The 57,671-nt window shown below is 47.7% G+C and carries 37 protein-coding genes (2 of these 37 only partly in view); 23 read left to right on the top strand and 14 right to left on the bottom strand.

What is annotated here, in order from left to right; genetic code table 11:
• On the bottom strand, window positions 1-726 hold the 5' end (the start) of the coding sequence (locus tag B5Z18_RS32985; protein ID WP_159454149.1) for a PKD domain-containing protein. It extends 4,104 nt beyond the left edge of the window; the window shows 726 of its 4,830 coding nt (coding positions 1-726); it begins with the start codon at window positions 724-726; its stop codon lies off the left edge, out of view.
• 126 nt (window positions 727-852) lie between these two features.
• Here B5Z18_RS32985 and pxpB point away from each other — a divergent pair, with 126 nt between their 5' ends.
• The 7 genes from pxpB (at window position 853) to B5Z18_RS01660 (ending at window position 8,009) form a co-directional block, all read left to right on the top strand.
• A complete protein-coding gene (gene pxpB, locus B5Z18_RS01700; RefSeq protein WP_079467682.1) occupies window positions 853-1,563 on the top strand; it encodes a 5-oxoprolinase subunit PxpB in 711 nt (236 codons plus the stop codon).
• A 20-nt stretch (window positions 1,564-1,583) separates the two neighbouring features.
• Window positions 1,584-2,579 carry a 5-oxoprolinase subunit C family protein gene (locus tag B5Z18_RS01695; RefSeq protein WP_079467681.1) on the top strand — a complete coding sequence of 332 codons (996 nt, stop codon included), beginning with the start codon at window positions 1,584-1,586 and terminating at the stop codon, window positions 2,577-2,579.
• Window positions 2,555-3,331, top strand: coding sequence for a 5-oxoprolinase subunit PxpA (locus tag B5Z18_RS01690; RefSeq protein WP_235015861.1), 777 nt, complete (start codon window positions 2,555-2,557; stop codon window positions 3,329-3,331). Before B5Z18_RS01695 ends, B5Z18_RS01690 begins: the two co-directional genes overlap by 25 nt.
• Window positions 3,328-4,503 (top strand): NRAMP family divalent metal transporter, encoded by a 1,176-nt coding sequence (locus tag B5Z18_RS01685; RefSeq protein WP_235015860.1) that lies wholly within the window; start codon window positions 3,328-3,330, stop codon window positions 4,501-4,503. The genes B5Z18_RS01690 and B5Z18_RS01685 overlap by 4 nt, the downstream gene beginning before the upstream one ends.
• 275 nt (window positions 4,504-4,778) lie before the next feature.
• On the top strand, window positions 4,779-5,795 hold the full coding sequence (locus B5Z18_RS01680; protein ID WP_079467680.1) for a hypothetical protein: 1,017 nt from the start codon (window positions 4,779-4,781) through the stop codon (window positions 5,793-5,795).
• A 1,143-nt stretch (window positions 5,796-6,938) separates the two neighbouring features.
• Window positions 6,939-7,484, top strand: coding sequence for a hypothetical protein (locus B5Z18_RS32225; RefSeq protein ID WP_235015859.1), 546 nt, complete (start codon window positions 6,939-6,941; stop codon window positions 7,482-7,484).
• Between the two features lie 120 nt (window positions 7,485-7,604).
• Complete coding sequence (locus B5Z18_RS01660) at window positions 7,605-8,009, top strand: DoxX family protein (RefSeq protein WP_079467676.1); 405 nt, start codon at window positions 7,605-7,607, stop codon at window positions 8,007-8,009.
• 75 nt (window positions 8,010-8,084) lie between these two features.
• On the opposite strand, the gene B5Z18_RS01655 is transcribed toward B5Z18_RS01660, so the two are convergent.
• From B5Z18_RS01655 to B5Z18_RS01630, 6 genes are all read right to left on the bottom strand, one after another.
• The gene (locus B5Z18_RS01655) at window positions 8,085-8,828 is read right to left on the bottom strand and encodes a DUF1223 domain-containing protein (protein ID WP_079467675.1); all 744 of its coding nucleotides are present in this window, start codon (window positions 8,826-8,828) and stop codon (window positions 8,085-8,087) included.
• A 104-nt stretch (window positions 8,829-8,932) separates the two neighbouring features.
• On the bottom strand, window positions 8,933-9,694 hold the full coding sequence (locus B5Z18_RS01650; protein WP_079467674.1) for a LytR/AlgR family response regulator transcription factor: 762 nt from the start codon (window positions 9,692-9,694) through the stop codon (window positions 8,933-8,935).
• On the bottom strand, window positions 9,675-10,694 hold the full coding sequence (locus B5Z18_RS01645) for a sensor histidine kinase (RefSeq protein WP_079467673.1): 1,020 nt from the start codon (window positions 10,692-10,694) through the stop codon (window positions 9,675-9,677). Before B5Z18_RS01645 ends, B5Z18_RS01650 begins: the two co-directional genes overlap by 20 nt.
• A 69-nt stretch (window positions 10,695-10,763) precedes the next feature.
• Window positions 10,764-12,101: a heme-binding domain-containing protein gene (locus B5Z18_RS01640; protein ID WP_079467672.1), complete on the bottom strand. Its 1,338-nt coding sequence runs from the start codon at window positions 12,099-12,101 to the stop codon at window positions 10,764-10,766.
• A gap of 20 nt (window positions 12,102-12,121) precedes the next feature.
• Window positions 12,122-13,159, bottom strand: a complete 1,038-nt coding sequence (locus tag B5Z18_RS01635) for an alpha/beta fold hydrolase (RefSeq protein ID WP_143313463.1) — start codon at window positions 13,157-13,159, stop codon at window positions 12,122-12,124.
• Window positions 13,160-13,366: 207 nt separating this feature from the next.
• Window positions 13,367-13,669: a sigma-70 family RNA polymerase sigma factor gene (locus tag B5Z18_RS01630; protein WP_079467671.1), complete on the bottom strand. Its 303-nt coding sequence runs from the start codon at window positions 13,667-13,669 to the stop codon at window positions 13,367-13,369.
• A 220-nt stretch (window positions 13,670-13,889) separates the two neighbouring features.
• Between B5Z18_RS01630 and B5Z18_RS01625 the strand changes: the two genes are divergently transcribed.
• From B5Z18_RS01625 to B5Z18_RS01615, 3 genes are all read left to right on the top strand, one after another.
• On the top strand, window positions 13,890-14,486 hold the full coding sequence (locus tag B5Z18_RS01625; protein WP_079467670.1) for a Crp/Fnr family transcriptional regulator: 597 nt from the start codon (window positions 13,890-13,892) through the stop codon (window positions 14,484-14,486).
• A 90-nt stretch (window positions 14,487-14,576) separates the two neighbouring features.
• The gene (locus B5Z18_RS01620) at window positions 14,577-15,362 is read left to right on the top strand and encodes a sterol desaturase family protein (protein ID WP_200817185.1); all 786 of its coding nucleotides are present in this window, start codon (window positions 14,577-14,579) and stop codon (window positions 15,360-15,362) included.
• Between the two features lie 228 nt (window positions 15,363-15,590).
• Window positions 15,591-18,698 carry a non-ribosomal peptide synthetase family protein gene (locus B5Z18_RS01615; protein ID WP_079467669.1) on the top strand — a complete coding sequence of 1,036 codons (3,108 nt, stop codon included), beginning with the start codon at window positions 15,591-15,593 and terminating at the stop codon, window positions 18,696-18,698.
• 143 nt (window positions 18,699-18,841) lie between these two features.
• Here the strand turns inward: B5Z18_RS01615 and B5Z18_RS01610 are convergent, their stop codons facing one another.
• From B5Z18_RS01610 to B5Z18_RS01590, 5 genes are all read right to left on the bottom strand, one after another.
• Complete coding sequence (locus B5Z18_RS01610) at window positions 18,842-19,924, bottom strand: efflux RND transporter periplasmic adaptor subunit (RefSeq protein ID WP_079467668.1); 1,083 nt, start codon at window positions 19,922-19,924, stop codon at window positions 18,842-18,844.
• 17 nt (window positions 19,925-19,941) lie between these two features.
• Window positions 19,942-23,079 carry an efflux RND transporter permease subunit gene (locus B5Z18_RS01605; RefSeq protein ID WP_079467667.1) on the bottom strand — a complete coding sequence of 1,046 codons (3,138 nt, stop codon included), beginning with the start codon at window positions 23,077-23,079 and terminating at the stop codon, window positions 19,942-19,944.
• Window positions 23,080-23,092: 13 nt separating this feature from the next.
• Window positions 23,093-24,469 (bottom strand): TolC family protein, encoded by a 1,377-nt coding sequence (locus tag B5Z18_RS01600; protein ID WP_079467666.1) that lies wholly within the window; start codon window positions 24,467-24,469, stop codon window positions 23,093-23,095.
• Between the two features lie 65 nt (window positions 24,470-24,534).
• Window positions 24,535-25,707 (bottom strand): chromate transporter, encoded by a 1,173-nt coding sequence (locus B5Z18_RS01595; protein WP_079467665.1) that lies wholly within the window; start codon window positions 25,705-25,707, stop codon window positions 24,535-24,537.
• 84 nt (window positions 25,708-25,791) lie between these two features.
• Window positions 25,792-26,634: a chromate resistance protein ChrB domain-containing protein gene (locus tag B5Z18_RS01590; protein WP_079467664.1), complete on the bottom strand. Its 843-nt coding sequence runs from the start codon at window positions 26,632-26,634 to the stop codon at window positions 25,792-25,794.
• A 177-nt stretch (window positions 26,635-26,811) separates the two neighbouring features.
• Between B5Z18_RS01590 and B5Z18_RS01585 the strand changes: the two genes are divergently transcribed.
• The 5 genes from B5Z18_RS01585 to B5Z18_RS01565 all read left to right on the top strand — a co-directional run bounded on the left by B5Z18_RS01585 (window position 26,812) and on the right by B5Z18_RS01565 (window position 34,691).
• The gene (locus tag B5Z18_RS01585) at window positions 26,812-27,393 is read left to right on the top strand and encodes an RNA polymerase sigma factor (protein WP_159454148.1); all 582 of its coding nucleotides are present in this window, start codon (window positions 26,812-26,814) and stop codon (window positions 27,391-27,393) included.
• 86 nt (window positions 27,394-27,479) lie between these two features.
• A complete protein-coding gene (locus tag B5Z18_RS01580; RefSeq protein ID WP_079467662.1) occupies window positions 27,480-28,643 on the top strand; it encodes a FecR family protein in 1,164 nt (387 codons plus the stop codon).
• A 221-nt stretch (window positions 28,644-28,864) separates the two neighbouring features.
• Window positions 28,865-32,161, top strand: coding sequence for a SusC/RagA family TonB-linked outer membrane protein (locus tag B5Z18_RS01575; protein ID WP_159454147.1), 3,297 nt, complete (start codon window positions 28,865-28,867; stop codon window positions 32,159-32,161).
• A gap of 21 nt (window positions 32,162-32,182) precedes the next feature.
• On the top strand, window positions 32,183-33,550 hold the full coding sequence (locus B5Z18_RS01570) for a RagB/SusD family nutrient uptake outer membrane protein (protein ID WP_079467660.1): 1,368 nt from the start codon (window positions 32,183-32,185) through the stop codon (window positions 33,548-33,550).
• A 19-nt stretch (window positions 33,551-33,569) separates the two neighbouring features.
• On the top strand, window positions 33,570-34,691 hold the full coding sequence (locus B5Z18_RS01565) for a TlpA disulfide reductase family protein (RefSeq protein WP_159454146.1): 1,122 nt from the start codon (window positions 33,570-33,572) through the stop codon (window positions 34,689-34,691).
• Window positions 34,692-35,152: 461 nt separating this feature from the next.
• Here B5Z18_RS01565 and B5Z18_RS01560 read toward each other — a convergent pair whose 3' ends face one another.
• Window positions 35,153-38,641: a TraB/GumN family protein gene (locus tag B5Z18_RS01560; RefSeq protein WP_159454145.1), complete on the bottom strand. Its 3,489-nt coding sequence runs from the start codon at window positions 38,639-38,641 to the stop codon at window positions 35,153-35,155.
• Window positions 38,642-38,902: 261 nt separating this feature from the next.
• On the bottom strand, window positions 38,903-39,970 hold the full coding sequence (locus B5Z18_RS01555) for an oxidoreductase (protein WP_079467657.1): 1,068 nt from the start codon (window positions 39,968-39,970) through the stop codon (window positions 38,903-38,905).
• Between the two features lie 88 nt (window positions 39,971-40,058).
• Between B5Z18_RS01555 and B5Z18_RS01550 the strand changes: the two genes are divergently transcribed.
• The 8 genes from B5Z18_RS01550 to B5Z18_RS01515 form a co-directional block, all read left to right on the top strand.
• The gene (locus B5Z18_RS01550) at window positions 40,059-40,397 is read left to right on the top strand and encodes a winged helix-turn-helix transcriptional regulator (protein WP_079467656.1); all 339 of its coding nucleotides are present in this window, start codon (window positions 40,059-40,061) and stop codon (window positions 40,395-40,397) included.
• A 298-nt stretch (window positions 40,398-40,695) separates the two neighbouring features.
• Window positions 40,696-41,289: an RNA polymerase sigma factor gene (locus B5Z18_RS01545; protein WP_079467655.1), complete on the top strand. Its 594-nt coding sequence runs from the start codon at window positions 40,696-40,698 to the stop codon at window positions 41,287-41,289.
• 117 nt (window positions 41,290-41,406) lie between these two features.
• Window positions 41,407-42,414 carry a FecR family protein gene (locus B5Z18_RS01540; RefSeq protein WP_079467654.1) on the top strand — a complete coding sequence of 336 codons (1,008 nt, stop codon included), beginning with the start codon at window positions 41,407-41,409 and terminating at the stop codon, window positions 42,412-42,414.
• A 408-nt stretch (window positions 42,415-42,822) separates the two neighbouring features.
• Window positions 42,823-46,464 (top strand): SusC/RagA family TonB-linked outer membrane protein, encoded by a 3,642-nt coding sequence (locus B5Z18_RS01535; protein ID WP_079467653.1) that lies wholly within the window; start codon window positions 42,823-42,825, stop codon window positions 46,462-46,464.
• Between the two features lie 11 nt (window positions 46,465-46,475).
• Window positions 46,476-47,963, top strand: coding sequence for a RagB/SusD family nutrient uptake outer membrane protein (locus B5Z18_RS01530; RefSeq protein WP_079467652.1), 1,488 nt, complete (start codon window positions 46,476-46,478; stop codon window positions 47,961-47,963).
• A 37-nt stretch (window positions 47,964-48,000) separates the two neighbouring features.
• Window positions 48,001-48,900 carry a zinc-binding metallopeptidase gene (locus B5Z18_RS01525; protein WP_079467651.1) on the top strand — a complete coding sequence of 300 codons (900 nt, stop codon included), beginning with the start codon at window positions 48,001-48,003 and terminating at the stop codon, window positions 48,898-48,900.
• A 33-nt stretch (window positions 48,901-48,933) separates the two neighbouring features.
• On the top strand, window positions 48,934-50,235 hold the full coding sequence (locus B5Z18_RS01520) for a DUF4302 domain-containing protein (RefSeq protein ID WP_079467650.1): 1,302 nt from the start codon (window positions 48,934-48,936) through the stop codon (window positions 50,233-50,235).
• Between the two features lie 31 nt (window positions 50,236-50,266).
• Window positions 50,267-57,671, top strand: the 5' portion of a protein-coding gene (locus tag B5Z18_RS01515; protein ID WP_079467649.1) for a right-handed parallel beta-helix repeat-containing protein. It continues 1,517 nt past the right edge of the window; only the first 7,405 of its 8,922 coding nucleotides appear in the window; the start codon lies at window positions 50,267-50,269; its stop codon lies off the right edge, out of view.

The following is a 57,671-nucleotide window of genomic DNA, read 5'->3' as shown; positions in this document are numbered from 1 at the left end:
GAGCCCTTTGCTGGTAAAGGTATGCGTACCGGGATCTTTTAAAGAAGATGTGCTGCCGTCGTCAAAAGCCCAGTTGTAAACGAGGGTACCTGGTCCGGTGGAAGTATTGGTGAGCTGCACGGTGGCAGGGGCGCTGCAGAATATTTTTTCGGGTACGGAAAAACCGGCTACAATGGGCGGGGCTACCTTTACCATGGTATCCACTAATTTGAAGCTGGTGCATTGATAGCTGTTAGTAACGATGAGCGTTACCGGGTATTTCCCGGCCTGCTGATAAGTATGTGTACTGGTGCTGCCGGTGCCGGTGGTGCCATCTCCGTAATCCCAGGTATAGGTAAGGAGAGTGCCGCTTACCGGGTCTGATTTATCTGTGAAGGTGGTTTGTAAAGGTGCGCAGCCTGTTACGTTGGTGGCTGTGAAATCCACTTTAGGTCTGGATCTTACGGTAATAAATCCTGTTTTGGTGATGGTAGCTGATTGTCCGGCTGCATCTTTTACCGTGAGGGATACCGTATACACGCCGGGTTTGACATAGGTAGCCCCGGGGTGCTGTTCAGTAGAGGTATAACCGTTACCGAAGTCCCATTGCCAGGATATAGGCTGGCCTGTTGATTTATCACTAAATGTTGTTAGTAGCAGTTCACAATCGCTGGTTGATGATGCATTGAAGTCTGCTTTAATTTGTGCCTTTGCTCCCGAGAAAATAAAACAATCCGCTAATAGCAAAATAAGTAGTGATGGACCCAATTTAAGCTTTGCCAGGCTAAAAAGGTTCATTCATGGATACGTTATGTACCATGAATTTACGCTATTAATAGTAATGTGCAATAGTTATTTTATCTTCATAAACTAATGCGTAGGAACTACACTATATCTCCATTGGGCGACCGGGCTGTAATCATTGAATGGGAACAACAGATCAGTGAGGATATTCACCGCCGGGTAATGCAGGCATTCCGGCAGTTGCAGGAGCTGCATAAACCATACATCCTGGATCTTATTCCGGCCTATGCTTCCTTAACAGTTGTATACGATGCGGTAGTGTTGTACAGGGAGCTGCATGGCAACGCCGGTGAAAAGATCAGGGAGCTGATCTCGGCAACGCTGGAGGAGACAGCCATAACTGCTGCCGCTCCGCCCCGCCGGTTGGAGATCCCTGTATGCTATCACCCTTCCCTGGGCCCCGACCTGCATGCGATGGCGGAAAGCAAAAACGTATCCCCGGAGCATATCATAGCACTGCATACAGCACAAACGTACACCGTATACATGCTGGGCTTTCTGCCCGGCTTTCCCTATATGGGCAAAGTGCATGAGCAGCTGGTAACGCCCCGGTTAAAGCAACCCCGGCTCAGGGTACCCGCGGGAAGTGTGGGTATTGCCGGTGCGCAAACGGGTATTTATCCGCAGGAATCGCCGGGAGGCTGGAATATTATTGGCCGCACGCCCCTGCGGTTATTTGATGCCGGTGCGGAAACTCCCTGCTATTGTGGCCCCGGCGATGAGGTAAGATTTATGCCCGTATCGCTGGAAGCTTTCCGGGAGATGACCCATTATATTTGACATTTTAAGATCCAAAAACATTGATACAGGTAGTACAACAAGGATTGCTGGATACCATCCAGGATGCAGGACGATACGGTTACCAACACCTGGGTATTAATCCAGGTGGCGCTATGGATCGTGTGGCGCTTGCGGTAGCCAACAGCCTGGTAGGCAACGACCTCACCGAAGCGGCTATTGAACTGCATTTTCCCGCATCGGCTTTCCTGTTTGATACAGATGCCATGATCGCCTTATCCGGCGCTGATTTTGGCGCTATCGTCAATGGTCAGCCCCTGGACATTAACAGGCCCGTACTGGTGAATAAGCAAACGGTACTGCGTTTCAGCAAGCCTGTTTCCGGTGCACGGTGCTACCTGGCGATACGGGGCGGGCTGGCACTTACGCCCTGGCTGGGAAGCTACAGCACCCATTTAAAGGCCGGCGCCGGCGGCTTGGATGGCCGCCCGCTGAAAAAGAATGATCATCTTCAGCTACGGCAGGATAATATTTCCCCTTTATGGTTCCGGGGCAGGGAAGTGGTACCGTTACGGTGGACCGCCGATGTAAGTCACCTGTACACCACAAAAGATATTATACGTACGCTGCCTGGGAGTCAATGGAGCCTGTTACGGGAAGACGCCCGCCAGCAATTTACCGCTGCTGCATTTTCGTTAACGGAACAAAGCGACCGGATGGGGTTCCGCCTGAGCGGTCCGCCGCTGGCTACACAGCCACGGGAGGAACAGCTATCGGCCGGCATCACCAGGGGTACTATACAGCTGTTGCCCGACGGGCAACTCATTATACTGATGGCAGACCATCAAACCACCGGCGGGTATGCCCGGCTGGCGCATGTGATCACTGCGGATATGCCTTCCCTTTCGCAACGTATGCCGTACCAGGAGATTCATTTTAGCATGACGGATGAAAAAACAGCATCTGCCCTGTTGTGGAAACAGGAGCAGGACTTGCTCTTTCTTCAAAATGCCTGTAAATTACGACTGGAGGAATGGCTGCAACAACAGCCTGTTTAATCATCATCATTATGCATTATATAGATCTTAACTGCGACATGGGAGAGGGGCTGGACAACGATGCCGCCATTATGCCTTTTATCAGCAGCGCCAATATTGCCTGTGGCTATCATGCCGGCGATCATGATACGATGTTGCGTACGGCCACGCTGGCACTCGAAAATAAGGTAGCTATCGGCGCTCATCCCGGCTTTGCAGATAAAGAGAATTTTGGCAGAACGGAGCAGCAGCTTTCAGATCATGCATTGTATGAATTGATCACCACACAACTATACGCCATGCAACTGGTTTGCAAATCGCTGCATACTACGATGAGGCATGTAAAGCCTCATGGCGCATTATACAACATGGCCGCTAAATCGCCGGCTATGGCCCGCGTGATTGTTAAAGCCGTAAAAGATGTGGATTCCCGGCTTTGCTTTTTCGGACTCAGTAACAGCTGGCTTATCACGGCTGCCAGGGAAGCAGGATTAAAAACAGCCAGCGAAGTATTTGCCGACAGAACCTACCGGGATGATGGAACACTTACTCCCCGCACACAACCCAACGCGCTCATTGAAAAAGAGGAGCAGGCGATTGCACAGGTGCTGCAAATGGTTACTGAACAAAAGGTAACTACCGTTAACGGGCATACGATTCCGATAACGGCGGAAACGATTTGTCTTCACGGCGACGGCGCGCACGCCGTAACATATGCGCGCGCTATTAATAACGCATTACATCATCACCAACTAACCATACAACGGCCTTGAGCAAACAAAAATCTTCCGTGCTGCTGGGTGCAGCGTTCCTCATGGCTACTTCCGCCATTGGTCCGGGTTTCCTTACACAAACAACCGTATTCACGCAGCAACTGGCGGCGTCTTTTGGTTTTGTAATATTGATATCAGTGCTGCTGGATATTGGCGCACAGCTGAATATCTGGCGTGTACTTACCGTTTCCGGGTACCGCGCACAGGATCTTGCCAATGCGTTGTTGCCGGGCCTGGGTTATATGCTGGCCGCTTTGGTGGTAACAGGCGGACTGGCCTTTAACATCGCCAACATCGGCGGCTGCGGACTGGGGTTACAGGTACTCACCGGCATGGACACGGTTTACGGCGCCTTGCTGAGTTGTGGGATTGCGCTGTTTATTTTCTGGATGAAAGAGGCGGGTCATGTACTGGATCAGTTTACACGATGGCTGGGCATCCTGATGGTGCTGCTTACTTTGTACGTTGCCGTGAGTTCACATCCACCGGTATTGCAGGCAGTACAACAAAGCGTATGGCCCGCGGTGATTGATACAAAGGCTATTGTAACGCTTGTTGGCGGAACCGTTGGCGGTTACATCAGTTTTGCCGGCGCGCACCGTCTGCTGGACGCCGGTATCAGCGGAACAACGCAGATCCGCTTTGTTAACCGCAGTGCCGTAAGCGGTATTGTTATTACCGCTATCATGCGTGTGCTGTTGTTCCTGGCAGCGTTGGGCATTATTACACAGGGCGCGGTACTCGACAGCGGTAATCCGCCTGCATCTGTATTCCGGATAGCAGCAGGGGAAATTGGTTACCGTTTCTTTGGTATTGTGATGTGGAGCGCTGCCATTACTTCTGTAGTAGGAGCTGCTTATACTTCCGTTTCTTTCCTGAAAACATTTCATCCTTTTATTGCCGCCAACGAGCGTTGGTTTATCAGTGTTTTTATACTTTTCTCCACCGTTGTTTTTGTAATAGCCGGCAACCCCGTACAACTGTTGCTGATGGCAGGGGCGCTCAATGGGCTCATATTGCCGGTAGCCCTGGCAGTGGTGCTGGTGGCGGCTGGCAGCACACGGCTGCTGCAGCATTACCGGCATCCTGTATGGATGCAGCTGGCAGGGTGGTTAGTGGTGCTTATAATGGGGTATCTTGGCGGGGTTACGATTGCGGCGTGGGTGAAATGAGGGGAGGAACTTGCCGACAAAAGAAATTTCAAAATGGGAATTTGAACCTTCGGAAAAATATATTATTTTGCGCCGTAGTTAATGCCAGAAAGTTATTTTAACAGTTATAAGAAATCATTCCTTTGCCTTCATAGCTATACCTGGAAAAGTAATGTGTTGCCCATAAGAGTTATCCCTAACTTTCTTTTTTTAGCATATACTGTTTTGTTCGAGAAGTTGCTGTGCGATGTAATACCCGCCATTGTAACGTTTTTTTATAATATAATTTAATCCCTATGATCAAAGTTATCTTCAGTTTTTCAGTTTTGTTATGTGTATGGTTTCCGGTAAAAGCCCAAACAGATACATTCAGTACATTGAATTTCCCCAACACTTATGCCAATACGATCACTACAGGGTTCTATAGTGCCAACTTCAGGTCTGGTTTTATTTACCAGAGCAGTGCCTCCATCAACTTTGGCCTGACCGGTTTAAAGGCCAGTAATTTCCGGTTCCGCTGGTTGGCTCACGACAACGGCGCAATAGACTATTCAGCCGATACAGACCAGTTAATGTTCCTGGATGGCAATGGCAACCTGAATCTGAAAGGGTCGCTTACTGCTAATGGTAACATTGGGATAGGTATGGCGCCCACTGCAGACAAGCTGGCGATAGATATGGGCGCCACAAGGGGAGGCGTAAACTTTTTGAGCGATGGGGACGCCAACGCTTACATGGATTTAAAATTCAGTGTTAAAACGACAACGGGTATTGCAACCGGTAAACCCGTGCTCTGGGAAGCGTCTTTAAGGAAGGACGGTTATTTTAGTGCAGATGTCAGCGGGCCTACACTGGAGTTTTATGCAGTGAGACAAGGTTCGGGGTTTTATGCGCCGTTGTTGTTCAAATCGAACGGAGACATTATCCTGGCCGGCGCTCAGAATGCCACCAATGGAAATGTAGGCATTGGTACCACCGATACGAAGGGATACAAATTAGCGGTGAATGGCGACGCTATTTTTACCAGGATAAAGGTAAAGGCAAATACCGCCTGGCCCGACTTTGTGTTTGCACCTGGTTATGATTTACCTGCTTTGTCTGAAGTAAATGCCTTTATTAAGGAGCATAAACACCTGCCGGATATGCCTTCGGAAAAAGAGGTGAAAGCGGAGGGACTGGATTTGGGAGAGATGAATAAAAAGTTATTGCAGAAGGTGGAAGAGCTGACATTGTATATTCTTAAACAGGATGCGCAGTTAAAGCGGCACGAACAGGAAATACAGCAACTGAAATCATCCGTTAAAAAGCGTTAACCGGAGAAACATCCTATTGCCTTAGATAAAAAATCCCTTTTATGATCTTTTCTAAGAAATCCCTTTTTTCTTCTCTTTGTTTGTTGCTGGTGATATCTGTTCATGCACAGGTACAAAAGGAAAAAGTACAGAACATAATACCTTCAAGCCCAACAGCAGCTTCTTTAGGTAAATATGGCGAGATCCCCGTAGGTAACTATACGGGGATTCCCCAGATAAACATACCTATCTATGAAATAAAGCAGGGTAACCTATTCGTATGATGGGGGCAAAGCCCAATATGAATTTCAACAGGGAGCCACATCAGTATCGGTTCCAAAGGTAATTGAATTAGGAGGTGTTAAAATAAATGCGACAGAAACAACCGTAACTCCAACGGGAGAATTAAAATCCGTAAAAAAAGTAAAATGAGAACAATTATTTCATGTGTTATACTATTCGTCAACTACTTAACTTGTAGTGCGCAAGTGCAGGTCAAACTTGTGGAGTATGAATATATTCGCTTTTCGTATACACAAACGTGCAATAAAAGTTTTATAAATAAAGCTATGGTTTTTAGAAAAGGGAATGATAGTATTACTATAAACCAGAAGCTTCCTTTCAACTTTGACAAGAAAGAAATCTTTGATAATGGCATTTTTTATAGTTGTAATATAGAAGTTGGCAACACATATACTCTTAACTTAATTCAAATAACACAAGATTCAATACCTATTGAATACACCAGCTACTATAGGATAAATTCCATTTTCCCCAATAAAGGAAGGAAATCAGAGTTTATTGAAATAAGTAAAGATTCAGCGTTTGATTATAAAGGTCGTTATGACAAGTATTTTGACATTAAGAATACACTTTACAAAATGACGGTTCTAAGTCCGGCTACGAATTGTAAATTTGACCATTAGCAAAACTATTGTTGGAGCAGACGCATTATTAGAAGTATAACGGGATAGAGTTTATACAATGGATCACCCATATATTAACAAAATATTTCTAAGCACGTTTTTATTCCTTCTTTGCTTATCCTCTACCGGACAGCGTGTAAAGAATCCTACACTCATATCCGGCCGCTATCAGAAGGTAAATGGAAAAGAGTTGCTATTCTTAAATGATAACAAAACATTTCTCTGTATCAGAAATCAGGTGCAGAAACCCGATGTGATCGTTCCGCTTTGTGATACCCTGGCTAAGGGCTTTTGGGAGCAGCGGGCGGGATTTGTTATATTAAAGAATAGCAATGATTTTAATAAGATGGATTACGCAATAGAGGAATCTGAGATGTCATCGGGGGATTCCGTTTATTTTAAAATTATATTGCCTGAAGAAGATGCGCTGAACTATAGTAACTTTAAATTCTCCATCATTACCTCTCCATTAACCGGGCAATTTATTGAAGCCGGTAAACCGGAATTTGCCATATCCAAAAAATCATGGGGAGATGTAACTTTTGGTTTGGTGATACGTAATATTGCGCCGGGTAGTGATTACGGTACGAAGTCGTATCACCGGATTTATTTTAATGTATTCGAAGACTACAGGCCCCGGAACAGCCGTTTCAATCTCTTTACAATTACCATTAAAAACTTTAATCAGTGTTTTTATGAAGCAATGGATATAGGGGGAGAGGTAATAGGCATTGAAAGCAATGGCTTATTCTGGAGAGGAAACACTTACAGGAAAGTGAAGTAACGCCCGCACCGTGTATTGTCTAACCAGCCTCTCCATTTGTCCGCTTCACGCCAAAATACCTGGACTATTCCCGCTGCCTGCAACAATTTTGTGTCATCAATAACATAAACCCAAAAGATTATGACACAGAAAACAGTAACAACAATTTATTGGATAGGAACCGTACTCACTTCCCTGTGGTTTGGCGCAAGCGGTTTTTTTGAAATCACCGGGAATCCGGTTGTGTGGGGAATAACCCAGCAATTGGGGTATCCTTCGCATTTTATTTACCTGCTTGGTATTTTCAAGCTCTCCGGTGTGGCGGTTCTTTTAACGCCTGGTAAGCTGCTCCGGTTAAAAGAGTGGGTGTTCGCCGGTATTTTCTTCGATATCATTTTTGCCTTTGCATCGAAACTGAGTGTACTCGGCTTACCGGCCACCATCGACGCTGTTGTGGCGTTTATTATGGTAAGCGTAACGTACGCGATGTTCCGGAAGCTGTATCCGGGCTTAAATGCAGCGTTTGCACAGCGTCATGAGTTGTAAAAGTGATAAGCTACTACCTAAAAAAGCAATGCCCGGAATATATTTCCGGGCATTGCTTTTTTAGGTAGTGCCGTATTACAAGGGAACCCGCGTGGCCGCTTTGATAACGCCTGTGCCGGAATCCTGGATCATACCAATCAGTTCCCACTCCTGTGTATTAAAGTCACCGGGCAAGCTGATCTGCGCGCTGCCGGCTCCCGGGTCAAACGTGCGAAGATCGCGCACAATCTGAACATGTGAAAGCATGCGTCCTTCGTTTTCTCCCCTCGTCACTTTACTGACTGCATGTTTTTGCACTACGGCTACCAGCAGGCGACTGTTGCCGGCATCGCCCGTAACGTTATAGGTAAGCGCAGCTTTGCCGGATTGCAGCTGCGCCTTGATGTTCAGGGTTTCTTCAGCGGGACTGGCCAGTGCATTTGCCATTGCATTAGTTACAGCAGCTTCGTCTGATCCTACGCAGGATGATGTACCATTGATCACCAGCTGGGGGGTATATACCTGGCTGTTTAACTGCTGACTGTATTGATACTGGCGCTTTGAATACCGGGGATCGCTGAAGATGTCTTTCCAGCCAAGCCGGTTCCAGTAGTCCACATGATACGCCAGGATATAAATGGGTTTATTCCCGGCTTCCTGTTGGATACGGGCCAGCAGTGCATCGGCGGGTGGGCAACTGGAGCATCCCTCCGAGGTAAACAATTCCAGCACGGCAAAGCCGTTACCGGTATGAACGGGTTGCTCTGAAGCGGTACGCTGGTTTGCAAATACCGCTGAAAATAATGTGAGTGCAATTGCGGGGATCATGATTAATTTCATCTTTTGAATTTTTATTTATTCAAAAGTACCGGCCGGCTACGGCAGCAATAAGCTAAAAAGCCGCGAGGTAGACATTTTCAGCTTTCAACCGGGAGAAAATAACGCTAACGCTCTTCCATCCAGCTAAGAAAGCTATGGGATTTTTCTTTATTTACAAGCAGTTTGTCCGGTGTTTCAATCACCAGCCTGACGTATAGTTTACGGAGAAAATAAGGTTCCACTTCTTTGATGGCTTTGAAATTAATGAGGTACTGGCGGTTAAGCCGGAAAAACTGCAGGGAAGACACCGACTGGGTTATCTGGTCAAGCGACTGGCTGATCACATACTGCTGCTTGTCAAAACACATTATCCAGGTGGCATCATGGCGTATATAGAAGAAGGCAATGTCTTCCACATTTATAGTCCTGTACTTCTGGTTTTGAAAGATGAGGAAACTGGTTTTGCCGCTGGAAGGAGTTAATTTTGAAAGCAGGTCGCCAAGATCAGGAATTGTTTTTTGCTGAAAGAAATTTTTCAGTTCATCCACCTTTCTTAATGCCTCCTGTATATCCTGTTTGGAAAAAGGCTTCAGCACATAATCCACCCCATTATTTTTAAAAGCATCGAGGGTATATTCATCATAAGCCGTGCAAAAGATCACCGGGCAGGTGATCTTTACCGATTTAAATATTTCAAAGCAAAGTCCGTCGGCAAGCTGGATATCCATAAAGATCAAATCGGGCATGGTGCCTTCAGACAGCGCGCTGACGGAACTTGCCACGCTTTGATACTGCCCCGTAATTTTAGCGTTGGGTTTTAATCCCAGTATCATATTTGCGAGTGACTTGGCTGTTTTAAGTTCGTCTTCAACGATGATGATGTTCATGAATAAGCGGAAGTTTGATTTGAAAAACTTTTTCGTTGCCAATAATATCAATATGCCGGTTCAGCAGATGCTGGTATCTCTGGTCAATATTTTTAAGACCCACACCTAGCGAATTTTGTTCTCCCGTTTTCTGCTGCACCTGGTTCTCCACCACTATCCGGTCATCTTCTTCATATAACCTGATATGTAAAGGCTTTTCCAGGGAAACGATATTATGTTTGATGCAATTTTCAACGAGCAGCTGCAGCGTAAAAGGAGGAATAAGCGTTTTCAGCGTGTTGGGACTAAGCGTATTCTCAAAAGTGAAACCATCTTCAAACCTTGCTTTCTGAAGAAAAAGATAAGCATTGAGAATGTCCATTTCTTCACTGACATGAATCAGGTCCAGTTTGCGGCTCTCGAGCGTAAACCTATAGAAATTGGATAGTTTGATGATGAAGTCGACTGCTTCCTCCTCGCCGCTTTCCACCATCGCCTTCAGGGTATTCAGGCTGTTGAACAGGAAGTGCGGATTCACCTGCTGTTTCAGTAGTTCATACTGCGCGCTGAGATTATCACTTTTGATACGTTCCAGTTCCATCGTTACATGCTGGTTTTCATAATTCTGCTGCAGCAGGTGCAGGAACATATAAAATACCAGGTTAATCAGGATACCTCTTACTTCCACCATCAGCATAACCGGTCCAAAATTGATGTGCGACAGGATCAGCTGCTGGATGCAGGCAAGGCCCAGCATTACTACCAGGCCAAATAACAGGCTGCTTATCAGTTTTGAATACGAAATGCTCTGCTTTCGCGGGCTATCATCCTGCCGGGACAACATGAAAATATTGAAGTACCACATCAGCACAGCGAAGGTGGCTGTAATACCGGCATTAACAGCTGCTTCCGCCAAATGAAAATGATGCTCGGCAATTTGTGGCACGGAAGACAACAGCCCTAGAACAATGGAGCTGACCCATATGGTTGCCTGAGATATTTTAAACCCTGGTTTTTTCATCTGTTGGAAGTCAATCTAATGGCAATAAAAATATTGATTTTTAATTTATCATCAGGAAAAGTTAAAGTATCAGGGAAAAACAGATGGTTTGTGAGAAAATATAGCGCTGATCCTGGCAGCCGGACTTACTTTATCGCCAGCATTACCGGTTGGCCACTGGCCGCGTTCCAGCTTATAGGTCAGTTTATCTGCTACGCCTGCATCAGAGGCCGTGGACACGGTTTCAATGCTTTGCACTTCGCCATTGATATAACTGCCAAACCAGTATTTATTATCGGCCTGTTTGTAAGTAACGAGCCGGAATATTTCGCCGGGAACATACGTTTTATAACCGGTAAGCGCACTTTGCTGCGCGGAGGTGTTACCATACAACACAGACATGCTTTGTTGCTGCCTGTTGGCAAACGATGTGATCACGTGCAGGTTTCCGGCGTCAAACATCTCCCGCTTATTTTCTTTATCAGCCAATGGCAGGTTGAATACATAATCATTTCCGCTGGCTATTTTATGGCAATTGAAGCAGGTGGTATTAAACATGGGCGTGGCTCCCTGGGGCTTGAGCGCCGTGCCGTTGAATTTTGCAAAGCCCCATCCTTTACTATCCGCGAAGCGCTTGTTGTTTTTAGTCATGATCTGTACGCTGTTTAAAGAACCGGGAGTGATGTCGCCGTTCCTTTCTTCAATGCTGTTCCACACTACTTTTACAATGGTACTGCCTTCGGGAAAAGGGTTGATCTGGTTTTCTCTGAGGGCTTTTGCTGCAATGGCGTTGCCATATACTACCCGTATACTGTGGTTGTCGAACCGGTTGGTGGTACTGATCACCTGCCACTCGCGGTAGCCGGGTATATACGCCACTCCATTCGCTGCAACAGGGTTTCCGGCTGCGGGGAGAGACTGTTGTTGAAATTGCCGGAACTCCTTCGCGGCTTCATTTATAACGGTAGTATCGTGGTAGGTTGAAGGACTGGTGTTCGTCACATACTCTTTTAAAACAGAGATATCCTTTGCAGAAAGCCTGGAACGAGGATGCGTGGCGGCATAAGTAGCCAACGGCATTTTTCCTGTGAGCACCATATTCACCATTTCCCACAGGCGTCCCTGTTGGTCGGCAGGGGAGAGTGTATCCCAGGTCGACAAATTAAACCGGGATCTCGCCGTTGTAACATCTGCGGATACCAGCCATGAAACCGGTGCAATGTGGTCATACCAGCTGAGCTTTGTTTCATTGGAATGGCAATCGTAACAGGCACGTTGAAGAATTGCCAGTACTTCATCCGGCGCTTTTATGGGTGCTGTTACCGGCTGGTTTTGAACCGGCTGCCCGATGAATTGTATGCCGGTTAACATTACAACAAACAGGGCTATTAACAGGACTGGTTTCTTTTTTAGGGCAGCTAGTTTCATAAATTATTTTTTACTGAGAATTAATAACTATTCGCTTCCATAATGGCCTTCGAAAACGCTTCCGGCGCTTCCTGCGGAAGGTTATGGCCCGCTCCTTTGATGACACGGTGTACATGCTTGCCTGTAAACATGCGGGCATATGCAGAGCCATCACCGGCGGGAACCACGCCATCTGAGTCGCCATCCAAAGTAACCGATGGAACAGCAATGACAGGCGCTGCGGCCAGTTGCTTTTCAATGGCATCGTATTGTTGCTCACCGGGCTCTATGCCCAGCCGCCAGCGGTAGTTGTGGAGCACAATAGAAACATAGTCCGGGTTATTAAACGAGGCTGCGGACAGGTTATAAGTGGTATCATCAAAATCCCATTTCGGAGAAACATTTTTCCAGATCAGTTTGTTGAAGTCGTGCCAATTGGCGGTATAACCCAGTTTACCACGCTCGGTGGCAAAGTAATACTGATACCACCATCCCCATTCTGCTTTTGGTGGCAAGGGTTGTTTGTTTTTTTCCAGGTTATTAATAAGATAGCCATTAACCGAAACCATTGCTTTGCAACGTTCCGGCCATAGTGCCGCGATGATATTGGCAGTGCGTGCTCCCCAGTCGAACCCGCCCAGGATGGCCTTTTCTATATGAAGTGCATCCATCAGCGAAAGGATATCACTTGCTACCGCCGCCTGTTGCCCGTTTCTGAAGGTTTGGGCAGACAGGAACTTCGTGGTACCATGACCGCGTAAATGAGGCACAATTACCCGGTATCCTTCAGCAGCCAGTATGGCGGATACTTTTGCGTAGCTGTGAATGTCATAAGGCCATCCATGCAGGAGGATAACGGGCTGGCCGTTTGCCGGGCCGGCTTCGGCATAGCCAATATCGAGTAGTCCGGCCCTGATCTGTTTGATTTCCCGGAAAGATACAGGAGCCTGGTAGCCGTTTTTATCACTGCGTCCTGTAGCGGCCAATGCCTGCAAGGAGGAGAGTTTGGTGGCTGCAAAGGTTAAAGCAGCTGCGCTTAAAAAATGTCTGCGGTTGAATTTTTTTGTCGGTTCCATCATGCTTTCCTGCAGATGCTTTTGTGCTCCCAGGAGAAACAAAAGTAGCCGGCAAACCAAACAACGGGAATGGGTTTTAGGGTGAGTTGGACAAAATGAGGGCTCATTTAGACATATGGTTCCCCGGATTTTATTCATGCACACCGTTACCTGGCTGCTGGCCATGCTGCTATATCCGAAGCGCTTCCTGACGGAATGAGCATGAGGAGATCATGGTTTTCCCCCTTCTATGCCCAGTTTCTGTAAAACATTACGGGTGATCCGGTCGCAGCGGGTTAAATGAAAATGATAAACGTGATCTTTCATATAGGCGTTTAAATTCTCCCTGAGCAGGGCCTTTGCCCTGTTCAGGCGTACTTTTACATTGTTTTCATTAATGTCCAGCGCCGAAGAAGTGTCCCGGACTGACATTTCCTCGATTTCACGCAACACAAAGACTATCCTGTATTTTTCAGGTAGCCGGCTGATGGCATCTTCCAATACCTGGCTTAATTCTTTATTGGGAGAGTTCATGTCTGTGAATTTATTTTATGCTGCCATGTTAATTAGATGCTATAACAGTAAAAAGGTTACAGAAAATTCCCCCTGTTTTTTTGTAACCTTTTTTTAAATGGGATCTCGTAATGGCGGTTGGCGCTTATACGCTGGCGCAACTCACCAAAATGAAGGCCGCTCGGTTGTGATGGACGGGTTAATTGAGAAATAACCTTACATTAGCACTCTGACGAATCATATGAGTGCATCCATCACCACTTTACAGCAACTGCTATTTGATCTGGCCGGTATACTTCCGGCCGACACGGCGCCATTATTTGCCATGACGCGGCAGGCAAAACTGGCGGCCAATGAAACGTATATCCGTGAGGGTGATACAGAACGCCGTCTTGCTTTCATTGAACAAGGCATCATGCGGGCGTATATTATTAAAAGTAATGGTGATGAAGCCACCTTGTTTCTGCGTTGGGAAAAACAATTTATCGCTTCTCACGATACCATCATTCACAGGCGGCCGTCACGCTTTATTTACCGTGCGCTGGAGCCCACCACATTACTGGAAATAGATTACGATGTACTGGAAGAAGTACTGAAAACGCACCCGGAGTATGAACCGCTGCGCAACTTTTTCCTGATGCGCATGTTATCGGAATCATTAAATATCATGGAATCCTTTGTAACGTTGTCGCCGGAAGAGCGGTACCGCAACCTGCTGGCAGAGCGTTTCGACCTGGTGAACCGGGTGCCCGATAAATATATTGCTTCCATGCTGGGCATTACGCCTGTGTCGCTAAGCCGTATCCGCAAGCGGATGCTTGACAAGGGCAAGGGATAAATTATCCTTTGTTAATCTGCGAAATTATCTTTTGTTAACTGCATCTGCCGTACCGGTATTCTAATTTTGGGAGATAAATTTCTCAGGGTTATGGAACCGATCATTGAAGCTACAGTTAAGATCTTTAGCGTGTCTGCCCTCCGGTATTTCCTGTTGGCGGGTATTCCTTTCATTTTATTTTACCTGCTGTTGCCAGCCAGGTTTAAACATTTTAAAATCCAGCAAAAGCTGGCGTCGAAGAAAGATTTTCTCCGGGAGATCTGGTATTCCATGCAAAGCACGCTGGTGTTCACCGGGATTTCTGTTGTACTGCTGGTAACGCCGGTACGGCAGTATACTATGATCTATAGCGATATTCATGATTTCCCGGTGTGGTACATAGGTGTGAGCCTGGTGTTGAGTCTTGTGATACACGATACTTATTTTTACTGGATGCATCGCCTGTTGCATCATAAGCAGTTATTTAAACGTACACACCTGGTGCATCACCAGAGTATCAATCCTTCTCCCTGGACTTCCTACAGCTTTCATGTCCTGGAAGCGGTGGCGGAAGGAGGGGTGCTGGTGGTTATTACCTGTGTGATGCCTATGCACCCGCTTACGGTACTGTTGTTTACGATATCGGGATTTATTATTAATGTGTATGGCCACCTGGGTTATGAACTGATGCCACGCGGATTCCGGTATACGTGGATGTTTGAAGTATTCAATACATCTGTTCATCACAACCTGCACCACAAGAAGTTCAGGGGAAACTATGGATTGTATTTCCGGGTGTGGGACAGAACAATGGGAACCGAACACCCGGATTATGTGAAGGAGTACGACCAGCTCCAGGAACGAAGGTTTGGGCATAAGGCAATCATGAGCAGCTGAATATTCTTTAGAAGGCGGATGGTAAAACCATCCGCTTTTTTTTAACCGGAATTTATTCCCACTGTAGAAATATAGCAGTGGAACAAGATAGTTTTGCCCCTGCACGAAATAACCATATATCACGAAATAACCATATCAAAACAAATTAATAACACCGCGATTTTTTTATTGAAAACCTTTAACCCAGGGAAGCTATAGTCCCTTTTCTTTAATTTTAATTATTATTCTATGAAACCCAAACACGTTACCGTGGAGCAAACCCACGCGTATGAAAATCCAGGGCATTTTATGTTACAGGGAGAGCAATGGCATTATGACCCATCTGCCACTGTTATTGCTCTTTTCAATCAGCAGGCGGCGCTCAGCCCGGATCGCACTGCGGTTGTATTCAAATCAGACGCTATCACCTACGACACCCTGAACAGGCGATCCAACCAGATGGCGCATTACCTGCTGGAGCAGGGCGTAAAGCCCGGCGACATTATACCGGTATGGATAGACAGGTCCATTGAATGGCTGGTAGCGGTAACAGGGATCTTAAAAACAGGCGCAGCGTATGTTCCCATTGATCCTTCGTATCCGTTAAAAAGAATCCAGGTGATCCTGGAAGACACCGGGACCAGCTGCGTGGTCACCACCAGTAAACATGCCTTACCGGACGCGGGTAAGTACAACTATGTGATACTGGATAAGGTGGATAGTCTTGATAAATGGCCCGCTACTACGCCGGATGTGCCGGTAACCGCAAACGACCGGGCCTATATCATCTATACCTCCGGTTCCACCGGAACGCCTAAAGGAGTAATGGTGGCACACCGGTCTTTGCAGCACCTGGTATCGTGGCACAGGCAACGGTTTGAGGTAACCGCGAACGACCGGGTTACTCTCGTAGCAGGAATTGCTTTTGATATTTCTGTTTGGGAGATATGGACCGCACTTACTTCCGGCGCCGCGCTGGTGATAGCTACCAATGAAGAAAGAACGGATGCGGCGGCGTTGTTGCAGTTCTATACCAGGAACGGGATCACGCATGCGTTTGTGCCTACTGTGCTGGCGCCTGAACTGGTAGCACTTAGTCGCACGGCTCCGCATCTTCACCTGCGCTACCTGTTTACCGGCGGCGAAAAACTGAAGCCGGTGCTTACACACGGACTGGGTTATCAACTGGTCGATTACTACGGGCCTACTGAGTACAGCATTTTTGCTACCTGCAGGGTAGTGCACGATGAAAACGGGGAATATGTATCGTCTATCGGACAACCCGTTGCCAATACCCAGGCGTATATTTTAAACCAGCACCTGCAACCCGTTCCCGCCGGTGGCACCGGTGAACTGTACCTCGGCGGCGAAGGACTGGCACTGGGATACTGGAACAGACCTGCTCAAACGGCAGCCTCCTTTATCGATCATCCGTTTGTACCAGGCGCCCGCCTGTACAAAACCGGTGATCTCGCCTCTATACTGCCTTCCGGTGAATTAATTTTTTCAGGAAGGGCAGATAACCAGGTGAAGATCCGCGGCTTCAGGATAGAACTGGAGGAAATAGAAAAAGCATTGTTGCCTGTTGATGGTATCAAAGACGCGGCCGTTATTACCCGCGAGGATGAAAAACATAATAAGTATATCGTCGCTTTCCTGGTGAAGAACTGGGAGGCGGAAGAGCCGGAGATCGCCTCCATCAGGGCAACACTGAAAGATTCACTACCGGGTTATATGATCCCTTCGCAATTTATCTTCCTGGATAAATTACCGGTAACCTCCAATGGAAAAACAGACCAGGCAAGGTTGTCGCAGCTGGCCGCTGTATACGAAGAAGACAGCGCCGTGTATGAACCGCCGGTAACAGCAATGGAAACAACCATTGCGGCCATCTGGGAAAGCGTATTGGGCCGGAAAGCGATCAATAACTCCGACAACTTCTTTGATATAGGAGGCAACTCTGTTCGTGTGGCGCCGGTAGTTACGGCATTGGGAAGAACGTTGTCGTTAAAAGTATATATGAGAGATGTATACCAGTTCCCGGTGCTGAAAGACCTGGCGCAAACCCTGGAAGCGCGCCGGGCCCAGGCAGATACTATTGTGATGGAAGAAGATGTGGAACCTTATGTAGCGTTGCAGCAGGATGTATACCTGAAACCGGGAACCGTTATCCGCCGCGATTTTGATGCCGCCAGGCTGCAAAACCCCGAAGCCGTACTGCTCACCGGTGTAACCGGTTTTGTAGGCATTCACCTGCTGAAAGATTTGCTGCTGGCTTCCAACGCCACCGTATACTGCCTCATCAGGGCCAGTAATGAGTATTATGCGATGGAACGGATCAACGGCTGCCTGAACAACTTTAACATCCACATTGATGAATCGCTGCGCCAGCGCATTGTGCCGGTAACAGGAGATTTTTCCAAACCGGGCATGGGGTTAACGGAAGCAGGGTTTAAAGAATTGGCGGATACCATCGATGTTATTTATCATTCCGGTAGCTCCGTCAATTTTATTGAGCCGTACTCTTATATGAAGTCCGCCAACGTGGAAGGGCTCAGGGAAATTGTAGCTTTTGCTGCCGCCGGCAAAACAAAATGCCTGGTGTTGCTGTCCACTATTTCGGTGTATAGCTGGGGGCATGTATTCACGCATAAAACCGTAATGAAGGAAACAGATGATATCGGCCAGAACCTGCTGGCGGTGAGCAAGGATATCGGTTATGTAAGAAGCAAGTGGGTGATGGAAGGCATCGCCGACCTCGCGGCAGCACAGGGATTGCCGGTAATTACCTACCGGCTTGGTTATGCCATGTGTAACAGTGAAACCGGCGCGAGCGCACCTTACCAGTGGTGGGCAGGATTGGTGAAAAACTGTATTGAATTCAACGCATATCCCGCATTAAGGGAGTTAAGGGAAGGATTGATTACGGTAGATTACATGACAAAAGCCATCGCTTATATTTCAAAAAAAGAGACGGCCCTGGGTCTTAAATTTAACCTGATTGCCAGCCCGGCAACAAACCTTACGTTGCTGCAGTTTTTTGACTTGTTGAACAAGTATTATTCTTTCGATCTGCGCGGCCTGCCGTATAAAGAATGGAGAAAGATCTGGGAAGATGATCCCGCCAACAGGTTGTATGCACTCACCAGTTTGTTCAAGGACAATATGCACGAAGGACTGTCTACCGTTGAGTTGTACCAGGATACCTACGTTTGGGATAACACCCATGTGGCTACTTTCCTGGAAGGCAGTGGTATAGAAGAACCCGTGTTTGACAAAGCATTGCTGGACCGTTACCTGAGATACCTGGGAGTATTGCCGGTACACCATTCAGCGCAGGCGGTTTATCATTCGTAGTTCGTCAGTACCTTTGCAGCGATGAGTTATATTATTGTTGCTGTTTTGTTATTGCTTGTATTAATCCTGGAAAGATAGCCCGGATAAAAGATGCCCGTCGCAGGTACTATGCGACGGGCATCTCTTTATTATTTATGATATTATTATTTCAATATCCAGGTACCGGTGCTGCCGGGTTTTCTTTCATCGGTTGCTTTTTTCAGCAAGGTATCACCGGCAGAAAGGTTACCGAATATTTCAATGCCTGCGTCTACCGTTATGCCCTGGCGCACATCTACCCACTCTGCCTGACCCTGGTGCACTCTTATCACAAACTTCCTTTCCTGCGTAGTGGCTACGGCTGCAAACGGTACAATGAACGAGGTAGTGCCGCGTTCCAGCGGCAGCTTTACATACGCAAAGGCGCCTGCCTTGAGTAAGTGATCGCTGTTATCTACCTGGAACTCCCACAACTCTGTGCGGGTGCCGGGGTCGATAGTTTCAGACTTACGGGTGAGCGTGGCTTTAAAGCGTTGGGTAGGATAGGCATCTACGCGGAAGTCGATATTTTTTGAAGGGCTTGCCGCCGCGGTATATATCTCGGGAACGGCTGCACGAAGACGCAGCGTGCGGTTATTCTGAACGGTAAGCAACATGGCGTTGGTGCCTACAAGCGCACCGGGATCTGCTTTACGCGCAGTAACTACGCCGTCGAAAGGAGCGGTGATATACAGGTAGCCGGAAACTGCCTTATAGGATTGTGATTGTTTGCTTGCGGCTATATAAGTGGAGCTGTCGGCCAGCATTACATTGCGGCTGCGCTCCAGGTCAACCGGGGCAACGATGCCCGGTGTTTTCGCCTGCGACGCCCTGTAAAGACGTTCATAATGATCCCTGCTGGAAGCCCATTTCGCTTTGGCCGATTGTAATGCAGCTTCAGATTCCGCCAGCCGGCTGTTAATTTCCGGTGCTTCAATTACGGCCAGTGTTTGTCCTTTTTTTACACGGTCGCCCAGGTCCACTTTCATGCTGCGCACAAAACCCTGTACTTTGGCAAACAATTCTGCGGTTTCGTAGGGGATGAGTTCTGCCGGTAACTCTATTGTTTTCTTAACAGTGTCCTGCTTCAAAATGAATACCGGCACGCTATCCGGCGCCGGGCTGTCATTTTTATGCTCCGGTTGCTTCGGTGCATTGCCGCAGGCTGCCAATGTTATAACCAAACTTATAAACGCGATGGATCGCATATGATTAAATTTATTTTTTAAGATTGTTTGTCGTGATGAATACTGTTTACATCATCCGGATCTAAAGAAACAGCTACAAATTTCCTTCTTCCAATGATCAGCTGATATACGGGTGGCAGGAAAAACAGTACGCTGATGGCTGAAAACAAAAGGCCGCCAATTACTGCAATGCCTAACGGTGCGGTTTGATCGCCCCCTTCAGAAAGGCCCGCTGCCATTGGGATCATGCCGGCTATCATAGCGGCGCTGGTCATCAGGATAGGACGGAGGCGCGTTTCCGCCGCGCGGAGATGCCCTGATGGAATCTCTTCTTTCCGGTTATACTCTGCGCTGGTGATGAACAGTACTGCGTTTGCAATGGCTACGCCAACAGCCATAATGGCGCCCATATACGACTGGATATTCAACGTGTTGCCGGTAATAAAAAGGAACAGCAGGGAACCCGCTATCACTGCGGGGATAATGGACAAGGTAGCCAGTGCCACACGGAACGACTGAAAGTAAACCGTCATCAGCAGGAAGATCACGATGATAGCAATCAGTAATCCAAACTGCAGGCTGGTAAGCGTTTGCTGTAACAGCTGTGGTTGTCCGCGCAGCAGGATCTTTGCGCCATTGGGTAGTTTACCCATGCCGGAAATAATGTTGTTTACTTTATTGAAAACGGTTCCGGCATCCTGCTGCTGAATGTTTGCGGTGATGGTGATGTAGCGTTGCTGGTTAAGACGGTCGTATTCACCGGCAACAACCGTGCGTTTCCACGTGGCTATTTCACTGAGATAATGCGTGTTGCCAATGCCACCTGATACGGGAACAGCTTCCAGCTGCGCGGTGCTGTTCATCCGGTATTCGGGGTATTGCACCTGTACCTGGTAGGCGGTTCCGGTTGTTTTATCGAGCCAGTAATTAGGCGAGGTAAAACGGCTGGAAGAAGTAGCGGTTACGATGGAGCGGGCGGCCTGTTCGCCGGAAATGCCAAGCTGACCAGCTTTTACGCGGTCTACCTCCAGCCTGATAGCGGGATAGTCCAACGGTGTGGCAATCTGCAGATCACGTAACGAAGGAATGGCCTTCAGTTGTTGTACCAGTTGCTGCGCTGTTTTGCGGCCTTCTGCGAGGTTGCGGTTTACCACCGCTATTTCTATGGGGTTAGTGCTGCCGAGGTTAAGCACTTGTTCCACGATGTCGCCCGGTTCAAAAGAAACTGTGGCTGTTGGAATTTCTTTGGCAACAGCGGCGCGTAATTTCTCTCTGAAAACAGCTATCGGAATCACATCTTTCTTCAGCTTTATTTTTGTTACTGATTCATGCGGGCCACCGGTCCACAGGTGGATATAGTTTACCGGGAAGCTGGATGGTTGCGTGCCAATAAAGGCGGAAGTGATGTCGGTGTTGCCTTTGCCGGCAATGCTGTCTGATAGTTGCAGCAGTTTCCTGGTGGCGTCTTCCGTCCGTTCAAAGCGGGTACCTACGGGTAAGCGTAAACGAATTTGCGTTTGGCCACTGTCGGTTTGCGGGAACAGTTCTGTGCCGGTAAAAGAAAACAACAGCACTACGAGCAATAGCGATACGGCAAGGAACAAAGTGGTAAGCCATCCGAAACCGGTATGGAAACGTTGTCCCGCGTGGATATATTTTTGCTTCAGTTTATAATAAAATCCGGTGTCCTGTTGTGTTTGATGGTCCTTTAGCAACCAGTTGGCAGCTACCGGTACAAAAGTTTGCGATAACAGGAAAGAGGCGATCATAGCAAAACCAACGGCCAGTGATAAAGGCAGGAACATGGCTTTGGGCACGCCATTCATAAACAGGGAGGGCACAAATACTGCGAGGATACTCAGGAGGATCAGCAGTTTTGGTGCGGCTATTTCCCGGCAGGCGTCTGCGATGGCGCGTGCTTTGTTTTTACCAAGTTCCTGGTGGCGGTGAATATTTTCAATGGTCACGGTGGCTTCATCTACCAGTATTCCTACGGACAGCGCCAGTCCTCCCAGCGTCATAATATTGATGGTTTGGCCGGTGAGGTATAACAGCGTAGCCGCGGATAATAATGCCAGCGGGATGGTCATGATCACAATGAGTGCGCTGCGCCTGTCGCCCAGGAAAAACCATACCATCAGGCCGGTGAGGAGGGCTCCGAGCCCGCCTTCAAACAACAGGCTTTTCAGGGAGTTGATCACGTACCCCGACTGGTCAAATTCGTAGGTTACTTTTATATCTTCCGGGATAGCGGCCTGCATGTCGGGCAGTGCGGCTTTCACTCTTTGTACCACATCCCAGGTGGAAGCATCGGCGCGTTTTGTTACCGGGATATAAACAGAGCGTTTGCCGTTCACCAGTGCATAGCTGGTAGTGACATCCGAGCCCAGCGTAACGTTGGCAATATCCTTCACGTATATTGCCGGTCCTGCGCCGGATTGCAATGGTGTGTTCTGCAAATCCTGCAAGGTTTCAATGACACTGTTTTGCGGGGTGATGTAAGTGGTATCGCCGATGCGTACATTGCCGGCAGGAGAGATGGTGTTGAATTTCGCAATGGTTTGCACCACCTGGTCCGGTGAAAGGTTATGCCCGCGCAGTTTTTCCGGATCTATGGTGATCAGCACTGTTTTCTGGTTACCACCAAACGGCGGCGGGGCAGATACGCCCGGCAGTGTTGAAAACATAGGTCGCACGCGGAACAGCGCCAGATCTGATATTTCCCCCAGTGATCTGCTGTCGGAGCTGAATACGAGTTGTCCCACCGGCACGCTGCCGGCGTCGAACCGGGTAACAAACGGTGGCACGGTACCGGGCGGCATAAACGCCCTGGCCCTGTTCACATAACCGACTACTTCCGCCATTGCCTGGCTCATATCGGTGCCTTCATTAAATTCTATTTTGATGAGGGCGGCGCCTTGTATACTTTTCGACTCTACATATTTAACACCGGTGATGTATAGAAAGTGGTATTCATAATAAGAAGTAACAAAACCTTCTACCTGCTCGGGCGACAAGCCACCGTAAGGCTGGGCAACATATACAACCGGCAGTCCGAGGCGCGGGAATATATCCACCTTGGCGTTGCGGATGGAGAGGAAAGAAAAGAAGAGGATGGCAATAACAGCTACCAGTATGGTGACGGGATGCCTTAATGCCGAAATGATTAGTTTCATAAAGAATGATTCGTTATTTCAGTTTATCTGTAAAAACATGCAGGTTGCCATTTGCGGCAGCCAGCTCCAGTAGCGCATGCCATGCCTGCAGGAATGCGCCGGCTTCGCCTGTTTCTGCTTTCAACAATTCATATTGTCCCTGCATCAGGCGGGTAAAGTCTACCAGCCCGCTTTCATAACTGAGTTTCAATCCGTCGAAAGCATACCGCGCGGCCTGTGATTGTATTAATGCCTGGCGTGCAATCAGCAGGTTCTGGTCGTAATTAAACTGTGCTGTTTCCTGTTGCTTTTGCAGATTCAGTGTTACCTGGTCCAGTTGTGCTTCGTCAGATTTCAACAGTAACCGGTATTGTTTTTTCTGAAGATTTACCTGTGAAAACTGCAGGATGGGAAAACTCAATTGGATACCGGCGCCGTAGTTTTTCCGGGAAAGCGACCAGCCATCTGCTTTATTGATGTTGCCGGAAGCATCCACGCCGGAACCGCGGGCATAGGCATTGGCCCAGAGATCCAGCTTGGGGCGCCAGGCGCGACCGGCTTCCTTCAGCGCGGCTTCACTTACTTCTTTTTTTGTCTGATAATATTGGAAAGAAGGATGTGCTGTAACGTTTGTAGTGGTATCGGCGCCGGAAGGGAACTGGCTTATCAGCGAAGTATCTGCCAGTAAAATATCGTCCGGTTTACCCGGCAGGTCTGCAAGACGGGTGAGCTCTGTAACCTGTGCGTAGTATTGCCGTTGTGCCGTCAGGAGGTCCATCCGGGCCTGTGCCAGCACCGACTGGAACTGTGTGGTGTCAATACCGGGCCTTAACCCCTGTTGTGCCAGTATCAATGATTGCTGCAAACCGGCTTGTGTGCGTTCGATATTTGCCTGGTAGCTCAACAATAATTTTTGGAGGTATACGGCATCGAGGTAAGTGTATATGGCTAAGTACTGCTGGCGGAAGAGCGCTTCATTATAATAGCTGCCTGCCAGTTTATATTGGGCGGTAGCCTTTTCTACCGCAGCCTGGCGTTGTCCGAAGGTGAGCGGGTTCCATTTCACCAGGGCCGTTAAAGCCGTCCCCGGAACCGGGTCGTAGGTATTTCCTGTGGATGGCGGGCCACTGATCGGTAAAAGTAAACCGGGATAGCTCATGCCTGTGATATTGTTGTAGGTAGCATATCCCGCCTGATACCCCGCGGTAAGCTCCGGCACCAGTGAATTCCGGGCCATACGTATATTATATTCCGCTGCCCGGGACTGCTGTTCTGAAGCCTTTACGTGTGGCTGCGATTGTACCAGTGATAGTAATTCTTTGATACGGATAGTTCTTTGCTGTGCTATACCAGATAATGATAGCGTGACGAAACAACCGCAGATCAAGATCTTTTTATGGTAAACGTTCATTTATCAAACTGTTTAGAAGTATGGTCCGGTTTTCTGGTGGGAAATGTTCTGTTAAGATATTACAATCATTGGATATTTTTCAGTAAAAGCCCGGTACCTGCTGCTGCGAGGATAATAAGTGGCTCGGGTATTTTTTTAAATCTCCATAGTATAACCACTGTAATAATGGCAATAGCGATGGTATAGGCATCGGTCAGTGATCTTTTGCCTAATACAACCACCGCGCCGGAAATGGCGCCGATAGCGGCAGCGGTAACACCATCCACAAAAGCTTTGATACCGGGATGTTTCCCGTATTTCCTGAAGTAAGGCGCCGGTACTACGGTAAAAATGTAGGAGGGAAAGAAGGTACCTAAAGCCGCTACACAGGCGCCGGCAAAGCCGGCTACCAGGAAACCAATGAAGGCCACTGTTATCACTACGGGGCCGGGAGTGATCATGGCTACGGCTACTGCGTCCATAAACTGTTGTTCATTTAACCACGCATGTTCCTTTACCACGCCACCATACAGGAATGGAACAATGGCGAGGCCGCTGCCAAAAACCAGTGCGCCGGCTTTGGTAAAATACAGGAGGAGCTGCCAGAGGGTATTGCCTGATGTAGAGAGGGAGGTATTGAACAGGAGTGGAAATGATAATGATTTAATAAGATCTGCCGGCTTCTTTTTCGGGAGAGATATTTTTTTCCGGGGAGATTTCAGCCACCAGTAAATAAGCCCTGCGCCGAGGAAAAGCCAGATGTTTTCATTTTCTTTCCATACGGTGTAGGCGGCTGTAATAAGATAGATGCCTGTCAGCCATTTATCTGTGCCGATAGATTTACGGGTGAGCTTCCAGGCGCTCATAGCGATGATCCCTATTACTGCTGCGCCAACGCCATAAAACACGGCCTGCATCCAGGGAATTCCCTGCCATTGGGTATAGATGAAACCCAGTATCACCACCATGATGAATGAGGGCAGCACAAATGCCAGTCCTGCGAGCGTGGCGCCCAGGATGCGGTAATGAATATACCCGATGTAAATGCCCAGCTGGGCGGCCAGTGGTCCGGGAGCGAGTTGCGCCAAAGCAAGACCTTCTTTATAATCCTCTTCACTGATCCATTTGCGTTGTTCTACCAGGTCGCGGTGCATGTAGCCGGCCAGCGCTACCGGGCCGCCAAAGCCCCAGGTGCCCAGTCCGAGGAAATAAAGTACCAGTTGGCGAAGCGTGTAAGGTGTGGTATTATTAGTGTCCATTATTCTTCAGCAGCTCAATTTGGCTGTAAAGTCCGACAACCCGTCACAAAAAAATAGCACGAAAACGAAGGTTTAGGATAGTTTTTACTTTTTCCCCAAACTTTTTTTATAGGCAGATGGGCTTTTACCGGTATGTACCCTGAAGATCCGGGTAAAATGGCTCTGGTCTGAAAAGCCGGTGAGATAGGCTATTTCCGTGAGCGAATGATTGGTGGAGGAGAGGAGCTGAATGGCTTTATCGATCCGTAATTTGCGGATATAATCCCCGAAGGAAAGGTTATCAAAATATTTGGAGAACTCGCGTGATAAATAGGCGGGATGCACCTGCAGTGTTTCGGAGAGTCCTTTCAGGCTGAGATTGAGGTTGGTATCGATCTGGTCCTGTATAATTTCTTTGAGTTCTTTTGCCCAGGCGGGTATTTTTTTAGTGTCTTTTTCGCGTTGGAGAAATTTATTAAAGATGTCCAGCAGCTGGTTTTCAAAAGGTTGCTGGGTATGTTTAACATGTTGTAAGTATTTGGCCCAGCTGTACAGGGAATCGTACAGCAGCATTCCTTTTTCCAGCAGCTTATGATCATCCGGTTCATCATAGGCCATGCCTGCGGAGATGGCCCAGAGGCCCGATGCCTGCGGGGCGAGGTCGTGCCGGTCGGTATCCGCTCCGCGAACGATGGGAGCTAAGGCAAGAACGGCGCTGTCTTCAATGTGGTGTTTTTTGATGATATAGTCGAAGGTGCAGAGATCGTCGTAGTGCGTGTATTCCACGCCGGCAATATCAAAGGGGATTGCGTTCAGTTGGGCGGCCATTGGCAGTACATCATTGAACGGCACGTAAATAAATTCCGCGCCGGCGTCTACAAATCTTTTGATAAGCCAGGGGCAGGCGAGCCTGTCTATTTTAGGGCGTTCCCGGGTGATCCATCTCATAACTGATATGCAAAGTTGTGTGGGAAGTTAGGAAGTTCTGCTCATTTATTATTCAGAAAGAGATGCATCATTGCTGCCGGGATACATATTACCGGAACTATCAGTTTTTTACTACTTTTAACCGCAAATCAACCAATTACTGCCGGGGGAGGCAGGTTTCGGAACATGCAAGAAAATATGAATTTGGAGCGGCAATGGCTGGAGCAGTTGGCCGTGGGAGAGGAGTCGGCGTTCAGGCAGTTGTTCGACCGCTATCATCCCTTTATTTATTCTTTCGCACTGAGGATGACGGCATCCGACACTATTGCCAAAGATGTGGTGCAGGACGTACTGATAAAGATCTGGATAAACCGGCAATCGCTGCACACCATTGATAACCTGCCCGCATATATTAACAGGATGACCCGCAACCAGGTGTTGAACGGGATGAAACGCCGGGCGCATGAAGAAAGCATTATCAGGGAGCTGTATCCTTTCCGGGAAGATCATAACCATACCGAAGAAGCTGCGCTGGGAAAAGAGCTGGAACAATTACTGCATAAGGCTATCGGCCAATTGCCGGCACAACAGCAGCGGGTATACCGCATGAGCCGCCTGGAAGGGCTTAAGCATGACGATATCGCCTACCAGTTAAATATCTCCCGGGAAACTGTTAAAAAACATATGATGGCTGCACTCCGGTCAGTAAAACAATACCTGGAAGATAACGGCAACACCATCGGCCTGCTGGCTATTTGTTTGCTGGAAGTACGCCGCTGAGAATTTTTTTTCCTCCACTACCCCTTCTTTCCCTCCCGGTTGTCAGTAATGTAAATAGGACCACTTTATCTTATCAAACCACCAATATGCAAAGAGCAAGATGGGAATATTTGCTTAACCGGTTTTATAACCAGACTGCCCCGCCTGAAGAGAAAGCTGAATTAATGGCGGCGTTGCGGGAAGGCGAGCCCGATGAAGCAATACTGGATGAATTAATGGCCAGGCACACAACAGACATCACTTTGCCCGCCGCTGCGGCTGATGAATTGTATCAACAAATCCTGGCGCAGCTGCCGGCAGCAACACCACCCGTAAAACAAATGTTTGCCCGGAAGTGGTGGTGGGCGGCAGCTGCAGGGCTGTTCCTGCTGGGAAGTACGGCTTATTTTCTTCGTGACCATAGCCGCCCGCCGGCGCCGCAGTTTGCAAAAAAGACAGACGTGCCGCCAGGTACAAATAAAGCCGTGCTTACACTGGCAGATGGTACACAGGTAGTGCTGGACAGCAGCGGCAAACAGCTGATTCAGCAGGGGAATACCGCTATCAGTCAAAATGCCGGGGAGCTGAAGTATGACGTGAAAGCCGCCGGCAGTGAAGTGAGCTACAACGTACTCACCACACCACGGGGAGGACAGTTCAGGTTAGTACTGCCGGATAATTCAGCGGTATGGCTTAATGCGGCTTCCTCTATCCGTTATCCTACTGCATTTACCGGTAAAGAGCGATTGGTAACAGTTACGGGAGAAGCTTACTTTGAAGTGGCGCCAATGCCCGGACAACCATTCCGGGTGAGCCTTCCGGCAGGCGTTTCCGTGGAAGTACTGGGAACACACTTTAACGTGAACGCGTATACGGAGGAAAGCAGTATCCAGACCACCCTGACCGATGGGCGCGTACAGGTAGTGAAAGGCAGTGATAAAATATTGCTGCAGCCGGGGCAACAGGTGCAGGCGAATCCCCGTGCTGCCGGCGTAGTAATCAAATCGCTCACACCCGCAGCGCTGTCACAGGTGATAGCCTGGAAGAACGGCATTTTTGATTTTGAAAAGATGGACCTGGAAGAAGTATTACGACAGGTATCGCGCTGGTACGATGTGGAAGTGATTTACAAAGGACCGGTACCGCACCGCATCTTTGGCGGCCAGTTATCAAGAAATCTCCACCTCTCCGATATCGTAGAGGTGATGCGCATGATGAAAGTAAATGTACATATAGAAGAAGGAAAGCGGCTGGTAGTACAGTCGCAGTAATACAAACGAAAACCGCCCCGGGGGCAACCGGAGCGGTAAGTAGCCTGGTTACTTAAATAGAAAAGTCTGGGTAGACTCATTATTAATCAACCATTAACTATTGCAAAAGTATGCAAATTTATGCGCTTTGTAAGGGCCATCCCATGTCTGGCCCTTTGGGACGTTCCAAAAAATCAACCAGTGGAACCAAGAGCAGTTTCCTGGCTAAAATCATCCGGGTTATGCGATTCACCGCTTATCTCCTGTTAGTTTGTTGTTTACATGTATCCGCCAAAGTGGTATCACAAACAATGACACTGAATGCTAATAACATTCCATTGAACCAGGTTTTTTCAGAGATCCGGAAGCAAACCGGCTACCTCGTATTTTACGACCTGGAATTAATTAAAGCCACGACGCCGGTTTCGGTGGCGGTAAAAGATATTCCCCTGGAAGCCTTTCTGACAGGGATATTAAAAGACCGCTCCCTGGTATACAGTATCCGTGATAAAAATATTATTATCCGGGAGAAGGAAATTGTGCCGGAAGCTGTTATTGACCAGGGTACAGCAACAGGGATCATCATCGCTGTGGATGGCTCTCCCTTGCCCGGCGCCAACATCCGCGTAAAAGGAACGGCTGATTATGTGAGTACCGACGCTTCCGGTAAGTTCTCCATTAAAGCCAAACCAGGCGAAACGTTGCAGATCACTTTTATCGGTTTTCAAACAAGAGAAGTAATAGTGCCGCCTGCCGGTACGCCGATGCGCGTGGTGATGGAAGCATCCGTGAGCGCACTGGATGAAAAAATAGTACAGGCGTACGGCTTCACTTCAAAGCGTATGGCCACAGGTAATATTGATAAAGTAGGCGGGAAAGAATTAAACCAGGCGCCGGTATCCAATGTGCTCGCTGCTTTACAGGGCCGAACGCCCGGTGTAATCATTACACAAACTACCGGTGTGGCCGGCGCAGGATTTAAAGTGGAGATCCGCGGCCGTACACAGGTCGACAAATACAACAGTGCCAGCAATGAACCGCTTTTTATATTGGATGGTATTCCGCTGGCCGCCAACAATGCGAACATCAACCTGCTGCAATCTGCTATCTCTGCCTATTCATCTACCGGTCTTAGTCCGATTAACAGCATCAACATGGCGGATATAGAAAGCATAGAAATTCTGAAAGATGCAGACGCCACGGCTATTTACGGCAGCCGCGGCGCCAATGGCGTGGTGCTCATCACCACGCGCCGTGGCAAGGCCGGCGCCACCCGCTTTAATCTTAATATTACTTCCGGCGGGAGCCGTGCTAAAATCCCGGATTTGCTGAGTACAAAAGATTACGTGGCCATGCGTAATGAAGCCTTTGCCAATGATAATAAAGTAAAAACCATCGCCAACGCATACGACCTGCTGGTATGGGATACCACGCGCGATAATAATCTTGCCAAACAACTGATAGGCGGTACCGCCACTACTACCAATGCGCAGGCGTCTATCTCCGGTGGATCGGAGCTGGTACAATACCTCGCAGGCGGTGGCTACTACCGTGAAACAGATGTGTATCCCGGTAAATTTCCCAACACCCGGGCTTCCGGCCAGTTGAATCTGAACACCCGTTCCAACGACCGTAAGTTCAACGGCGCTTTCCGCGCAAATTATTCTTCCAGTAAAAATACTACCAGCAGCCGGGATCTCGCAGGCTCTATTACCATGCCGCCTAATTACGCACTCTATGATTCTGCCGGTGGACTAATGTGGAATGAAAAAGGCATCACGATGGATAACCCCCTGGCCTATATGCTTCAGAAATATTCCGCTACCACTGAAAGCCTCATGGCTGATGCGCTGCTTTCGTATATGATACTGCCGGGCCTTACTATCCGCAGCAGTATTGGCTATAACACCATGACGGTAAATGAACTGAGCCTCGTACCTAAAACCGCGCAGAATCCGCAAACACCAGACCTCACGGGCAGAGCTGCTTTTGGAAATAATAATTTCAAAAGCTGGATCGTGGAGCCACAGGCGGAATATGCCACCTCATTTGGTAAAAGCAGACTGGATATCCTTGCCGGCGCTACTTACCAGAGCCAGCAAAACAAAGGCTACAGCTTCACCGTAAAAGGATATACCAGTGATGAATTCCTGGGATCAATGACAGGCATTCCCGCCAATGCTTTTATAAGCCCTTCCAGCATTTCAAGCGAGTACAAATACCAGGCATTTTTTGGTCGTGTTAATTATAACTATGACGATAAATATATCCTGAACTTTTCCGGTAGAAGAGATGGCTCCAGCCGTTTCGGACCTAACTACCGCTTTTCCAACTTTGGGGCAGTGGGGGGCGCCTGGTTATTATCCGGCGAACCTTTTATGCAGGCTATCCCCGTGATCAGCTTTGCGAAGCTGCGCGCCAGCTACGGCATTACCGGTAACGATAAGATAGGTGATTATAAATATCTTGATGCCTATACTTCTTATATCTTTTATCCCACGTATGGCAATCAGACTGCTTTTACTCCTTCCGCCCTGTTTAAACCAGACCTGCATTGGGAAAAGAACCTGAAGCTGGAAGTCGCGCTGGAAACGGGATTCCTGAAAGACAGGATCCTGTTTTCCGCGGCCTGGTACCGTAACCGCTCCAGTGATCCGCTGGTACAATATCCGTTGCCGGGTATTACCGGCTTTAGCACTATCACCGCCAACCTCGCGGGAGTACTGGTACAGAACAGGGGATTTGAATTTACCTTTACCAGCAATAATATCCGGAAGAAGAATTTTGAATGGGTGACGCATTTTAATCTCACTCTTCCTGATAATAAACTGCTGCGTTTTGATGGACTGGACCAGACTTCCTATGCTTCTTCTTACCAGATAGGAAGGTCGCTGAATCTGGTATACATTGCCAGGTATGCCGGTATAGATCCCAACACAGGTTTATATACTGTTGAAGACCTCAATAAGAACGGCACCTTCCAGGTGAGTGCAAACACCGCCGGCGGAGATCTGCAGCCGTTGTTTGATACTGATCCGGAATACTATGGCGGTATGACCAACACCATCCGCTTTAAACGGTTAACGCTCGATTTCCTTTTACAGTTTACCAAACAGAAAGGGGTGAACTGGATGTCGTATATGACTTCCGGCTTTACGTATTTACCTGCCGGCGCTATGCAAAATCTGCCTTATGAAGCGATGGACACCTGGAAACATCCCGGGGATGATGCGGCCTATCAGAAACTGATTACCGCCAACAGCGGCGCATCCAATTCTTTGTCGGGCTGGAATGCAGCTTTCTATTCCGATCTCAGATATGGCGATGCGTCTTTCCTGCGTCTTAAAAACATCTCGCTTTCCTGGGAGCTGCCTGCCGGCTGGTTGAAGAAAGCCAGGATCAGCAATCTGAGGGTATACGGACTTGCACAGAACCTGCTTACCTGGACGCCCATGAAAGTAGTGGATCCCGAAACGGCGTGGCTGAACAGACTGCCGCCATTACGAACTATCACCGCAGGTTTGCAGGTTGGTTTTTAAATCATTTTAACAGCGAATAACATGACAATGAATTTCCGATATAAATTTTTACTGGCAACGCTGATGCTGGGAGTTTCCTGCAATAAATTTGTAGACGTAGCGCTTCCCAACAGCCAGATTAGTACAGCCGCTGCTTTTGCTGACGATGAAAAAGCCAATTCGTCGATGCGTGGTGTTTATGCCAGTACCCAGAATGTGTGGGGCAGCGGGCCTTTCAGCGGTATGCTTTCTTCCTGCCTGGGGATTGCATCCGATGAACTGAAATGCGTTACCTATAACGACGACAACCAGGCGTTTGTGGATAATAATCTCACCGCCTCCTCCAGCGGAGTGAATACCATCTGGGCGGGTTTGTATAATATGCTGTACCAGGTAAACGTGCTGCTGGAAAATGTAGCAGCAGCACCCGGCGTATCTGCGCCGGTGAAACGGCAGTTGCTTGGAGAAGGACATTTTCTCCGCGCATATTGCTATTTCTATTTAGTGAATTCATTCGGTGATGTACCCATGCCGGTTACATCCGACTACCGGACTAACGCGCTGCTGGCACGCCTGCCCGTTGATAAAGTGTATGACCTTATACTTAACGACCTGGCCTATGCACAGGAAAATGCAGGCACCGTATTTACAGAGGCGGGTAAGCGGATCCGCGCCAATAAATGGACTGCCACCGCTTTGTTAGCCAGGGTACAGTTGTACCGTAAGAATTGGGCGGAAGCCGAAAAGCAGGCCACTGCAGTGATAGCTGCCGGTCCGTATGCCATAGATTCCCTGAAGAACGTATTCCTGCTCACATCACAGGAAGCTATCTTTCAGTTTGCCAACGCAGGTACCAACAATTATACGATGGAAGGAAGCCGGATGACCGGTAGTCTTACCAATCCCGTTTTCCGTTTCACTACCTGGCTGGCCGGATCCTTTGAAGCAGGGGATCTGCGGCTGTCTGCCTGGACGCTTAAAGCATCCAATGGAGATACGGCGTATTATAAATACAAAGCCTTGAATAATGGCAGCAACGAAGCCGTAGTGATGTTCCGCCTGGCAGAGCAGTACCTGATCCGTGCAGAAGCCAGGGCGCAGCAAAATAAGCTGGCAGATGCGATTGCAGATATTGATGTGATACGTAAACGCGCAGGCATTCCCTTGCTGGCGGACGTGAATCCAGGTATCGCCAAAGAAGCGCTGTTACAAATGATTTACAAGGAAAGGATGACAGAGCTGTTTGGTGAGCAGGGACATCGCTGGTTTGATGTGAAACGTACCGGGCAGGCAGATGCATTGTATTCCATCCGTAAAACACGGTGGCGTAAAGAAGCTATCCTGTTGCCCATTCCTCTCGGCGACAGGCAAAAGAATCCAAATCTTACACAGAACGAAGGTTACGAGTAATCAACTAAAAAAACATCTCATGAAAAATATTCTCAGCATTTTTATATTACTTCCGGGCTTTGCAATGGCCCAGCAACAAAACTTCCACCTGAAAGGAACAGTGGAAGAATGGAGAGGAAAAGACTCCGTATTTATCTATTATCTGCGGGATAACAAACAGGTAACAGATTCCACGGTTGCCACAGACGGACACTTTGAGTTCAAAGGAAGTATCAGTCAACCGGTGTTATCCTACATTGCCCTGCATAAACCAATCAAGCCAACGGAGATCCGTGATAACTACCGCTTTTATCTCGAAGAAGGTAACATCCGGCTGCACGCAAAGGATTCCCTTCGCCACAGCATCATCACTTCAGGTAAAGTAAATGCAGATTATCAGGAACTGGAAAAGGCTATAGCTGTTACTTCCAAACGGCTGTTGGCCCTTAAAATGGAAGCCGTTAAGAGCACCCCGGAACAACGCAAAACGCCCGCTTTTGCTGCGCTGGAAAAGGAATACTATACCGGACTGGATTCTATGGAAGCAATACGTATCCGGTTTATTAAAACGCATCCTGCTTCGTTTATGTCGCTGGAGGCGTTGAATGTTATAGCCGGTAACACCATGCAGTTTCAGAAAACCGCCCCGCTCTTTGAAAAGCTGTCGCCTTCCTTAAAACAAACGCCATTGGGAAAAGATTTTGCCAGTCGCCTTGAAACAGCGAAGAAAACGCTGACCGGCGTAGTGATGCCTTCCTTTACGTCGCTGGATACCGCGCGTAAAGAAGTACATCTTAAAGAAGTGGTGCAACACGCCAAAGTAACGCTGGTAGATTTCTGGGCCAGCTGGTGTGCGCCCTGCCGGGCGGAAAACCCTAATGTGGTAAAGGCATTCAATGCGTTTCATGAAAAAGGATTTGATATCATCAGCGTATCACTGGATGATAATGCTGATCGCTGGAAAGCCGCTATCATAAAGGACGGTATGCCCTGGCATCATGTTTCCGGGTTAAAAAAATGGGACGAACCGGTAGCGCAGTTTTTTGGTATACAGGGCATCCCTGATAATTTCCTGCTTGATGAACAGGGAAGAGTGATTGCGCGGGGATTGAAGGGAGTGGAGTTGTATAATAGGATTGCCGGGTTGTTGGAGAAGAAATAGTATTTTTTGAAAGAAAGGTGTACCTCCTGTGAACTTCTATACTTTTTGAGAAGAGGTTTGCAGGAGTACATACAGATCTGCGTATACTTTTCTAGTCTTTGGTTTGAACAACTTAACTAATTGCAGAATTTAGATTTGCATTGAAATAGTGAAACCAGATTATTTGCCGCTCAACAAGCGTTTCAATTCATCAAATCGTTCTTTCGAGATCTCATTTACAGGCTCAATAAGATGAACTGTAGCTCCATTATGTAGAATTTCATAAAGTAATTGTTTATCATAAATACACAATTCAATTTAAAAAGTACCATTAGCCGGTTAAGCAGAACCTGATCTTCCATAATCACACAAGAGTCGCCGCCCACTGAGCTTTAAAAGGTAATTTCAAAATCGTTGCATGCTGAAATAAAATAGCCTGGTCATTGACCAGGCTATCCCGTTTTAATGCAATATAAAACGCCTCAATCCTCTTCCAAATACTCTTTATAAGCTTTCACTGCCTCAGCATTGAGTTTTGCTTTATTCCCGACGGTACTTTTCCCTTCAATCCAATGCATTAGCTGCGGCTCAAAATTGATCTTAGCAGGATCCGTCGGGTGTGGGCCGTTCAAAACATATTCCCAGTCTTCACTTTCATCTGTTTTGAAACGGTACAATATCATTGACACGGTGGGGTGTGCCTTCACGCGGGACACCTGCTCGATAGCTGTTACGTTATAGTCGTCGCTGAGGTAATAGGATACGTAGCTGCGTCCTACAAGCTCCTGGGTAAGCAGGTGACGGATATGCGACAACTGTTTTTGTTGCTCTAATGCCTGAATGAATGGATATGCTTCGCTATGATCCGTGAGAATTTTGCGAAGGATATTATCGTTTACCTTGATGCCCTGGCTTATTAACCCACGTGCTCCCAGGGCACGCAGCGACATGGTAGTATCTGCCAGTAGCTCACGGATGCTTTCAACAGCGGAAGAAGGCATGCCTGGTAGTGCTAGTATCCGGCCTGTACGCAGTAAGTCGTTTTGCCAATACCAGCTGCTGTCTGAATCTGGTTGCCGGTTCTTCCATTGTTTTAATTGTTGTTTAAAAAGTTGTGTCACACCGGGTAGGAGACGGTCGAGTTTATATTGTGTGAGCTGAGGAGAACGCCATATAGAATCGTCGCTGGTATACGCAGTAAAGGCATACAGAAAGCTCTCCGAACGGCTGGCAGTATTAATCATGGCGGGGAGGTATTGCTGATATAGACTGTCCTCCCTGAATGAGAAAGCAAAAATATTCCGGGGAAACGAAGTGCCAACCGGTAGTTCCGGCGCCAAACGCAGAAAGGTCAGAATGGCGGAATCCGAAGAAATACTGGTCAGGAAGCGTAGTATATTTTTACGTTGCGGAACACTCTCTGTGGTAACGAATAATTTCTCGGCTGCATGCACCACGGCGTCGCTGGTTGCATTTTCCAGTGAAAGCAACAACTGGACTTTAGCGTTACTGATACCGGTATCGGCCGGGAAAGGCTTGTCTAGCGCACCTATAATAGGTCCGGTATCCGAGCTGTCGGGGTGAAGGTGTTTCAGGTAAGCGTTGGCCTTATTGAATATTGAAGTATCGGCACTTTGTAGATCCATCAACAGTCTGGAGAGCTTTTTCTGCTGAAGCTGCAGAGTATCTGTCCGGCTGGGATGAAAAGAAGAAAAATATTGCTGTGCATACCCGGTGCCTGCCAGTTCTTCTGGGACAATGGCTGATAACCGGTAAATGCTATGTCCGGCAACCACTGCTTTCCGGTAAAACCGTAAGCCGGTATTCCGGTGTTTCAGATCAGCCTCATATATAGACAAACCATCCTGGGAGTACTTTCGACTGCCGGTTATAATAAAGGTCGTGTCTATGTTAAACATATACGTTTTCAGGAGGCTGTCAGGTTCGTTATGATAGTAAGGGGAATATTTTTCTGTTTCTATTATATACATTGAATGAGAAGCACTATCCATAGACGTATAATAATTAACATCAACAAGAGATGATCCATATTGACGTTCGAGAGGTCCACTGGTAAACTTGTCCGGTCCGGTTATTATAAAACTGCTATCTGCAGGTACAAAGGCTATGACCGGGGCTTGTGACTGTAATGGAAGTATGTGAAAAGCCTGGAGGTAACGTTGCCAGTAGCTGCGATCTGTATGAGCGGTATCATAAGTTGTCATCAGGCAATAGGCAAGATTGCCACGGGGAATATAGTGTAAACGGGAAACAAAGCTATTGTTATGCCGATAAGTAAGCTGGTATTGGGGGAAACCGTCTTTTTCCGTTAAAACAGAGTCGGTCAGTTGTAATGTGCTGTCTTGCCGGAGTATTGATGCACGGAGGTATTCCAGCACCTGTTTATCATCAATATTATAATAACCCCGTTGCATTTTTTCTATACGCAATACATAAGAGATTTTATGGGCGTTATCTAATGCAGAATATACTTCTTCGGGGCGCATACCTTCCTTCATACCCACGTGGATATGATTGTGCTCCGATGGCAGAAGCATAGAGAAACCAAGCTTTGGTTGATATAACGTATCATATACCGTTTCAGGCCGCACAATATCATAGAAACGCACAGACCGGAAAAAGTCTTTTCTATCACTGCTGTCAGCTTTCTGGGAACTGTGCATAAATAGAAACGCCCTGTTGCTGATGATAAAGACACGTATATAAAAAGGTACGTCCTTTTGTAATAAGACTGCCTCTGTACCTGATATGTTGCGGTATGTGATAGGATAGGATTTTTGCAATACAGCATTATCCTGTGCTGCCATGTTGGCGATCATGGACTGCACCAATTGACGACGGTCAGTTGCCAGTTGAGGAATATCCATCGAAAAGGCAATCCCGGCTTCTATTTCATTGCCTCCGAGGAACATTTTACCATTTACACCCGGTAAAGGATATACTACAGGAACACCAGGCAATACGACGCTGTAGCCATTTGCAATCCTGTTCAGTGAATATCCTTTCAGGCTGTCCAGCTGTTGTCGTTGGCGGCGTGTTTCGCCAGTAAATTTGGCACTTACCGGAGAAACAGTATATCCATTTTCCCGAAGTAACGATAACATACCTTTTTCACCAGGTAAATGGGCTACGCCTACAGCGGCGAAAACGCTACTTTTGTTAAGCATTGAAACAAGGTTGGTCACCATTTCCTTGTTCCGGACTTCCAGGCTGGGTCCATCCTCAGCGTCTTTCCAACCATCCACAAGTGTTGATATCTTCCGGAGATCGCCTTCATAATAGAGGTCTGCGAGTTCATTGAGATGGCTTACCCGTGCTTCGAGCCGGTCGGTTCGGTCTTGCGCATCACCCTGACCGGCAAGCTGGTAACCAATGCTCCACAGGAATATTTCTTTTTGCGCTTCCGAAACGTTCGCGCTCATAACGCCTAGCTGGTTCTGGATCTTTTCGAGGCTATGCACCGGTTTATTAAGCCTGGTGGCTTTCTGATGCAACCAGCCATCCAGGAATATGTTTTCCGGCTTTTGGCCAGGAGCTGCATTTTTATTAAGTTCTTCCTCTTCATCGACGAGCAGTTTTTCGATGAACCACAAACGCTTTAATTTCAGTTGATCAAGGGAAGAGCCGGTTTTATCTTTTACCAGGCTGTCTACATAGTGGTACTCCTCAGTGTTCAGTAAGTGCCGCATATGGTTAACAGTATCCTGTAAGGGACCTCCGGGAGACAACATGTATGTCATCATTGAATCCATATCCACCTCCATGGCAAAAGCTGAAGTGTTGCGTAATGCTGTAAGCACGGAGTCGCTAAACTCAAATACGCGCCTATCAGTAAGGTGCATGGTGCCAAACAGGTAAGAGGGAGCCTGCAGGCCGGGTCCATCAATACGCCAAAGCAGTTGGTAATTTGCCCTGTTATTAGATTGGGCGTTTAAAAAAGCTGTTTGCATAAGCAGGGCTAACAGCAGGGTTATTGTTACGGGAACAAAGTGTCCGGCGTTTCGGGGCCGGCGCCAGGTACAGGAATTAAACATGGCGCAAATTTAATAACGCCGCGGCATGTTTGGAATCGAATAAAAGTTGTATTTAAGAGATTTTATTTACTATTAAATGAGGATGTTCGTTGCATACATGAGAAAAACCGGTCATTGACCCGGTTTTTCTCATGTATGCAACGAACGCTTTCTTATGTTCTATATCTGCAGCCCCCCTCAATACACCCTCCCCATGCTCGCCGCATCAAACGCCATCAGCTGATCAAACTGTTCCTCCTTCACTTTCTTCACCCAGTTAGGATCCTGCAAAATAGATCTCCCCACCGCTACCAGGTCAAAATCGCCCCGTTGAAAGCGGCGCTCCAGTTCACGCATATCCGTAACCACTTCTGAACCCTCACCGGAAAAAGCGCCCATTACATCACCGGCAAGGCCCACGGAGCCAACGGTGATGGTAGGCTGACCGCTTACTTTTTTAATCCAGCCGGCTAAATTGAGATCGGAGCCTTCAAACTCTGGTTCCCAGTATCTTCTTTGTGAGGCGTGGAAGATGTCTACGCCTGCTTCTGCCAGTGGAATGATCCAGTCTTCCATTTCTTTTGGGTTGTGCACCAGTTTTGCGTTATAGTCGGTGGCTTTCCATTGTGATACGCGCAGGATGATCACGAGGTCGGGGCCTGCGGCGGCTCTTATGGCTTTTATGATGGCGGTTGCAAAGCGGCTTCTTTCTTTGATGGTTTTGCCGCCGTAGTCGTCGGTGCGTGGGTTGGTTTTGTCCCAGAAGAATTCATCGATGAGGTAGGCATGCGCGCCGTGAAGCTCTATGGCATCGAATCCGGCTTCCTGGGCCGATTTGGCGGCGCTGGCAAATGCGGCGATGGTGGCTTCGATATCGCTGACCGACATGGTAGAAGGATTTTCTTTGGGCGCGGGCGGCATCCATCCCGTCATGCCGGGGGCGTCGCCGGTATGCCATATCTGTGGCGCAATAACGCCATGTTGTGCATGTACGTGCTCTACTACATTTTTCCATGCTGCCAGTGCGGCTGCGCCATAAAAATTGGGAATGTCTTTTTCATTCTTCGATGCCGGGCGGTCGATCACGGTTCCTTCGGTGAGGATCAGTCCTACTTCGCCGGCGGCGCGGCGGGCGTAATAGTCAGCTACTGCCTGGGTGGGAATGCCATCCGGCGACGCCATGCGTGTCATGGGCGCCATCACAAAACGATTTTTCAGGTGCAAACCTTTGTATTGAAACGGTGTAAAAAACGATGCGTAATTCATTGAGTATATCTTTTACGCAAAGCAACAACCAAATGCTTAATTTTACAGCGGCTTAGGATCAATACCAGTAACCATAAGGTAAGTACAAATGAAACAAAAGACGTTCAGTAAATACAGTGATTGCCCGAATAAACGGTCAAAATCAATAATCGGCTCCCGGTGGAAACCCATCATTATTTATGCCTTACGCAAGCGTAAAATCCGCTTCGGACAACTACATGCTATTGTAGGGGATATTTCTGCAAAGGTGTTTGCAAAATGTCTGAAAGAGCTGGAAGCAGATGAGATTATTGTTCGTGAAACATTCACGGATACGCCTGGACGTGTAGAATACAGCCTTACTCCAAAAGGAGTGGCATTGGTGCCCATTATTGTATCCCTGTTGCAGTGGGAGTGGAAACACTATGAGATGAACCAGCCTTCATAACCCCAACATATTAGTAATTATCGCCCTGTTTTCACTTCATACAGAAGCTACCTGTACCAGAAAATTCTATTCCCATCTTTCCCATAAGGCTGTAAAATCAATACCAGCAAACGTTTTCCCAGCTCTTTACCGGTGTGTAATAATTTATAATTATAGCTAATACGAATTTATTTATAAAATAATAATATTTGTTACTAATTTATGCAGCAAAATAGATGGCCATTGCCTTTGGGAGACCTGGCTTTTTTCTAGCCATATAAATTGTATTCCACGATATGATTTATATAAAAGAAGAGATATGAATATACCAGATGCTGAATTAGTAGTGCGGTTACAAAACCACGAAGTAAGCGCCTTTGATAGTTTGTATTGGAAGTATCACGGGGCCGTATACCGGAATATTTTCAAGTTTGTGAAAGATGATGTGGTTACAGAAGATATTCTCCAGGATGTTTTCGCACGCCTGTGGGAAAAGCGACAGGATATCGAACCAGACCAGTCTGTAAGTGGTTGGTTGTTTGTTATCAGTTTTAATATGTGTGTATCCTTTGTAAGGAAAAAGTTGCGTGAACAGGCTTTCCACAAAAACATCTTCCAAACCGACGCCGATGATGCGGTAGCCATCGAGCGTAAAAACATCGACGAAGAACAATATCATTTGCTGGAACAGGCGATTTCAAAACTATCTCCTAAAAAAAGAACAATAGTAACAAGATGTAAACTGGAAGGTAAAACCTATGAAGAAGTAGCCAATGAACTGAACATCTCCCGTAATACTGTAAAAGAACACCTGTCTGCCGCCATGATCAAGCTAAACGACTATATGCAACGTAACGGCGACCGTAAGTATATTGTGCTCCTGATGCTGTTCCTGAACTACCATGATTCATAAATAAACGAACCTATTTCATATTATCTTTTAATTAATATTTTGTTTTTTCAAAAAAAGTTCAAAAAGAACCCACCCTTTTTTATTAACTGCGCGTATTTAGATTAAACCATCACGCTAGTGCCCAACAGAAAGGAATATCTCAAACAGCTGTTAAGTAAAGATCAATGGACTGCCACAGAGCAGGAGTGGATGGTAGAATACCTCGATGCCAATGATTTTTCCGAACTGGAAACAGTAGCCGCCGAATATTTTGAGGCCGACCTCCTAACGGCAAAGCATATATTAGATAAACGCCTGTCGGACAGGATGTTGAATAACATTCACCAGCGTATAGGCGTTACAGATAGTTCTTTCAAAGGTATTTTCCGGTTGTTCAAACACAAAGCCGCAGCGGCAGCCGCTGTATTACTGCTGGCAGGAGCCGCCTGGTATATGTTGCTCCACGACCGCGTAAAACAAAAGGTATTTGCCACCACATCAGAACGGCAAACCGTGAAATTACCCGACGGTTCAGTGGTACACCTCGAGAAAGGCTCCAGTATCACCTACCCGGAAGTATTTGATAAAAAAAATCGTGAAGTAATATTAAAAGGAGAAGCTTTCTTTGAAATCAACCATGATGCGAAACATCCTTTTATCATCTCCTCTTCGCTGATCAACACTACCGTACTGGGTACCTCCTTTAACATGGAAGTACACGAAGGCAACGCCGCCAGGGTAGTAGTGGTATCAGGAATGGTACAGGTGAACACCCGTGAAGGCAAACCGCATAAAAATGGCCAACTGGTATTAACAGCCAACAAAAGCGCGGTATATAACCCGGCCTCGCAAGACTTGCTGTTACAGGATGGAACAGAAGATGCAATATTCTTTGCCCAGAAAATGAGCGGCAAATTCATTTATAGGGGAGATCCTTTGTCCAAAGTGGCAACAGACCTGCAGCGATATTATAACGTGCCGGTAATAACCGACCAAAAATCGGCACAGTGCAGGTTCTACGGATCTTTTAACACAGTGGACGATTTAGAGAAAGCACTTGCATTAATTGCTTTTTCATTAGATGCCAGAGTCAAAAAAGATAATATCAATAAAGGATATATCATCGTTGGTGGGAACTGTAGGTAATAAATAACGACCGCTATATCGTTAACCAAACTATATATTCAAAATGAGAAACTGCTATCAACAAAGCTGAACCAAAATTTAAGAAGGAGAAAGATTAAAGTCTGGTATACTATCCTGGTGGCCTTTAGCCTGAAAGAACTTCATGCTGGTTAGTTAACTAAGTGATCACAAAAATTGATCACAGGGCTGCCTATTGCCAATACTTACCGTAAATAAACCGTAGAACTATTTTCAACCAAACTAAACAGTACATGATACAAGTAATACCCTTACCGCCCGGCTAACATATTGCCATGATATAGTTGAGTAAAAAATACCCTGCTTATGCAGAAGGCCCTCTATTGCCCGGTTTTGTCCAAAAACCGGAACGGGGAACCTATGGCCCAAAGAAACCAATAAAAAACAATTATGTTCAGAAGAAAACTATCATTCATCTATTGCTTACTGCTCCTGCTGGCAGTGACGCAAGCCCGTGCCGGCAACGGTTTGCAGGACGCACTCGATAAAAAAATTACGATCGAATTAAAGAATGTCATTTTAAAAGATGCACTGGAAAAGATAGGCAGCCTCGCAGAGGTATCCTTTGTATACGTAGGCAATGAAGCACTGGATGTTAATAAGGTAAGCGTGAATGCTCACAACGAAAAAGTAGGCGACCTCCTTAATAAACTACTTACTCCTTACTCGCTTTCCTATAGCGTGATGTACGACCGCGTAGTGATTAAACACGATAGTGGCAAGAAACTGAATCCACTAACGGTAACGAATACACTGCTAAAGATCAATGTTCCTATTACAGATGTAAAAGGAGTGGTGACCAATGAAAAGAAAGAACTCCTGCCCGGCGTAAGCATCGTTATCAAAGGTACCTCCCGCGGAGTAACCACCAACGATAAAGGCGTATTTGAACTGAAGAAGATCGCCAACGATGCTATCCTCGTATTTAATTTCACCGGGTATAAAACAGAAGAAATCAGCGTTGCAGAATTCAGAAGCGGCGCACTTACCATCGTACTGAAAGAAAAACCTACCCGTCTCCAGGAAGTAGTGGTAACGGGTTTCCAGAGCATCGATAAAACAAAATTCTCCGGCGCCGCTACCAGGCTGAAAGGAGAAGATGTGAGAATTGATGGCATGACAGACGTAAGCCGCATGCTGGAAGGAAAAGTAGCCGGCGTTGCCATTCAGAACGTATCCGGTACCTTCGGCACCGCCCCCAAAGTACGCATCCGCGGCGCTACTTCTATTAATGGCGACAACAAGCCATTATGGGTGGTAGACGGTGTGGTACTGGAAGACGTGGTAAACATCTCCAACGACCAGCTCTCCAGCGGGGACCCCACCACCTTGCTGGGTTCCGCAGTAGCCGGCCTCAACTCCAACGATATCGAAAGCTTCGACATCCTGAAAGATGCCGCAGCAGCGGCGTTATATGGCGCCCGCGCTATGAACGGCGTTGTGGTGATCACCACTAAAAAAGGTCGTGCAGGCAAGCCCGTTATTAACTACAGCGGCAACTTCAGCACACAGCTGAAACCAAACTACAACAACTTTAATATCATGAACTCCGGCCAGCAAATGTCGGTACTGGCAGAACTGGAAAGAAAAGGTATCCTCAACTCCGACATCCTTTCACGGGGAGATATCGGCGTATTCGGTAAATTATATGAAAAACTGGATGCAGACGGAAACGGCAACTTCCCGGTAGAAAACGATCCCGAACACAGAAAGGAATTTTTGCTGCGCTATGCCAAAGCCAACACCGACTGGTTTGGACTGCTCTTCCGCAACAACTTTGTACAGGAACATTCCCTCAGCATTTCTTCCGGTACAGATAAATCACAATCCTATTTCTCTACCAGCTTTTATAGCGATAACGGCTGGACCCTCGCGGATAAAGTAACCCGCTACACACTGAATTATCGTAACACCTATAAACTCTCCGACAGGTTATCCGCCGGATTCTCTTCACTGGCCTCTGTGCGCCGTCAGAAAGCGCCCGGCGCCCTCACCCGCAGCAGTAACCCTGTAGAAGGACAATACGACCGCGATTTCGATATTAACCCATTCAGCTACTCGCTGAATACAAGCCGCACACTTACTGCCTATGATCAAAATGGACAATTGGAATACTTCAGAAGAAACTATGCTCCCTTCAATATCATCAACGAACTCGAAAATAATTACCTCGATCTGAACATGATGGATCTGCGCCTGCAGGGCGATCTGTCTTTTAAACTCACCAAAAACATCCGCTACGAATTTACCGGTGCTATCAGGTATGTAAAATCTTCCCGTGAACACCAGATCACAGAGAACGCCAACATGGCCAACGCTTACCGCGCTGCCGGTAATGCTACCATCGCAGAAAGGAACAAATTCCTTTACCGCGATCCGGAAAATCCCGACGCACAACCAGTAATAGTATTGCCGGCCGGAGGCTTCTATAACCGCACGGAAGACCAGCTGCTGAACTATGATTTCCGCAATGGCCTCAACTACTCCGACACCTTCGCGCAGAAACATAATATCAACGTACTGGTAGGTCAGCAGGTAAAGTATGCCGATCGCCAGAACGCTTCCAATACCGGCTACGGTTACCAGTATGAAAATGGCGGCGCCACTTTCACCGACTACCGCATCCTGAAACAAACCATTGAAAGCAATTTCCCTTACTTCGGCATGAGCAGGGACTATGATCGCTTCGCCGCCTTCTATGCTACCGGCACCTATGCCTATAACAACAAGTATAACTTTACGGCTACCGGCCGCTACGACGGTTCCAACCGTCTCGGTCAATCCCGTAAGGCAAGATGGCTGCCCACCTGGAGCGTGGCCGGTTCCTGGAATATAGACCGGGAATCTTTCGCTGCTAACATCCGCCAGCTGGACTATCTCACGCTGCGCGCCAGCTATGGCTTAACCGCGAGCATGGGCCCTGCTACCAATTCAAACATCGTATACCAAACCGTTAATACCAACAGGCCACATCTCACAGAAGTAGAGTCGGTGATCCGCCTGTCGCACCTGCAGAATGATGAACTCACCTGGGAGAAATTATACACCACTAACATCGGCATCGATGGCGGGCTTTTCAACGGCCGCCTCAATTTTAGTATAGATGCTTACACACGCAAAAGCTTTGACCTGATCAGCCGCATCAAAACTTCCGGCATCGGCGGGGAAATGTTTAAAGCCGCCAACTATGCGGATATGGATTCAAGGGGAGTGGAAGTCATGATAGGCGGCGATGTGGTCCGTAGTAAAGTTTGGGGCTGGAAATCCAATGTTACGCTTGGATACAGCGTCAATAAAATCACCAACGCAAAAAATATTCCCGGCATCTTCGACCTGGTAGTAGCAGAAGGTGGTAACACCGAAGGCTACCCGGTACATAGTCTTTTCTCGCTGCAATACACTGGTCTTGATCCTAAATCAGGCTCCCCATCCTTTATTAACCAGGATGGCGTTATCAGCGGCGATGTGAACCTGCAATCATTAAATACAGCTCACCTGGTATACGAAGGTCCGGTTGATCCACCGGTTACGGGCGGGTTTTCCAATACATTCCGCTATAAAGCTTTATCACTGAACATATTTTTTACTTACCAGTTTGGCAACAAGATTCGTTTGTATCCTGCCTTTAAAACTTCTTATTCAGATCTCGATGCGATGCCCAAAGAGTTTTATGACCGCTGGGTAATGCCTGGAGATGAAAGTAAAACCGGTGTTCCTTCTATGCTGGATGCTTTTGAACAGATCCTGCTGAGAGGCGCCCACCCCTACAATAATTATAACTATTCCACCGAAAGAGTGGCAAAAGGAGATTTCATCCGCCTGAAAACAGTTTCGCTTACCTACCAGCTGCCGGGTGAACTTATCAAACGTGCAGGAATAAGCAATGTAGCAGTAAGTGCCGCCGCCATTAATCCCTGGCTGATTTATGCAGATAAAAAACTGCAGGGCCAGGACCCCGAGTTTTTCAACGCTGGTGGTGTGGCACAGCCTATCCAGAAACAATTCACTTTTTCATTAAAAGTAGGTATTTAAAAAGAAGAGCTATGTCAATCTACTATATAACCTCTGCGAATAAACGAAAAATAAAGCCTGTCATTATAGGGGCATTTGCACTGATGACCCTCGTAACCGCCGGCTGTAAAAAATACCTGGAACAGGTGCCGGACAGCACCTGGACGGACCTCAGTTCACCGGTAAAAGTAAGCAAGCTGCTGGGATCCGCCTATCCACAGGCCAGCTACATCACCATGTGCGAAGCCATGTCCGACAATGTGGGCGACAAAGGAGTAGGAGAGTACTACCGGCCTAACGGTGACGCCTATCTGTTTAACGACATTCAATGGATAGAAGAAGACTCGCCCGAAGCTTACTGGCGAGCCTGTTATACTGCTATTGCCGCCGCCAACCAGGCGCTGGAAGCCTGTGGAAAAGCTGCTGATCCTGCCGCTTACACACGTCAGCGGGGGGAAGCGCTGCTGGCCAGAGCCTATGCCCACTTTATGCTGGTAAACATTTTTGCCAAAACCTACGATGCCACTACCGCTGCAAATGATCCGGGCATACCATACGTAACCGTGCCGGAAACAGTGGTAATGAAACAGTACGAGCGTAAAACAGTGGCATACGTGTATGACATGGTGGAAAAGGATCTGCTCTCCGGATTGCCGCTGATCAGCGACGACGCCTACAGCGTACCACGTTTTCATTTTAACCGCAGCGCAGCATATGCCTTCGCCACCCGGTTCTACCTGTATAAAAAAGATTACCCGAAAGTAGTAGCCTATGCCGACAATACTTTTTCAAACAATGATGTTGCCTCCAACATGCGCCTGTGGAATACCACTTATGGCAGCATGTCGCCGGCGCAGATCTTTGACATTTATGCCAATGCCAATGAAAAAGCCAACCTGCTGATCGTGGAAGCGCCTTCTCTGTGGGGGCGCAATGCAGGCCGGCTCCGGTATGATCTCGACTTTCAGCATGAAGCGCTCATTCTCGGCCGGAATGTTACCGGCGGCGTTTGGTCGTACCCGTTATACTACTACGGCTCACAGGATTATTTTGTGCCAAAGCTCTCCGAGTACTTTGTGAAGAACTCCGTGAATGCCACCATTGGCCAGCCCTATGTAATGACGCCCTTGTTCACTACGGAAGAAGTATTGTTTAACCGTGCAGAAGCCAATGCATATCTCAATAACACCAGCGCCGTATTGAAAGATCTCAACCTGTTTGCCAGTAAACGTATCCGGAATTACAACGCCTCGGAGCATAATATTTCCCTGCCGGCGATGCAGGCATTCTACGGCATCAGCGATGTGAAAACCGTTTGTATCCGCACCATCCTCGATTTCAAACGCGCAGAATATGTACAGGAGGGGCAGCGCTGGTTTGATCTGCAACGATATAAAATACCCGTGGTACACACCACCCGCGAAGGAAAGGTACTGGAGTTAAAGGCCGATGATAACCGCCGCCTGTTCCAGATCCCGGCTTCCGCCACTACTTCAGGAATAGCATTAAATCCAAGATAATAACACAGCGATAGTACCAAAATTAATACATACACAAATGAAAGCATTCTTACTCATCATCCCCCTGTGCTTGCTGATGGCCTGCAGCAAGAAAGACGACCTGGGCAATGTGGAAGATATTCCCGGCCTCGGCGGAGATACCTGGGCCGCTTCTCCATTGGATAAATGGCTGCACGATAGCCTTACCGTGCCTTTTAATATTGCCGTAAAGTATAAATGGGACCAGTTCGAATTTGAACTGAACAAAACATTGGTACCTCCCAAAGAAGAAAAAATAATCCCGGTGATGTCGGCCATTCAGAAAGTATGGATGGACACCTACATCGCGGAAGCAGGCGCGCTCTTCTTTAAAAGATACTGCCCCAAGTATTTTATTCTCTCCGGCAGCGCCAGCTGGAACGAAAACGGCACCATCACCCTGGGTACCGCAGAAGGCGGCCGCAAGGTAGTGCTGTACCTAGTAAATGACTTCCTCACAAAGTCGATGGAAGGCTATAAACCCTCCGATTCCGCCAATGTGAAACAGATGTTCCATGTAATAGAACATGAGTTTGGCCACATCCTGCATCAAACAGTGATGTACCCGGTAGAATTCAAACGGATCTGCGCTGGTTTTTATACCGGCAACTGGAACAACATCTCCGATATGAATGCCCGCCGCGATGGCTTTGTAACACCTTACGCGATGTCGGCCTTTGACGAAGACTTTGTAGAGATGGTATCTACCATGCTGGTAGAAGGAAAGCAAGGCTTTGATGACATCGTAAACAGTATCCCGGAAGGAACCAGCATCAACGGCGTTACCAAAGCAGAAGCACAGTCGAGGCTGCGGCAGAAGGAAGCAATGGTGGTCAGCTATTTCCTCACGGTATGGCATATCAATTTTTATAGCCTTCAAACCCGCACCAGGAAAGAAATTAATCAGTTACTCTATTAAAACAAAAGACTCCGAAGGAGTAAAAATAATAGTATGAGAAATAATCTGATCTGCTTATTCTTCATCATCACCGGGATGTTTGCCTGTAAAAAGGAAACAGACCCTTTGTTTGATAAATCACCGGACGAACGTATCAACGATACATTGGCCCGTTACCAGCAGGTGCTTACAACCGCGCCTTATGGCTGGAAAGCGTTCGTATATCCCGCGGGCGTTCCGGGCAGTGTATTTGGTTTTTATTTTAGTTTCTCGGATGCTAATCGTGTGCAGATGTATTCCGACTTTGATGCCGCCAGCACCGGAACAATGCGCGAAAGCAGCTGGCGCCTGAAAGCCTTGCAGCAACCCTGCCTGCTGTTTGACACCTACTCTTACCTGCATGTGCTTTCCGATCCGGACGCCGGTCAGAATGGCGGGCAATACGGCCAGGGCCTGGGTTCCGATTTTGAATTCGCAATTAACGGTGCTGTGGGCGATACCGTTTGGCTGACCGGCCGTTTCCATGGCAGTAAAGCCATATTGGTGAAGGCCACGCAACAGGATAAGGATAATTATCTCCAGCACCGGATCAACCGCTCTATCGACAGTATCAGCGCTATACTTACCTATTTTCATAAGTTAACGATAGGCACCAACCGCTATGATATCAGCATCAATCCATACCTGCACCGGGTAAATTTTACCTGGATCGCCAATGGTAAAGTGCAACAGGCAACTACCGGTTACGTATATACGCCGGGTGGTATTTCCCTGATGCCGGCGTTTACTGACAGTACCATCACTATCAGCAGCTTCGACCAGGTGAAGTGGGAAAACGGCGCTATTACTTTTACGGTCAATGGCAAAGCTGCCGCCATCAGTGAAACGGTAACGCCGTTGGCAATTGATGCCGCAGCGCCCAGGAGGTGGTACCAGCACGCGTTACAGAATGAAAGCTACTGGGCTACCTACTATGGCTTTCATGTAAACGGAAAGGATGATGCCTGCGGTATCACCGGTCTGCCGGCCTATGCCTTCCTTACTTACTATCCCCAGATAGATGGTCCCGGTACTTCGCTGGATTTACTTGGCTTTGTTGTAAGGCGGGAAACCGGCGGGAATGTAATCTCTTACGGACCGGGCTATGACGCACCCACCTTTACCCAGGATGGCAGGATCATTTTTAATGATAACGGCTTGTATGGCAGTTTACCCGCCGACAGAACCGCTATCAATAAAACGAGATCGCTGATGGCCGATCCGGCGGGGTTCTACCTGGTACAAACCAGTTCCCTTACCTACGACATGGTAAATGCCCGCGATGGTAAATCATGGATCAACTGGCAGGGATTCTAAATGCATTCAACCAAAATTCAAATAACCTCATATGAGAAATTGTACTGTTCATTATCTATATAAAACAACATTACTTGTAGGAGTATTGCTGATGCTGGCATGCCGGCTATCGGCACAAACGGATATCAGCATTGGTCAGAGTACTTCCGGTAACACCAACACGGGATATCCGTGCCCGTTACAGGATTACTATGAAGGCACCAGGACCCAATACCTGTACCGCGCTTCAGAACTGCATGCCGCAGGGATGAATGCCGGTGTTATCAGCGGGCTGAAATACAAGGTGCTCAATCTCAATGGTACAGATACTATTGAGCAGTATACCATTAAAATTGGTACTACCACCGATACCTCGCTGGACAACAGCACCTGGGTGCCCATCACCAACCAGGTGTTTGGTCCCGTTAATTACCTTCCGCAAACCGGCACCAATGTTTTTCCCTTTGTCTCCGGCTTTTTCTGGAATGGTACAGATAACATTGTAGTGGAAATATGTAACGGCGCACCTGATTCAGATACCCGCCTTACCTACACCAACAACCCGGAAGTACCTTATACAACAGGGCTTCCCTTTGATGCTTCACATACTTACCGCTCCGACGGATTGAATTATCTATGTGGTACCACTAACACCGATAATACCGGTTCAATGACCACCCGTCCGGATGTGATCTTTTCCTGGACACCAGCCGTAGCCTGCACCGGTACACCCACCGCAGGAACGGCTACTGCCAGTTCATCAACCGTTTGTATGAACGGACAGGTGATCATAACATTGTCTGGCACCACCGTCGCTTCAGGTATTAAGTATCAATGGCAGAAGTCCACTGATAATACTACCTGGACCAACATGCCCAACGATACTACCAACCGGCTTGTAACCACACAGCCGGCTACCAGCTACTACCGCTGTAACGTAACCTGTGTCACTTCCAATACCACTGTTACCTCCAACGCTGTAACAGTCACTTCTCCGCTGCCGGTGTCAGGCGTCTTCAATATTAATAAGGCCCTGCCCACCGGTGGTAATAACTTTGCCTCCTTTAATGATGCATACAACTTTATTAAGTGTGGTATCAATAACGCGGTAGTATTTAACGTAGCTCCAGGCAGCGGTCCTTATACCGAACAGCTGCTCATCACACCTGTGCCAGGCGCTTCTGCTACCAATACCATTACCTTTAACGGTAACGGCAACACGCTTACCTTTGCAGGCACGTCCTCAGCACCGGCAGTGATCCGCTTGTCGGACGCCGACTATTTTACCTTTAGCAACCTGGTAATTAAAACCAGTGGTACCAGCAACGGATGGGGCGTACATCTCACCAACGATGCCGATTACAACACCATCAAAAACTGTACGTTCCTGCTGGATTCTACTGCCAGTACTAGCAGTAACGCAGGTATCGTCATCAGCAGCTCGCTCACTTCGGCAACTACTACCGGAGAGGCGAAATGCGATTTTAATACCTTCTCTGATAATATTATCAACGGCGGGTACTATGGAATTGCGTTAACCGGCAGCAATACCTTTGCAAACGGTAATAATAAAGTTACCGGCAATAAGATCAGCAATTTCTATAACTACGGTATCTATGTAACCGGTTCCTTTAATACGCTGATAGAAAATAATACGATCAGCCGGCCGGCACGTACCGGCGTTGGTACGTTCTATGGTATCTATTTTACAAATCTCAGTACAAAGGCAAACGTTACCCGTAATATCATCAGCAATCCCTTTGGTGGCGCTCCCAACAGCACCAGTGCAGCTTATGGCATTTACTTCAGCAGTACCGATGCACTCGCGCAGCTGGAAAACGTGGTAAGCAATAACCTGATGTATAATTATACTGGTAAGGGAGATGCTTATGGTATTTACAATTCAGGGTCCGACAACGTTTGGTATTACCATAATACCGTTGCGCTGGATGGAACTTCTACTACAGGTACTACCTATACTGCCCGCGGCTTTTATCAAACATCCAAAGCCGATGGTATAGAGTTTTTAAATAACCTCATTGCTGTAACACGTGGTGGTGGCGGCAGTAAATATTGTATTTATTTCGGTGCTACCAATGGTACGATTCATGCCAACAGGAATGATTACTACCTGGCCGCCAGCGGCGGTACCAGCAATGTAGGCTACTTTGGCGCTAATAACGCGGCACTCCTCGATTGGCAAACCGCTTCTTTACAGGACAGCAACTCGGTAAGTTCCAATCCGCTGTTTGTATCTGTTACTACCGGTAACTATCAGCCGGCAAATGCCTCTATCGACAATAAAGGTGTACCGGTAAATATTACGGTAGATATTAATAATGCAGTAAGAAGCGCCTCCACACCTGATATCGGTGCATATGAGTTTACACCCGGCCCCTGCATTAACCCGCCACTGGCAGGTAATGCGCAGGTAAGCCCATTGGTGATTTGTGTAAACAGGAAAGTGGCTTTATCACTCACCGATAATTCTATCGGGCTCGGGCAAACCTACCAATGGCAAAGATCAGCCACCGCTACAGGCACATACACCAACATCGGCAATGTGCTCACCAATCCTGATACGGTTATCACAGCGGTTATAACATCCTATTACCGTGTAGCCGTTACGTGTAGTGGTAATACGGCTTACTCACAGCCAATACTGCTTACAGTAAACCAGGCGTTCCCCGGCGGAGGTTATACCATCAATAAAAACGCACCGGCCAGTGCTACTAACTTTATCAGCTTCAACGCTGCCAAAGCGGCTATGGAATGCGGTATACAAGGCCCTGTGGTAATGAATGTGGTGGCCGGATCCGGTCCTTACCTGGAACAGCTGATCCTGGATTCTATCGCAGGTACATCTGCTATTAATACCATCACCTTTAACGGTAACGGCAATACGATAAAATTTGCGCCTTCCGATGATAATGAAAGAGCCGTGATAAAACTGCGTGGCGCCGATCATATTACGTTCGACAGCCTCACTATAGATGCTACCAGCGACGACTATGGATATGGTGTGCAAATGCTCAATAATGCAGATAGCAACACCATCCGCCGTTGTAACATCATCATCGATCAAACCGGTACCTATAATGAATTTGCCGGTATCGTGATCAACGGCAGCGAATCCAGTCCCACCACCGGCACCGGTAACGACTGTGATGGTAACATCATCACAAAAAATACCATTACCGGCGGATACAATGGTGTGCTCATCTATGGCGCTACTGCTTCTGTTCCTACCCGCAATACCATTAGCTACAACGTCATAAAAGAGTTTTATGAAACAGGTATTACGGTAAGCTATACCACCAACACCCTGATAGATCATAATGATATTTCCAGACCGGGCCGTGACAATAACAGTTACTCCGTGTATGGTATCAGCGTTGATAACAAAGGGGCAGATGTGGTGATAAGCAACAACCGTATCCACAACCTGCTGGGTGGCGCACCAAATAGCACCTCCACTGTTTACGGTATGGAGTTCTCCTATGCAGATGCAACTGCTACCAATCCGGCGAAGGTTTTCAATAACGTGATCTATGATTTCCGTGGTCAGGGTACGCAGTATGGCCTCTCCAACTACAGTGCCGACTATGTATACTACTATCACAACACGGTTGCGCTGAATGATCTTAAGAATACCTCTTCCAACGGAACTACCGGCTTCTATCAGTCAGGTACTGCTACCGGTATCCAGTTCTTTGATAATATTCTTGATGTCAGCAGATCCGGTAAAGGAAACAGAACCGGTTTAAGCATCGGTACCAGCACCGCGCTTACTTCCAATTACAATGATATTTATGTAAAAAGCAATTTCAATACAGCTTATATAGGTGGTAACTATCCTACGCTGGCTGCATGGACAGCCGCTACCAAACTGGATAGCAACTCCTTGTCCATCCAGCCTGTGTTTGCAGATCCTGTTGCAGGTAACTATGCCACCGTTATTTCTCCGTTGGATAATACCGGTAAGCCGGTAGGCATTACCACGGATATCCTCGGTGTAACCAGGAGCACTACCAAACCGGATATGGGCGCTTACGAAGTGAGTGTTCCCAATTGCAGCAAACCAGTGGTACCGGGTACTTCAACCGTATTCCCGCTTACACCGGTGTGTATGGGTACCGATATCAAACTGGACCTCACGGGCAACAGCACGGGTGGCACACAAACCTACCAGTGGCAGCGTTCTGCTACTGCTACAGGCCCGTGGGTAATTGCCAGCGATTCACAATATGTGAGTGTATTTAATACTACCATCGGGGTAGAAAACTACTACCGCTGCTTAATTATATGCGGAGGTACGGACAGTGCTTATTCTACTGTAGTAAAGGCTAACCTGAACCCGCCACTGCTGGCAGGTACTTATACCATCAATCCGGCAGCGCCTACCAGTCTTACTAACTTCCAGTCGTTCAGCAGTGCTGTATCCAAACTGGAATGCGGTATAGCCGGTCCCGTTACTTTCCTCGCAAAGGCAGGCACCTATACAGAGCAGATCACCATGCATCATATCCCTGGTGCTTCTGCAGTAAACAGGGTAACCTTCCGGAGTGAAACAAACAGCGCCGCTGCGGTAACGCTTACCTACGCCGGTACATCTGCCTTGAATTATGTGTTGCAGCTGGACAGTGTGGATTACGTTACCTGGAGGGCTATCACTATTAAACCGGCTGGTACCACCAACGCGAGAGCAGTGGTATATGCCAAAGAATCTTCGTACGACAGCATCGTTAATTGCGCTATTCCTTTGCCGGTTAGCACCAGCACCGGTACCACCGTAAGTGGTGTGTACGCCGACGAATGTATCGGTATTGGCAACGTAATCACCGGTAATACCATCACCAACGGATCGAATGGCGTTTACTGGGAAGGCAGTTACGGCGCTATTGCACGCGGACTTACACTGGATAGCAATATTATAGAGAAACCGTATTCAAACGGTTTGTATGTAGAGTATGCGGATAGCCTCATGATCCGGCGCAACCAGGTGAACCTCAGCGGCGATATGGCAGCTGATGCCTATGGTATCTATACAGATAACACCAACGGTTACACGATTTCTGGGAATAAAGTTAAGGTGACCAACACCACCGATGATGTTCACGGAATATATCTCTACTATGCTACTTCCGATGCAGGTGTGAAAGGCATTGTATCCGGAAACCGTATTACAGCAAGAGGAAACATTACCGGGGAAGTCCGGGCACTGGAACTTTACCAGGCAGATGGCGCCACCGTTTCCAACAACGTGATCAGCGTGAAAGCCAATGGAGTGAATGCCTATGGTATCTATAGCGCAAGCAGTTCCAACCTCAACTACTATAATAACTCGGTACTGAACAGCTCCATTGCCACCGGCGATAACTATGCCGCGTACTTCAATCATACCGCATCTTACTATGGTAATGTTAAAGTGAAGAATAACATTTTTGCTTCAGACACCAGTGGTATCGCCATGTATATCGCTAACCCGCTGTACATGAAGAGCGATTATAATACCCTGTATACAAAAGGCACGGTGCTGGTGAAACAGCAGACGCCTGCGGGCAGCTATGCGACTTTGCATGATTACATTACCGCAGATACGCTGGATATAAATTCTATTGTTTACAAACCAGCATTTACGGATGATACCACCCTGCAACCTGCTATTGCTATCCCCGATGTATGGGCTATTCATGGCCGTGGTGTACAGATAGAAGGTAACGATAAGGACATCAACGGCGCCGCCAGGGCAGTTAAGCTCACAGAAGGCGTACCGGATATGGGCGCTTACGAATTCCTGCCTACTGCTGTACCACCGGCACTCCCGGCATTCCCGGCCACACCGGCTCCGGGCGTTACGCAAACATTTATGTTTGGTACGGATACGGTAACAAAAATTACCTGGAACCCGGGCACGGCTATACCTAACAATATAGCGGTAAGACGCTACTCCGGTATCAGGCCGCCAAATCTGGCTACCGGCAGGGACTTTATGTATTTCTATACCGATGTGGATGTAACACCGGCTAATGGTCAGTATAACTTCAACATCGATCAGTTCTATATCGATCCGTGGCAGGGTTATATCAGGCGCCAGAAGGATATCCGGATGGGCCGCACGGATAGCGCCAACGCATGGATCGTAGATTCGCTGAGCCATGTATATGATATCCCGAATGTAATCAGGGATAGCTCGGTACACTTCCTGGATAAATTTACCGGTCTTAATGGCGGTACGGTTACTTCACAATTGCTGCAGCCGGCCGACAGTTCCAACCGTGGTACCCGTTTCTGGGTGGGTTACGGCCATCACCAGTTCTTCTCCGGGGATAACTCGCAGAACATGGTGCTGTACCTCAATGCACAGGATTCTTCTAACGTAACAGTACGTATTAATGGTACCAGCTGGGAAAGAGTGTATCACATTCCCGCCAACAAAACCATCACTACCGAAATAATACCAAAGAGTGGCCTGAGCGATGCCCGCCTGATAGAAGAAGGATTATCAGATAAAGGTATCAGCATAGAAAGTGATGTGCCCATTGTTGCCTACGCACATATTTATGGCAGTGCCTCTTCCGGCGCCACCATGCTGCTGCCGGTAGGTACCTATGGCTATGAATATGCTACGCTCTCGTCCAGGCAGAATTACAGCACAGACACCTATTCCTGGTTCTATGTAATAGCGGACTATGATAATACAAAAGTGGAAATCACACCTTCAGTGCCTACGCTGGCAGGTAAACCTGCCAATACAACGTTTACGGTTACACTGAATAAAGGTGAAGTGTACCAGGTACTGGGCGCCATGATGCCAGGCGGTGGCAGCGAAGGCTACGACTTGTCCGGCAGTCATGTGAGATCGGTGATCAATGAAGATGGAAAATGCTACCCGATGGCGGTGTTCTCCGGCAGCAGCCGTACCGGCATTGGCTGCGGCATCGAAACCGGCGGTTCAGGTGATAACCTGATCCAGCAGAACTTCCCGTCGCAGGCATGGGGCAGAAAGTATCTCACAGCACCTACTTCCTCCAGCGGCTCGGCCAGTTCGTTCATGACCAACATCTACCGTGTGCTGGTGAAAGACCCTGCCACTGTAGTGAAAATAAACGGCGCCACTTTAACAGGCCTGATCAACAACCGGTTCTACCAGTTTGAAAGCGGCACGGCTGATAATATTGAAGCCAACCAGCCTGTCATGGTGGCACAGTATATGTCCTCCAGCGGAAGCTGCCCCAACACCAGCGGCAACGGGGATCCGGAAATGATTTACCTGAGCCCGGTAGAACAGGGTATTAAAAGGGTAGGACTGTACCGGAATACACGGGAGGCTATCACTGTCAACTATCTTACCCTCATTATACCTACGGGAGGTGTATCCTCCCTGCAGATCGACGGTAGCGCTACTTTCGATCATACCTATCCGCATCCTAACGCTGCCGGATATACGGTAGTGG

The sequence above is a fragment of the Chitinophaga ginsengisegetis genome (assembly GCF_900168065.1).
GTDB classification, from domain to species: domain Bacteria; phylum Bacteroidota; class Bacteroidia; order Chitinophagales; family Chitinophagaceae; genus Chitinophaga; species Chitinophaga ginsengisegetis.
Note: the sequence above shows the minus strand (reverse complement) of the source record. Positions and strands in the feature narration are given on the sequence as shown.

What these genes read in the sequence shown, in the direction of transcription:
- pxpB (WP_079467682.1), top strand. Translation starts at nt 853, where the DNA reads ATGCGTAGGAACTACACTATATCTCCATTGGGCGACCGGGCTGTAATC.
- B5Z18_RS01690 (WP_235015861.1), top strand. Translation starts at nt 2,555, where the DNA reads ATGGCTGCAACAACAGCCTGTTTAATCATCATCATTATGCATTATATA.
- B5Z18_RS01680 (WP_079467680.1), top strand. Translation starts at nt 4,779, where the DNA reads ATGATCAAAGTTATCTTCAGTTTTTCAGTTTTGTTATGTGTATGGTTT.
- B5Z18_RS01660 (WP_079467676.1), top strand. Translation starts at nt 7,605, where the DNA reads ATGACACAGAAAACAGTAACAACAATTTATTGGATAGGAACCGTACTC.
- B5Z18_RS01655 (WP_079467675.1), bottom strand. Translation starts at nt 8,828, where the DNA reads ATGAAATTAATCATGATCCCCGCAATTGCACTCACATTATTTTCAGCG.
- B5Z18_RS01650 (WP_079467674.1), bottom strand. Translation starts at nt 9,694, where the DNA reads ATGAACATCATCATCGTTGAAGACGAACTTAAAACAGCCAAGTCACTC.
- B5Z18_RS01645 (WP_079467673.1), bottom strand. Translation starts at nt 10,694, where the DNA reads ATGAAAAAACCAGGGTTTAAAATATCTCAGGCAACCATATGGGTCAGC.
- B5Z18_RS01640 (WP_079467672.1), bottom strand. Translation starts at nt 12,101, where the DNA reads ATGAAACTAGCTGCCCTAAAAAAGAAACCAGTCCTGTTAATAGCCCTG.
- B5Z18_RS01635 (WP_143313463.1), bottom strand. Translation starts at nt 13,159, where the DNA reads ATGATGGAACCGACAAAAAAATTCAACCGCAGACATTTTTTAAGCGCA.
- B5Z18_RS01630 (WP_079467671.1), bottom strand. Translation starts at nt 13,669, where the DNA reads ATGAACTCTCCCAATAAAGAATTAAGCCAGGTATTGGAAGATGCCATC.
- B5Z18_RS01625 (WP_079467670.1), top strand. Translation starts at nt 13,890, where the DNA reads ATGAGTGCATCCATCACCACTTTACAGCAACTGCTATTTGATCTGGCC.
- B5Z18_RS01620 (WP_200817185.1), top strand. Translation starts at nt 14,577, where the DNA reads ATGGAACCGATCATTGAAGCTACAGTTAAGATCTTTAGCGTGTCTGCC.
- B5Z18_RS01615 (WP_079467669.1), top strand. Translation starts at nt 15,591, where the DNA reads ATGAAACCCAAACACGTTACCGTGGAGCAAACCCACGCGTATGAAAAT.
- B5Z18_RS01610 (WP_079467668.1), bottom strand. Translation starts at nt 19,924, where the DNA reads ATGCGATCCATCGCGTTTATAAGTTTGGTTATAACATTGGCAGCCTGC.
- B5Z18_RS01605 (WP_079467667.1), bottom strand. Translation starts at nt 23,079, where the DNA reads ATGAAACTAATCATTTCGGCATTAAGGCATCCCGTCACCATACTGGTA.
- B5Z18_RS01600 (WP_079467666.1), bottom strand. Translation starts at nt 24,469, where the DNA reads ATGAACGTTTACCATAAAAAGATCTTGATCTGCGGTTGTTTCGTCACG.
- B5Z18_RS01595 (WP_079467665.1), bottom strand. Translation starts at nt 25,707, where the DNA reads ATGGACACTAATAATACCACACCTTACACGCTTCGCCAACTGGTACTT.
- B5Z18_RS01590 (WP_079467664.1), bottom strand. Translation starts at nt 26,634, where the DNA reads ATGAGATGGATCACCCGGGAACGCCCTAAAATAGACAGGCTCGCCTGC.
- B5Z18_RS01585 (WP_159454148.1), top strand. Translation starts at nt 26,812, where the DNA reads ATGAATTTGGAGCGGCAATGGCTGGAGCAGTTGGCCGTGGGAGAGGAG.
- B5Z18_RS01580 (WP_079467662.1), top strand. Translation starts at nt 27,480, where the DNA reads ATGCAAAGAGCAAGATGGGAATATTTGCTTAACCGGTTTTATAACCAG.
- B5Z18_RS01575 (WP_159454147.1), top strand. Translation starts at nt 28,865, where the DNA reads ATGCGATTCACCGCTTATCTCCTGTTAGTTTGTTGTTTACATGTATCC.
- B5Z18_RS01570 (WP_079467660.1), top strand. Translation starts at nt 32,183, where the DNA reads ATGACAATGAATTTCCGATATAAATTTTTACTGGCAACGCTGATGCTG.
- B5Z18_RS01565 (WP_159454146.1), top strand. Translation starts at nt 33,570, where the DNA reads ATGAAAAATATTCTCAGCATTTTTATATTACTTCCGGGCTTTGCAATG.
- B5Z18_RS01560 (WP_159454145.1), bottom strand. Translation starts at nt 38,641, where the DNA reads ATGCAAACAGCTTTTTTAAACGCCCAATCTAATAACAGGGCAAATTAC.
- B5Z18_RS01555 (WP_079467657.1), bottom strand. Translation starts at nt 39,970, where the DNA reads ATGAATTACGCATCGTTTTTTACACCGTTTCAATACAAAGGTTTGCAC.
- B5Z18_RS01550 (WP_079467656.1), top strand. Translation starts at nt 40,059, where the DNA reads ATGAAACAAAAGACGTTCAGTAAATACAGTGATTGCCCGAATAAACGG.
- B5Z18_RS01545 (WP_079467655.1), top strand. Translation starts at nt 40,696, where the DNA reads ATGAATATACCAGATGCTGAATTAGTAGTGCGGTTACAAAACCACGAA.
- B5Z18_RS01535 (WP_079467653.1), top strand. Translation starts at nt 42,823, where the DNA reads ATGTTCAGAAGAAAACTATCATTCATCTATTGCTTACTGCTCCTGCTG.
- B5Z18_RS01530 (WP_079467652.1), top strand. Translation starts at nt 46,476, where the DNA reads ATGTCAATCTACTATATAACCTCTGCGAATAAACGAAAAATAAAGCCT.
- B5Z18_RS01525 (WP_079467651.1), top strand. Translation starts at nt 48,001, where the DNA reads ATGAAAGCATTCTTACTCATCATCCCCCTGTGCTTGCTGATGGCCTGC.
- B5Z18_RS01520 (WP_079467650.1), top strand. Translation starts at nt 48,934, where the DNA reads ATGAGAAATAATCTGATCTGCTTATTCTTCATCATCACCGGGATGTTT.